A 57,671-nucleotide genomic window follows, 5' to 3' on the forward strand; every position below is an offset into this window, starting at 1 on the left:
AAGAAATTGCTGTCTCGGGACCAGCAGTGTACATCGAACATGAGATTCATTTGTCAACCAAGGAATAGGTCACACTTCCTCACCCGAATTCTGTTGGCGATCCAAATTCCGATATTGAATAGCCTCTGCAACATGTGAGGCCGAGATTGTGTCTTTGGCATCCAGGTCTGCAATCGTTCTGGCTAACTTCAGAATTCTGTCATACGCTCTCATACTGAGACCCAATGCTTCTAATGTATCTTGCAGCATGGAGGCTGTATCTGACGATAGCGCAGCAAAATGCCGAAGATGTCTTCCTGCTAATTCACTGTTATAGGAGAATGGTAAATGCCGATACCGTCGTTGTTGTATACTATGGGCTTGTAATACTTGCTCTTTCATTTCTTCAGAAGATAAGCTTGAGCTCTCCTTTGTCCATTCTTTAGGGCGAGGAACATCTACTTGAAGATCGATTCTATCCAGTAATGGACCTGAAATTTTGGCTCGATAATTAGCGGTACGTGTGTCGCTGCATGTACAGCGATTCTCAGGATGATCAGACCCAAGATAGCCGCACGGACATGGATTCATGGAAGCAGCTAGCATGAAGTGAGCTGGGAATGTATGAACTGCTCTCGCCCGGCTAATCGTTACAGCTCGATCTTCTAAGGGTTGGCGTAACACTTCTAACACATTTCGTGAGAATTCAGGAAGCTCATCGAGGAACAAGATTCCTCGATGGGCAAGACTGACTTCTCCTGGTTTAGGGATTGTACCTCCGCCAATGAGTCCCCCAGCTGAGATCGTATGGTGAGGTGAGCGGAAAGGTCGTCGCTTCAGTAAGCCCGCGGAAGGTTCTTTTAGTTTACCGGCCGCGCTAAAGATCTTGGTTGTCTCTAGAGCTTCTTGTTCAGATAAAGAAGGTAGTATAGTAGGTAGACGTTTAATTAGCATTGTTTTTCCAGTTCCTGGAGGGCCGATTAGCAGAATGTTATGCATGCCTGCAGCTGCAATCGTAAGAGCTCGCTTCACATGTTGTTGTCCCAGAACATCGCTATAATCTTCATAATTGGCAACATGGAAGTCGGAAGCTGACGTTATAGGAATTGAGGTAGAGGGCTTGTAAAGGAAATCCAATGATTCAAGGATGACAGGAGGATCGGTGTCCTTTCTACCTGTCTTCGCCTGAATGCCGCTCGGATACAATAGTTCTCTTAGGTGTCCAAGACTAAAAACATGCATATCTTTGATTAGAATAGCCTCCGCACCATTCTCTTCTGGCAATAGAACCGCATTGAAACCTTCTTGTTTTGCACGATCTACCATAGAGAGAACACCGGACACGGGTCGTAATGTGCCATCTAATGCAAGCTCACCGATCATTAGTAATCGGATGTCTGAAGGAAGAACAATCTGACCACTAGTTACTAGAATACCTAATGCTATCGCTAGGTCGAATGCAGAACCTTCCTTTCTGAGATCAGCTGGGGCTAAGTTAATCGTAACTCTTTGCATTGGGAATCGAAATCCGCAGTTCTTAATGGCAGCTCGAACACGTTCAACAGCTTCACGAATTGCAGAGTCAGGAAGACCAATAATAGCAGTCTGTGGTAACCCATTAGATATATCCACTTCCACTTGAATTATTACGCCATCAATACCATATAAACACGCACTATGCATTTTTCCATACATAAATAAAACACCTCTCTTCTATATAATGGATACGTGATTAACTCGTATTTCTCATTAGAAAAAGGTGCTTCCTTTTTTACAAATATATAATTATTACATAAATCTTAGATTGAATAAGTTGATTTGTCAATTAAGAAGCACTTCAATCTGAATTACTAAAGAATCAATTTGCTATATATTCCCAATTATTCGCAATAAGGGATGAAATCGATATCAAAAGAGTGTCTATTCCATATGGGTATATTAAGGTAAGCGTTTTAAAAACGTGATACAATGAGTTGGGCTTATATTTATTTCCAATTTAAATGTAAGGAGTATCCATTTATAATGGTATATAACCTTATATTTCTTGCAGAAAGGGACTTTCTTTTCTCTAAAGAAGAGTTAGTCACTTCTACTTGGGAGTCTCGACTTGTTGCAGTCATGTTGATAGGAGGATCCATTAATGAATATCCATGAATATCAAGGAAAGCAAGTTTTGAAACAGTATGGTGTTTCCGTTCCTAACGGAAAAGTTGCCTATACCGTTGAAGAAGCGGTAGAAGCTGCAAAGTCTTTGGGAAGTCCGGTAACGGTCGTAAAGGCCCAAATTCATGCAGGAGGCCGTGGGAAAGCTGGCGGTGTCAAAGTTGCTAAAAATTTGGATGAAGTACGTACTTACGCAGAAGAAATTCTTGGTAAAGTATTAGTAACTCATCAGACTGGGCCTGCAGGTAAAGAGGTTAAGCGCCTCTTAATTGAAGAAGGCTGTGATATTAAGAAAGAATATTACGTAGGTGTTGTTGTTGACCGTGCAACAGGGCGTGTTGTGATGATGGTGTCAGAAGAAGGCGGTACTGAGATTGAAGAAGTAGCTGCTGAAACACCAGAGAAGATTTTTAAAGAAGTCATTGATCCAGCGATTGGCTTACAAATGTTCCAAGCTCGCAAATTGGCGTATGCTATTCATATTCCGAATGGACAAGTGAACAAGGTTGCTAAATTCATGATGGCGTTATATAGCGCTTTTGTGGATAAAGATTGTTCTATTGCTGAGATCAACCCTCTTGTAATTACAGGTGGCGGGGATGTTATTGCACTGGATGCGAAACTAAATTTTGATTCTAATGCATTATTCCGTCATAAAGACATTCAAGAGCTACGTGATTTAGATGAAGAAGATATGAAGGAAATCGAAGCCTCTAAATACGACCTAAGCTATATTGCATTAGATGGTAATATTGGTTGCATGGTTAATGGAGCAGGTCTTGCGATGGCGACGATGGATATCATTAAGTATTATGGTGGAGACCCGGCTAACTTCCTCGATGTAGGGGGCGGTGCAACGAAGGAGAAAGTGACAGAAGCCTTCAAAATTATTTTATCTGATGAGCAAGTAAAAGGAATATTTATTAATATATTTGGTGGAATTATGCGTTGTGACGTTATCGCTGATGGTGTCGTTGAGGCAGCTAAACAGCTTGGACTAACTCGTCCACTGGTTGTGCGATTAGAAGGAACGAATGTTGAACTTGGTAAGAAAATATTAGCCGAGTCGGGACTTAACATCGTATCTGCGGATTCCATGGCTGATGGTGCACAAAAAATTGTTTCGCTCGTAAAATAGTTACTTTTTAGAGGTTGTTCAAAAAGACGTCTATTGATCACGAAGTAACGTCTATAGAATATTCGGCATCAAATCTTATTTCATTCCTCGAAGTCCGTTGCTCATGTAGGTTACCTACACTCCGCTACTCCTTCTTCGGTCTGAACTAACCTTTTCGGTGCTGAATAGCCGACTTTTTGAACAGTTACTTTTAAATCGATAGGGGATGTGAAGTAATCGTGAGCATTTTAGTCGATAAACATACAAAAGTCATTACCCAAGGTATTACGGGTGCGACAGGTCTTTTCCATACCAAAGGGGCCTTGGATTATGGTACCCAAATGGTGGGTGGTGTTACTCCAGGTAAAGGGGGTACTAATGTAGATATTACATTAGAAGATGGCCAGGTTGTTAGCTTACCCGTGTTCAACACGGTTGTAGAAGCGAAACAATCAACCGGTGCGACAGCAAGTGTAATCTATGTCCCACCTGCTTTTGCTGCAGATTCGATCCTTGAAGCCGTGGATGCGGAATTAGATCTTGTTATTTGTATTACTGAAGGAATACCTGTATTGGATATGATCAAGGTATCGCGGTATCTGGAAGGTAAGAAGACTGTTCTAATTGGACCGAACTGTCCCGGAGTGATCACGCCTGGGGAATGTAAAATTGGGATTATGCCAGGTTACATCCACCGTGCAGGACATGTTGGGGTTGTTTCCAGAAGTGGAACCTTAACTTATGAAGCTGTCCATCAATTGACGACGCGTGGAATAGGCCAATCTTCTGCAGTAGGGATCGGTGGAGACCCTGTTAAGGGATCCGAATTCATTGATATTCTGAATCTTTTTAATGAAGATCCTGATACGTATGCAGTTATCATGATTGGTGAGATTGGTGGAACGGCAGAAGAAGAAGCTGCTGAGTGGATTCGTGAGCATATGACTAAACCTGTCGTTGGGTTTATTGGCGGGGTAACTGCCCCTCCTGGCAAACGGATGGGACACGCAGGTGCAATCATCTCCGGAGGTAAGGGAACTGCTGCTGAGAAAATTGCCAAGCTTGAGGAGTGTGGCATCAAGGTAGCACCTACACCATCAGAAATGGGATCTACATTGGTGAGTGTTCTTGAATCACGTGGTATGTTAGATAAATGCATGACACAGTAATATTTCTTCATGTATAATGAGCTTACTAGGTAAGCAACCTTTTATTCCCCTTGGGGTATGAAAGGTTGCTTTTTTTTGCGTTATTTTTGCTGAGATCCGTTAAAGGGTAGGTCTCACGCACCAATTAAAGGAGGAGAATATGAGTATGATTAGTGAAGAGCAATCGCTACTTGTAGCACTGCATGAGTTAGATGGGATTGGATGGAAAAGTATTGAACGGATATTGAATCAAGGTTCTCTCTCGCATGAAATGTTGAAGTATAGCAATCAGGATTGGGAAAATGCCGGATTAACGAAAGATAAGGCAGAATCTGTCGTAAGACAATTGTCGAAAGAACGGATGGAGATCCGATCGGAACAACTGTTCAAACGAGGCATTGAAGTGATTACTATTTTAGGTGAGCAGTATCCTAAATTGTTAAAAGAAACCCATCAGCCACCATGGGTATTATACTGTCTCGGTCAACGTGAGCTTCTTAACACGCTTGCTATAGCTATGGTAGGGACACGTATCCCTACAGCTTACGGACGAAAGGTAGGATCCATGCTAGCTGAACAATTCTGTGATGCTGGTTTGACCGTTGTAAGTGGTATGGCCAAAGGAGTGGATAGTATTTGTCATGAAGCTGCATTGAACTGTAGCGGGAATACAATTGCGGTTATGGGAACAGGAATGGACATGATTTACCCTGCAGAAAATCGTTCTTTATTTGAGAGAATTGCCAAAAGAGGGTTAATTGTGACAGAATATCCATTAGGTACCCCATCACATCCCGGTCTCTTCCCACAACGAAATCGAATCATAGCAGGGTTGAGTGTAGGAACTTTGGTTGTTGAGGCAGATGTACGAAGTGGATCACTAATTACGGCAGATGCCGCAATGGAAGCAGGGCGCGATGTCTACGCTGTTCCAGGACCTGTAACTTCACCTAAGAGCAAGGGTACTCTTGAATTGATCAAACAGGGAGCAAAAATGGTAACGTGTGGGAAAGATGTGCTGGAAGAGTATGAATCTCTTCTATATAAAGCAAGCAAAGTAGGGACCATAGGAGAGGAGAAAAGTTTTTGTTCATTATATAAGGATTTGACAACTGATGAGGTTGAACTATACCATATACTCGAGCAGGGACCTTTTACATTGGATCAATTGCTATGCTTAAGCCACTGGGATTTTGGACATTTGCATTCAGTTCTGTTATCTTTAATCATAAAAAAGCAAATTACCCAATTAACTGGTGCTAAATATAAGATCATATAATGTGGTGTTTGAGATCGAAGGTTTTATTGTTGGAGAGGAGATGAGTCAATGGCAGCAGATTCACTAGTCATCGTAGAGTCGCCTGCTAAGGCGAAGACGATTGGCAAATATCTAGGAAGTAAATATATTGTTAAAGCCTCCATGGGTCATATACGGGATTTACCCAAAAGCCAGATTGGCGTAGAGGTTGAGAATGACTTTAATCCTAAATATATTACGATTCGTGGAAAAGGTTCTATTTTAAAGGAATTAAAAGATGCTAGTAAAAAAGTTAAACATGTCTATCTCGCAGCTGACCCTGACCGCGAAGGAGAAGCTATTGCATGGCATTTGGCACATGCACTTGATGTTGATGTGACAGAGAATTGTCGTGTTGTGTTTAATGAAATTACAAAGCAAGCCGTGAAGGATGCTTTTAAAACACCACGTAAAATTAACATGGACCTGGTGAATGCACAACAAGCTCGAAGAATTCTAGATCGATTAGTAGGGTACAAGATTAGCCCTCTATTATGGAAGAAAGTCAAAAAGGGATTGTCTGCAGGACGTGTTCAATCCGTAGCTGTTAAGATTATTATGGATCGTGAGAATGAGATCGACGCCTTTGTACCTGAGGAATATTGGAGCATTACAGCACAGTTGGCCAAGGGTGATACCTCTTTTGAAGCGAAGTTTCACCGTCTTCATGGGGTAAAGAAAGAATTGTCTAGTGCCGCTGATGTGCAGGAAGTAATGGATGAGATCGAGGGAGCATCATATACAGTTAGTGATGTCAAAGAGAAGGAACGCCAAAGACATCCGTCTGCACCGTTCACGACTAGTTCATTGCAGCAAGAAGCAGCAAGAAAGCTTAACTTTCGCGCAGCCAAAACGATGTCTGTTGCTCAGCAACTTTATGAAGGTGTCGAATTAGGTAAAGAGGGTACTGTGGGTCTTATCACTTATATGCGTACAGATTCCACTCGAATTGCGACGTCCGCAGCGGAAGAAATTAAAGAACTGATCGGAAGCAAATATGGAGAAGATTTTGTTCCAGAAACGCCAAGACAATTCTCTAAGAAATCTGCCAATGCGCAAGAAGCGCATGAAGCTGTTCGTCCAACATCAATTCTAAGAGAACCTGAGAGTGTTAAAGCCTATTTAAGTCGCGATCAATTACGACTATATAAGCTAGTCTGGGAACGCGCTGTTGCTAGTCAGATGGCATCTGCCATACTGGATACGCTTTCTGTGGATATCACGGTAGGTAAGGCAACTTTTCGAGCTGTAGGTTCTAAGGTGAGATTTCCTGGCTTCATGAAGGTATATGTCGAAGGTAATGATGATGGAACAACGGATGATGATAAATTCTTGCCAGCTCTTGAACCTGGTAATCAGTTGGTCAAAAAAGATGTTGAACCTAAACAGCATTTTACACAACCTCCTCCAAGATATACGGAAGCTCGGCTCGTTAAGACATTAGAAGAACTAGGTATAGGACGTCCAAGTACATATGCCCCAACGCTTGAGACGATACAAAAACGTGGTTATATCGCGATGGAAGAAAAAAAATTCATGCCAACGGAGTTGGGTGAATTAATTATTGAACAGATGGAACAATTTTTTCCTGAGATTCTAAATGTGGAATTTACGGCTCATATGGAAGACGATCTGGATCATGTTGGTGATGGCTCACAAGATTGGGTGAAAGTTCTAGCGCAATTTTATGAATCATTTGAGAAACGTCTAGCAGTCGCTGAGGAAGAAATGAAGGAAATCGAAATTGAAGATGAAGTATCTGATGAAATCTGCGAGAAATGTGGCAAACACCTCGTATATAAATTAGGTAGATTCGGTAAATTTTTAGCATGTTCAGGGTTCCCTGACTGTCGGAATACGAAACCTATTATCAAAGATATAGGTGTTACTTGCCCTACATGTAAAGAAGGACACGTCGTAGAGAGACGTAGCAAGAAAGGACGGATTTTCTTTGGATGTGATCGTTATCCTGAATGTGATTTCGTATCATGGGATCGTCCATCACTGAAGCCATGTCCAATATGTAATGCTCTAATGGTAGAGAAACGTAATAAACAAGGAAATAAACTGAAGTGTACAGCTTGTGACCATGTTGAATTGGTTGAAGACAACGATGATAACGCAGAATGAAGAATCGCAGGGGGGTAATGAAGTTGACAGAACCACAAAGAGTAACCGTAATTGGTGCAGGACTTGCCGGTAGTGAAGCCGCATGGCAAATTGCTAGTCGAGGTGTTCCTGTAAGGTTGTATGAAATGCGTCCAGTAGTTAAGACACCGGCACATCATACAGATCAATTTGCTGAATTAGTATGTAGTAACTCTTTACGTGCTAATGGATTAACGAATGCAGTAGGTGTTTTGAAAGAAGAAATGAGAATGTTGAATTCTCTAGTTCTTGGAGCGGCGGATCGAAATGCAGTGCCAGCTGGTGGGGCACTCGCAGTAGATCGAGATGGTTTTTCAGGAGAGATTACGCAGACACTTCATAATCATCCTTTAATAGAAGTCATTAATGAAGAATTTACACATATACCTGATTCTGAGATCGTTGTTATGGCGACGGGGCCACTCACATCTCCTGCGTTGTCAGCACAGATTCGCGAATTGATGGGTGAGGAGTACTTCTATTTCTATGATGCAGCAGCCCCAATTATCGAAAAAGATTCCATTGATATGGATAAAGTATATCTGGCATCTCGTTATGATAAGGGTGAGGCGGCATATTTAAACTGTCCTATGAATGAAGAAGAGTTTAATGCATTCTATGACGCTTTGATTGCTGCAGAGGTAGCTGAACTTAAAGAATTTGAGAAGGAAGTATATTTCGAAGGTTGTATGCCTATAGAAGTCATGATGAAACGTGGTAAACAAACGGCTCTGTTTGGCCCAATGAAACCCGTAGGTTTGGTGAATCCACACACAGGTGAACTTCCGTTTGCAGTTGTACAGCTTCGTCAGGATAACGCTGCAGGAACACTTTATAATCTGGTTGGGTTTCAGACTCACCTTAAATGGGGCGAACAGAAGCGTGTGTTTGGTATGATTCCTGGCTTAGCAAATGCTGAAATCGTCCGTTATGGCGTAATGCATCGGAATACTTTCATCAATTCTCCTAGACTTCTTAGACCAACCTACCAAACCAAGGGCAATGAGAAGCTGTTTTTTGCTGGACAGATGACTGGGGTGGAAGGTTATGTTGAATCTGCTGCTTCGGGCCTTATAGCCGGCATTAATGCCGCCAGAATGGCACTTGGTGAAGAATGTCTAGTGTTCCCACAGTTGAGTACATTGGGCAGTATGGCGCATTATATTACGACAGCAGACCCAGAGCATTTTCAACCCATGAATGCGAACTTTGGTTTGTTGCCTAATCTTGAGAAGAGAATGCGGAGCAAGAAAGATAAGAATGAAGCACTTGCTGCGAGAGCTATAGAGAGTATCCAATCCTTCAAAGAGCAAACAGGCTTAGCAAAAGAATAAAAATGCATTCATTGATGTTATTTTTTAAAATATGTTGGTTAGGCTCAATACTTTTTAGGAGGCCATAGAAATGGATCTAACATTTCATGCGACAACGATCTGTGCAGTACGGCATGATGGTAAAGCGGCCATAGCAGGAGATGGTCAAGTTACCTTTGGTGAGAGCGTCATTATGAAGACAACGGCTAAAAAGGTTCGTCGACTTTATCGTGGTCAAGTTATTGCTGGCTTTGCAGGTTCTGTGGCTGATGCCATTACCTTGTTTGAGAAATTCGAAGGTAAACTGGAGGAGCATCATGGTAATTTACAACGTGCAGCTGTCGAATTAGCAAAAGATTGGCGTCAAGATCGTATTTTACGCAAATTAGAAGCTCTTATGATCGTTATGAACAAAGATGGAATGCTACTTATATCCGGTGGTGGAGAAATCATTGAGCCTGATGATGACGTTATTGCGATAGGATCAGGCGGTAATTTTGCGTTGTCAGCAGGTAGAGCTCTTAAGAGACATGCGCCTCAACTTGAAGCTAAAGAAATTGCTAGGGAAGCACTACAGATTGCTTCGGAGATATGTGTATATACGAATGGGAATATTGTGGTGGAGGAATTGTAAGTTTGTGAGTGATATTACCCAATAGGGTGGAGGAAACCATAATGGACAATCAATCTTTGACGCCCAGACAGATTGTAGCGGAATTAGATAAATATATTGTTGGACAAAAACAAGCAAAGAAATCTGTTGCAGTAGCTCTTCGTAACCGATATAGACGTAATAAGCTTCCTGAACATGTACGAGATGAGATTGTTCCTAAGAACATCCTCATGATCGGCCCTACAGGTGTGGGGAAGACCGAAATCGCAAGAAGACTTGCAAAACTAGTAAACGCTCCTTTTGTGAAGGTAGAAGCAACTAAATTTACTGAGGTTGGTTATGTTGGCCGTGACGTGGAGTCTATGGTGCGAGATTTAGTCGAAACTTCTATTCGCATGGTTAAGTTGGAACGGACGGAGAAAGTCCATGAACAAGCCGTAGAATTGGCTAACGAACGCATCGTAGAAATTATAGTACCTTCAAGTTCAAATCATAAGAGTCAGAAGAACCCTTTCGAAATGTTTTTTGGAGGGAATAACAATCAGCAGACTCCACCGGAAGAGAAAGATAACGATGGTAGTGTGACAGAGCGTAGAAGAAAAGTGAAATTTAATTTACTCTCAGGAAATTTAGAGAACGATACAATCGAAATTGATGTTGAAGATAGTAGTTCATCTATGATGGATCTATTTGCGGGTCAAGGCAATGAACAAATGGGCATGAACATGCAAGAGATGTTTGGAAACTTGATGCCACGCAAGACGAAGAAACGCAAGCTCCCAATTAAAGAGGCACGAGAGGTTCTCATTCAAGAAGAGGCAACCAAGCTTATAGATATGGATGAAGTTATAACAGAATCAGTGTATCGTGCGGAGCAGTCTGGTATTATTTTCATCGATGAGATCGATAAGGTTGCTAGTCAAGGAAAAGGTTCTGGACCTGATGTGTCACGAGAAGGAGTTCAACGTGATATTCTTCCGATCGTGGAAGGATCGACTATTATGACAAAGTATGGTCCAGTGAAGACCGACTTTGTTCTCTTTATTGCAGCTGGAGCTTTCCATATCGCTAAACCTTCAGATCTAATACCTGAATTGCAGGGACGTTTTCCAATTCGTGTAGAACTGAGTAGTTTGTCACTGGAAGACTTTATTTCTATTCTGACTGAGCCGGAGAATGCACTAACGAAACAATATGTTAATTTGCTAAGAACAGAGGATATAGAACTTGAGTTTGATCCAGCAGCTATCCGTGTCATTGCAGAAATGGCAGCTTCAGTGAACCAGAATACAGAAAACATCGGTGCAAGAAGACTTCATACGATTCTAGAGAAATTATTGGAAGATTTGTCCTTTGAGGCTCCTGAATTAACTCTTGAAAGTCTAACGATCACTGCGGAGTATGTGCGTGAGAAACTTGGCGATATCGCTCAAGATCGAGACCTGAGTCAATATATATTGTAAATGTCGAAGTATGTATAAATTATGGTTTTTGTGGGCAAATAGTCCTCGTTTTTCACCAGTGCGCACTGTTTTTTAGCGAAAATAATACAAATTTCGACATAATTTAGTTAAAAAATTTGCTGTGTGAGACCGATTCACCCCATCACTGACCTATTGTGAAACTAAAATAAATTATGACATGTGTAACTATGAATAAAGCCCTCTCTTTTTGTAAAAAGATAGGGCTTTTTTCTTATTGTAATAAATCCTAATCTCTAAGAAACTTAGGTTATACGAAAAACGCGGTTTTTTTTCACTCAAGTACCAGCTTTTTCTACTTTATTTTTATTTTTGTCGAAAAAAAGAGGGTTTTAGCTTTTGATGTAGAATTTAATGTTCTGCAGTTGTAAAAATTCAAGCATATATTTGGAAAATTCAGAAAAGAGGGGATCAGGTTTGGAATTGTTGAATGGAGCAGCCTTTTATAAATTACAAGGTGCTTTGGATGCCGCAAATACAAGACAGCAAGTTATTTCAAATAATATTGCTAATAATGACACGCCTTATTTTAAACGTTCTGAAGTATCGTTTGAAAGCTTGCTTCAACAAGAGATGAACGGAGATTTTCCGGCTCTCAGAGGAAATAGGACTGATGCGCGTCATTTCACTATTGGATTTAACTCATCAGTACCTAAATCTGTTGTTTCTCAGGATAATTCGACAGTTATGAACAACAATCTTAACAATGTCGATATTGATCAGGAAATGTCATTATTAGCAGATAACCAACTCCGCTATAATTCTTATATTTCACTGGTGAACGAGAAGATCGAAATGATGCGAACAGCTGCGAAAGGGTGATAGATAACAATGACGATCAGTAATAGTTTTGGTATTAATGCATCAGCTTTATCGGCACAACGACTTAGAATGGATGTTATATCATCTAATATTGCTAACGCAGAAACAACAAGAGCAAGTGTAGTGAATGGTAAAGTAGTACCTTATCGCCGCAAATTAGTTGAATTAACACCAGACCAAACTAGTTTTTCTAGTATGCTTCAGTCTCAGATGAGTGTAGATTCTTCAAAAGGTACAGGTACAGGAGTTAGAGTGAAGGCGATTACAGAAGATAGCTCAGATTTCAAGCTTGTGTATAATCCAACACATCCAGATGCTAATGTTGAAGGATATGTATCTATGCCTAATGTTGATATGGCGAAAGAAATGGTTGATATGATTTCGGCATCACGTTCTTATGAAGCTAACATAACAGCAATTAACGCGTCTAAATCAATGGTCATGAAGGCTTTAGAGATTGGTAGATAAATTGAACTCTTTTGTAAATTGAGATAAGGAGGGGAATTAATGATACAAAACACAATGTTTAACACTCAGACGATTAAACCGCTTGAATTACAAAGTATCAATGAGAAACAAGTTGCTAGTACACCTTCAGAGTCACTCAGTGATTTTGGTTCGTTTTTAGAAGAGGCTATTCAAAAAGTATCTGATCAAGAAAAAGACGCTAATACTATGAGTGAGAAATTGTTACTTGGACAAGTGAATGTAGATCAAGCTATGATTGCTTCCGAACAAGCTTTACTAAGCTTACAACTTACAACGCAAGTTCGAAACAAAGTGATAGAAGCATATCAAGAGATTATGCGAACACAACTATAATTGTAACTAGCTAAGCTTCGGGTGGGGTGACAATGTGAACGAAAGAATTTCCCAATACAAGGATAAGGGTATCCAATATTGGCATCAATTTAGTAAAAAACAAAAAATCATATTTATATCTACAATAGCATTAATCATTATTGCTATAGTCATTGTAACTATGATGTTCTCTAAGACAGAATATGAAGTCGCATTTACAGAATTGGACTCAAATGATGCAGCAGGGATTATGACCTATCTGGATGGAAGTAACATTCCATATAAATTGAGTTCGGATGGAACAAGTATTTCAGTACCAAGTGCCGAGGCTTCTCGTGCTAAGGTAGATATTGGATCTCAGGGTATTATCGAGAACGGATCTATCGGATATAAAATCTTTGAACAAAGCTCATCTGCGATTGGTATGACAGATAGCGAGTTTAATGTTAAGTATAACAATGCAATAAATGGTGAAGTTGAACAGCTCTTGAAGAGAATGAATGGTATTCAAGATGCTAAGGTGCTTATCAACTTACCAGAAGAAAGTGTCTTTGCTGGTACTGAGGATCAGGATAAGGCTTCTGCTTCTGCGGTACTGAAGTTTAAAGTGGGTTATCGTCCTACGCAAGAAGCAATTGACGGTTACTACAATCTTATGAAAACAGCCATACCAAACTTGCCTATAGAGAATATTACAATTTCGAATGATGAAGTTGAACTTGTATCTACAGCTAAGGGTGGAGAAGGTGTCATGGCGACAGCCATTGAGGCTAACTTTGCACTACAAAAGAGATTTGAAAATGATGTTCGTCAAAATGTAAAACAATTCTTAACTAAATTAATGGGTGAGAATAAAGTAGAAGTTCTTGTAGCTTCAAAGCTTAATTTCGATAAAATCCAAAGTAATGAAAATGTAGTCACTCCTGTCAATGAAGAAGACATGAAGGGTATCGAAATCAGCGTACAAAAGATATCTAAAAATTATTCCGGTACAGGTGCTCCAGATACAGGTGTCCCAGGAACTGGTGAAGAAGAAATTCCTGGATATCCAAGTAGTACTAATTCAGGTGACACCAATTCTGAAGAGTTATCTGAAACAGTGAACTATGAAGTAAATAGAATTACAAGAGATATTATATCTAGTCCTTATTCTGTTAAAGATTTAACCATTAATGTAGCGGTTGAACCACCTACAGGACAAACTACTCTAGATGATGACACAAATAAAGCGATTATGAATATTTTAAAGAATATCGTTAGAGCATCTGTTGCAGATTCTGGTATTACATATACAGACGCTGAATTGACCAATAAAGTTTCGGTCTATTCCAAAAATATTAATGGTAAAGATTCCGCGACCTCAGGATTCAAGTTCTCCACAAGTAGTTTTTGGGGTATTGGGTTAGCTGCATTAGCTATATTAGCAATAGGTGGATATCTAATTTATCGTCGTCTTAAACGAAAAGAAGAGTTTGAAGAGGATGTTCCTTTTCAAGTTCAAACAGAGTTTCCTTCGATTAGCTTGGAAAGTATGACCAATGAAAGTCAAGTGCGTAAACAGCTCGAAACTCTGGCGAAAAAGAAACCAGACGAATTCGTCAACTTACTGCGTACATGGCTGGCTGACGAATAGAGGTGAGTGTATTGGCAAAGTCAACTAGTACAGGGTTGAGTGGTCGTCAGAAAGCGGCGATCCTACTCATCACCTTGGGACCAGAAGTTTCTGCACAAATATTTAAACATTTACGTGATGAAGAGATTGAACAACTTACACTTGAAATTGCGAATGTTCGTAAAGTGGAGAGTTTAGATAAAGACAATATTATGGGTGAATTTCATCAGATTTGTCTTGCTCAAGAATATATTTCTCAAGGCGGGATTAACTACGCTAAAGAAATTTTGGAGAAAGCTCTTGGACCACAAAGGGCGCTGGAGATTATTAATCGTTTGACTGCTACTCTTCAGGTTCGTCCGTTTGATTTTGCCCGGAAGGCTGATCCAAATCAGATTATTAACTTTATTCAAAATGAAAGCCCTCAAACTATAGCGTTGATACTTTCATATCTACAATTTGAACAGTCATCGATTATTCTTTCTTCCTTACCACAAGAGAAGCAAGCAGATGTGGCTAGAAGAATCGCGACGATGGATAGTACCTCTCCTGAAGTCTTGTATCAAGTTGAGAAGGTCTTGGAACAAAAACTCTCTTCGACAGTTACGCAGGATTACACAAATGCGGGTGGTCTAGAGTCCATAGTTCAAATATTGAATGGGGTTGACCGTGGTACAGAACGTACTATACTCGATTCATTAGAGATACAGGATCCAGAATTGGCAGAAGATATCAAGAAACGTATGTTTGTATTTGAGGATATCGTTAATATCGATAATAGATCCATTCAACGAATCATTAGAGATATTGAGAGCTCGGATCTTCAACTTGCACTTAAAGTGGCTAGTGAAGAAGTTCGGGATGTTATTTTCCGAAATATGTCAAAACGCATGGTGGAAACTTTCAAAGAAGAAATGGAATACATGGGTCCTGTGCGATTACGTGATGTTGAAGAAGCACAAACTCGTATCGTAGGAACCATCCGTAGATTGGAAGAAGCCGGTGAAATTATTATTGCACGCGGTGGAGGGGATGACATCATTGTCTAATTTGATTAAGCATTCCCGGTACGTGTCTGTGGAAGTGCTCAAGGAATTGGATTTGGCTAAACAGTACAACTCCTTAGTAGAAGAACCTTCATCTGATGAAGAAATACTTGAGCAAGAAGAGGTAGTTATCAAAGTAGATGAAGAAACAAAGCGATTAAAGGACGAAATGTTACAAGACGCTAAGGAATTTGCAGAACGACTAGTTCGTGAATCATCTGAAGCGGCTGAACGTACATTGTTAGAGTCAACTGAAACCATCGATCTTTGGTGGAAGGAGCGTCGAGAGCAAGACGAACATTTAGTTGATGCACTCAAGTCCGAAGGATATGAACAAGGATACAATGAAGGTCGTGTAAAGGCAGAAGAGGAACTTCAGATTAGAGTAGAACAAATGATGGCTGAAGCTCAAAAGGTTTTGGAAGAGGCCTATCATGCGAAAGAACAAATCATTCAAGAAGCAGAACCATTCTTAGTTGAACTAAGTACTGCAATTGCTGAAAAAGTCATTGATAAGCAACTGACATTAGAAAGTGATTATGTGATTGATTTGATCAGAAGCAATTTAACTCGAAAAAGAGAACAAGGGACTATTATTCTTTGTGTAGCTGTGTCCCAGTATGCCTTTGTTCAAGCAGCACGCGAAGAACTTAGTCTTGCCATTGATTCTCAGGCTGAACTCAAGATATTGCCAGATGCGACTGTGAAAGATCGTGGATGTGTGATTCGCTCATCATTTGGAAGTGTAGATGCACGAATTGATACGCAGCTAACTGAGATTAAGAAAGAGCTGATTCGTATCGCACTAGACAATGAGGATCGGAGAAACCATGATGAAGGTGCTTGATAGTCAGCGGTATATGGATCATCTAGATCAATTAGATCCTGTTAGAGTCAATGGAAAAGTGACACAGGTCATTGGATTGATGGTTGAGTCTGAAGGTCCTGATGCAAACATTGGGGATGTCTGTTATATCTATCCTAGTAAAACGACTAAGCCGCTACAAGCTGAAGTTGTAGGTTTTAGAGATAATAAGGTGCTATTGATGCCATTGGGTGATCTTCAGTCCATTGGACCTGGATGTGATGTAGTCGGAACAGGAAAACCTCTAACTGTACAAGTTGGTTCGGAATTATTAGGCAAAGTGTTGGATGGATTAGGTCAACCTCTTGATGGATCGTTAATTCCAACAAGAATGGCCTATAGTTCAACATTTAGACCTCCTTCAAATCCATTGAACCGTCCTAGAGTGCTAGAACCAATTAGTATTGGTGTAAGAGCTATTGATGGATTACTTTCTATTGGTAAAGGACAACGTGTCGGTATATTCGCTGGTTCTGGTGTTGGTAAGAGTACATTGATGGGAATGATAGCTCGAAATACCTCTGCTGATGTTAACGTTATAGCTTTAATTGGAGAACGTGGACGAGAAGTATTGGATTTCATCGAACGGGATCTTGGTCCTGAAGGATTAAAACGGTCTGTGGTCATCGTAGCCACATCTGATCAACCTGCTTTAATTCGTATTAAGGGTGCTCTTATCGCAACTACCATCGCTGAATATTTCCGTGATCGTGGTATGAATGTCATGTTAATGATGGATTCGGTAACTCGATATGCTATGGCACAACGCGAGGTTGGTCTAGCAATAGGTGAACCTCCAGCGATGAGAGGGTATACTCCATCTGTTTTTGCTAATCTACCTAAACTGTTGGAAAGAGCTGGGACGGGCCCTACAGGTTCTATTACAGCCTTCTATACCGTGTTGGTAGATGGTGATGACATGAATGAACCTATCGCAGATGCTGTTCGCGGTATTCTTGATGGTCATATCGTTCTAAATCGAAATATTGCGAATAAGGGACATTTTCCAGCGATTGATATTTTAGCAAGCATCAGCCGTGTTATGAAGGATATTTCATCGGATGAACACACAGAAGCTGCTGAGAATTTAAAACGATTACTCGCAGTATATACAGAATCCGAGGATTTAATTAACATCGGTGCATATCAACGTGGGTCTAATGAAAGCATTGATGAATCTATTGATTTTATCCAGAAGATCTGGGATTTTAGTAGACAAAAAGTAGACGAGAAAGTCACGTTGGATGAAGTACAAGAACGTTTGATTTCTGAATTTTCAAGGAGTTGACTACTAAAGCATGAGATTTCATTATGCGTTTCAGAATATTGTGAATCTGAAGGGGAATGAGAAGACCCAAGCAGAATGGTTGTTATCGAATGCAATCGCTAAACTTCAAGAAGAAGAGAAGTCATTACATGAATATCAGAGTATTCGTAAAGATATGACGGACCAACTCCAAATTGAGGTTGAGAATGCTGCTTCAGTTGCTAAAATTCAAGAAATTCAGAGTTTTGTTGAACATCTAGATCAGTGTATCATCAATAAAAATATGGATGTTCGCAAAGCAAACGTTGTAGTTCGTAAGAGTCAGAGTCATTTGACTGATAAAATGCTAGATGAAAAAGTATGGATGAAATCGCGTGAGAAAGCAAAAGACAAGTTTCAACATGAAACGCTCCTCCGGGAACAAAACGAACTTGATGAAATAGCAACCGTAAGATTTGCTATGAATGTTCGCTAGATATACATTCGGAGGGTGTCTAAATGTATTGCCCCTTAGGGAGGAATAATAGTGGCTCGTAATTATAATGAATTTAAAGTTGAAAAAGAATCTGTAGGGGGTTTTGAACGATTCCTAGTGTTAATGATCCCTATAGTTTTCACAATTGTTCTCATAGGCGTATTACTAGTTTTATTTAATGTGAATATGCGTAACTCTTTTCTTGAATTGGCTAACAAAATTCCCATTGTACAGAATTGGGTACCTGCTCCCAATCTGGATCCGGAACAAACAAAACTAGAAAAGAGTAAAAATGAGATAAAAAGTGCAGAAGCTACTATTAAGGAACTTAAAAGTAAGCTGAGTGCTCAAGAAATGGAACTGAAACAAGTAACAGAAGGCAAAACAAAACAAGAAACTGTAATGAAAGATTTACAGGAGCAGATAAAAACCTTAGAGAATGAAGGTACTCTGGCTGAAAATCCAGAAGAAACTGTTGATGTCTACCAAAAAGAAATCAATGGGTTAGCTAAAATGTACGGAAATATGAGTCCAAGTAAAGCTGCACCGATTATACAGAACCTGGAGAAGGAAGAGATGGTTCTGGTATTTAAATCGATGAAGATGGATAAGCAAACATCCATTATCGAGAAAATGAATCCCAAAGTTGCAGCAGAAGTAACCATGATGATGAAGGATAATAAGTCTGCAGATGAACTACGAGCTGCCGCTCTAGAAGCTCGAAAGAAGAAAGATACCGAAGCTGAAGTTTTAGAAATAAAAATTAAGAATAAGAGTGAGTTAAAGCAGACATTTGCAAATATGACACCCAAATATGCTGCGGATCTTTTGTTCGAGACATACAAGATTAGCCCTGACAAGGCGTTAAAGATTTTGAAAGATATCGATGATAAGACACGTTCAGCCATTCTCGATAAGATGTCATCTGATGATTCCATCACGACAGCTAAGATTCTCAATAAGCTTATGACAAAGTAGGAACTGTCATCAACGCTAGGAAGGAGGTGAAAAATAAAATGACATTACTTTCTCGAAATGTGGCAATGAATTCTTCTAGTACGAGCAAAGCTGGAACGACAACTGGAAAAGCAACTAATAATGCTTCTGTAAATGAAACCGGAAAGTCTGGATCTGTAGTCGATCAATCGTTCTCTAAACTATTGGGTGAAGAGGCATTGACGACACAAGAGAGTACTTCTCAGTCAGATGCAGCTAGGTTATTGGAAAAGTTACTACAGGATGCTTCTCTTAAAGAGACCCCAGTAGCAGATGCATTGGCACTACTCCTTCAGGGACTTACTGAAGACATGGATAAACTTGATGAAGCTATAACAGAAGACCCTGCACTTATGGTGATGCTTCAAGGGTGGCTTCAACAAGTGAATGCATTGTTAAACTCTAATGAAGTGGGATCACAGAATGTTGGCCAGGAAGGGTCCACAGCGTTATCTGGACTTGCAGAAAACGCTGCAACGATAAGATTTGCGTTGCAAGATGGACTGGGTCAATTAGTAGCTTTGTTACAGAATAAAGCGAGTTCTGCGAATAATGCATCTCAGGCTCTTCAATTGTTGGCATCTTTCCAAAATGCATTGCAAGAAGCAGGCGTTGTCGATAAACAGAGCATATCTGCTCAGAATCGAGAGCAAGTCTTGAATGCTGCCACACCGACTACATCGGTGTTAGGAAATGCTTCTGCCAAAACAGTACAAGGAGTGTCACTAACTCAAAGTAACCAAATGAATACGACCTTAGTAGAAGAGGATCCTTCTGTTAGTCAGGATGATTCACTAAGCCCAAGTCAAGGGACATTTACTGCTGGAGAACTCCTTATGAGAGAAGGCATAAAGAATCCTTTGAAAGCAGCTGCAGCTTCGGTGCCTGTTGAACAATTTGCAAAAGAAATGACTAGTTTTGTAGTGAATAAGCTAGATATTGTGAAGCAAAATGGCATGACTGAAGCGAAGATATCACTTTATCCAGAGCATTTAGGACAAGTTGACATCAAAATTACAATGTTGAATGGGCAATTGGTAGCTACTTTTATGACAGAGCGTTCAGGAGCAAAAGAATTGCTAGAACAGCAAATGTCACAACTTCGGATTGCTTTGCAATCTCAAGGATTGCAAGTCGAGAAGTTAGTAGTGACGCAGAACCAATCGCTTGAATCACATATGTACCAAGATGGACGCCAATCTAATGCAGGTCAACAACAATCCAATCGGAGAGCTAAGGAACGTGATGCTCAATCTGATGATTCATTAGTTGTTGCGGAGCTTACAGAGGAATGGAACGATTGGTTATCTGAACGAATTGAACTTGATAAGGGTAGTACGTTTACAGCGAAGGCATAAAAATAGGAGGTGAAACAATATGGCTTCAAATAATATATCAACAACTAATATTTGGCCTAATTATTCTGCTAGTAATGTAGCGACAGCTAGTAAAAAAGATACTACAACGATGGGTAAGGATCAGTTTCTAAAGATCATGATGGAACAACTTAAGAATCAAGATCCGATGCAACCTATGGAAGATAAAGAATTTATTGCACAGATGGCGCAATTTACTTCCGTTGAGCAATTGATGAACATCTCTGGTCAATTAACGACATTAAACCAATCACTTGGTAGTGTATCCGGACTTATTGGTAAAGATATTAGTTGGATTGATGCAACACCTGGAAGTACCTCGGAGATAAAAACAGGTACGGTTGGTTCAATCGTTATTAAAGATGGGATACAGTATGCAACAGTAGGAAAAGAAGCTATTCCAGTTAATCTAATACTTGAAATAGCAGCTCCAAATACAAATGCAAACGTAAGTGGAGCAACTGGGACAGTAATATGAGTGATCGTATGATTATTGGGCAGTTATATCCTGCCAAAATATATCCCACTTCAACTCCCAGTAGGGGCAATAACCGTCATTCGAATGTAGAAACAGCTAGTGTTTCCTTTGATCAGATATTACAGCAAAATATGCTTAAGTTCAGCAACCATGCTGTAAAGCGTTTAGAACAACGAGGAATTGAGATTCCTAGTGAGCAGTTGTCACGCATATCGGATGCAATCGATCAAGCGGCAGCAAAAGGTAGTAAAGAATCACTGATATTAATGAATGATATGGCATTGATTGTAAATGTAAGAAATCGTACGGTTGTAACGGCGATGGATGGCGGATCAATGAAGAATAACGTGTTCACCAAGATTGATAGTGCCGTAATCATTTCATAACTGGCTGGCCCGAACTGGAAGCCAGTGGACCGTTGATCGATTGATATGGTCCATGTACTTAATAAGGGGGAATAATAGAATGTTAAGATCTATGTATTCAGGGGTTTCTGGGATGAAAGGCTTTCAAACCAAATTGGACGTTATTGGTAACAATATCGCCAATGTTAATACGATTGGATTTAAATCTGGTCGTGTTATGTTCAAAGATGTCATGAGCCAAACGGTTTCAGGCGTAACACCACCCTCGGATACTCAAGGTGGAGTCAATGCGAAACAAATCGGTCTAGGCGTATCTATTGGATCAATAGATACATTGCATTTAGCAGGAAGTGCAATGACAACGAACAATCCAACGGATGTACGTCTTGATGGCGATGGATTTTTTCTAGTATCCATGGATCCTGAGGCGCAAGAAACACCGTTTCTGACACGTGCGGGAGACTTCCATATTGATGCAGCACGTAATCTAGTAACATCAGATGGATTGTTTGTGGTCGGTGAGGATGGGGGAATTATCACTATAGGTGAGGAAACGACGTCTTTCTCCATTGCACAAGATGGTAGCATTGTTGAAAAGTTATCAACTGGAGATACACAATCACTACTTAAACTTGGTGTAACGAAAGTGGTTAACCCCGAAGGTCTTGAGAAAATTGGTGGTAACTTATATCGCATCACTTTGAATGCGGAACCAGATGGTGATTTAACCATAATGACAGCAAATGATGCTACCTTAGGAACAGGAGCCATCATCTCTGGTCAATTGGAAATGTCTAACGTAGATCTAACCAATGAGTTTACTGAAATGATTGTTGCACAACGTGGATTCCAAGCCAATTCTCGAATTATTACGACATCAGATGAGATCCTTCAAGAAGTGGTTAATCTGAAACGATAATAATTTAGTGGGAGGGGAGGATAACTCCTCTCCTAAATTTTCATAGGAGGCATACAATGATCTCTGTCACAAGGATAAACGGTTCAAAAATGTGGTTGAACGCTCTTTTGATTGAAATGGTAGAAGAGACACCAGATACTTACATTACTTTAGTCACCGGAAAAAGATTAATTGTACTTGAAAAGGCTTCTGAAGTGATCTCTCTCGTGAAGAATTACAGCCAAGAGATTGGTCTGAATAATGCGACTATTAAAGTACAACAAACGGAGGAAACCCCATGAAAAAGATGATGCCTTGGTTGATTACAATTCTATTAGCCATTACTTTGATAGTGCTAGCAGCCTTCTTGCTTATGGCAAATTTGTTTGATGACGACAAGGATGAAGTCTCTTCGACTGTAAATTCCGTTGAAACAAAACATTTGTCAGCAGATCAAATTGTAGAAAGGACTTCTGAAATAAAAGATATCAAAACAAACCTTTCGGATCCCGATTACATCGTATTGATGAATTTTGCGTTTCAATTGGATACCAAGAAGTCTAAGGAAGAGTTTGACAAGATCAAAGATATTAAAATCAAGCCGATCATCCTCAAAACGCTGGCTGATTCGAAACCTGAGGACTTAGAAGAGGCGTATGGTAAAGATCAATTAAGCGCAAAATTGATCAATTTGATTAATAAAACCTTAACCAAAGGGAAATTGACTCAAATCGAGATCACTGATTTCTATTTACACCATAATATTTGAAACATTGGGAAAATCCTGTAAGGGGGTGAGATGATTGGTAGATGTATTATCACAAAACGAAATTGACGCCCTGCTCGCTGCACTATCTTCTGGTGAAATGGACGCTGAAGAGCTCAAAAAGGAAGACACACAGAAAAAGGTCCGTTCGTATGATTTTAAGAGAGCGGTACGATTCTCTAAAGACCACATACGTAGCTTAACTCGTATCCATGAAAATTTTGCTAGGTATCTTACAACTTACTTTTCAGCGCAGTTAAGAACTTTTGTGCAAATAAACGTTGTACAGGTAGAACAGCTTCCGTACGATGAATTTATCCGATCTATACCAAAGATGACGATTCTCAATATATTTGAGGCTGAGCCACTTAAAGGTAGAATGGTCATGGAAGTTCATCCGAATGTAGCTTACGCTATGTTGGATCGGTTACTTGGAGGTGTGGGAAATGCGCCTTCCAAAATTAATTCACTCACAGAAATAGAAACAACTATTATGGAGCGAATATTTGGTAGAGCTTTCGAAAGTTTGCAAGAAGCTTGGAAGACGGTATTAGACATCACTCCTCGTTTGGAAACTATGGAGACTAATCCGCAGTTTATGCAAATCGTATCTCCGAATGAAACGATAGCTCTAATATCACTAAGCACCAAAATTGGAGATACCACGGGAATGATCAACCTTTGTATACCACACGTTGTTCTAGAACCGATAATGTCCAAACTATCGGCGCATCAGTGGTTTGTATCAGAGAAGAAAGTAAGTGAAGCAGCAGAAGTAGAATCATTAAAGCAAAATGTGAGACTAACGAAGTTGAATGTTGTAGCAGAACTTGGAGAATCAAAATTATCGATTTCTGAATTTTTAGGGTTATCTATAGGAGATGTCATCAGTTTGAATAAACCGCTTCACTCAGGGTTATCGATCAAAGTCGGAGATAAACTGAAGTTTATTGGTAGTCCTGGGACATTGAAGGATCGTATTGCAGTACAAATCGATGAAATTGTCAGTGAAGGAGTTGAAGAACATGACGAGTAAGGATTATTTATCTCAAGAAGAAATAGATGCTCTACTTAGCCAATCTGATTCTGATAGTTCAGAAGAACCTATTACAGTAGATGATTATCTGATACCGCTTGAACAAGATGCATTGGGCGAAATTGGAAATATTACATTTGGTAGCGCTGCAACAGCGCTGTCTACATTGTTAGGAAAAAAAGTAGAGATTACGACACCTGCAGTGTCTATTATTACTAGATCACAATTTGAAGATGAGTTCCCTAAACCCCACGTTGCTGTTCATGTGACTTATGTGGCTGGATTTGAAGGAATTAATTCACTTGTAATCAAAACTAAAGACGCGCAAGTTATTGCTGACTTGATGCTTGGAGGGGATGGTAATCCCACTAATGAAGAATTAAATGATATTCATATTAGTGCTGTTCAAGAAGCTATGAATCAAATGATGGGTTCATCAGCAACATCCATGTCAACTCTCTTTAATCGATTTGTAAATATTTCACCTCCATGTATAAATATTTTAGATATGGCAAGTGGTGAAGGCGTCGCAGGTCTTCCACCTGAAGAAACACTCATTAAAATTTCTTTCCGATTGACGATTGGAGATATAATCGATTCGACTATTAGACAACTCCTTCCAGTGGATTTTGCAAAAGACATGGTGAGTTTATTAATGCAAGGTAATGAGGAACATGCACGGGTTGAAGTGTCAGCATTAGAGGTCCCAGTACAAGCGGAAGTGAATCATGTGGCACCGAATTCATCAGTTGGATACGGGCAACAATCTTCCATTCCAAATCAAGAAAGACCTTATCAAAGCACAACAGGAGGCGTGCCTACAGTGGATCCGAACATGCAAATGCCTTATGGAACACCATCACCACAGTATTATGGATCACCCAATCGCAATGTGAGTGTTCAGCCTGTACAATTTTCGAATTTGCAGTCTGTTCCAAATAATCCGGTTGATCATAACAATTTAGATTTATTAATGGATATTCCTCTTAAGGTCACCGTAGAATTAGGGAGAACCCAAAAGCAGATTAAGGATATTCTTGAACTATCCCAAGGATCTATCTTCGAACTAGATAAGCTTGCAGGCGAACCAGTTGATATTTTAGTGAATAACAAATTGATCGCCAAAGGTGAAGTTGTTGTTATCGATGAGAACTTTGGTGTGCGTGTGATAGATATCGTTAGCCAGTGGGACCGTCTACAAAAATTACAATAAGCATAGTTTAGGGAGGATTTTTACCAAATGGCAAATCGAATTCTTATCGTGGATGACGCAGCTTTTATGAGAATGATGATCCGTGATATTTTAACAAAAAATGGTTTTGAAGTAGTTGGAGAAGCAGAAGATGGTAATCAAGCAATTGAGAAATTTAAGGAAGTCCGTCCTGACTTGATCATGATGGATATTACAATGCCAGAAATGGATGGTATTGTTGCACTAAAAGAAATTAAGAAAATTGATCCAAGTGCAAAAATTATTATGTGTTCTGCAATGGGTCAGCAGACTATGGTTATTGATGCTATTCAAGCTGGTGCCAAAGACTTTATCGTTAAGCCATTTCAAACTGACCGTGTTATCGATGCGATTAATAAAACACTAGGAATTTAGGAACATATATGCCTAATAGTGGGAATTCTGGGTTGAATATTGTATATGTAATTATTGTATTGGCCGTTATCATTGGACTCATAATTTTGTTGATTCGTTTCTTAGGCACTAAAAACAAATCTTGGTTCAGTAATCCAACAATACGAATTATTGGTGGTGTTGGACTCGGGCCAAACAAAACATTACAAGTGATTGAAGTGGGAAATAGTGTGTATTTAATCGGCGTAGGTGAAAATATTAACCTTGTTGATAAAATTTCCGATCCAGATGAGGTTACATCTATATTGGCTTCACTACAGGATGAAGCAGCTATGAGGGGCAATGGGCTGTCTGTGTTCTTGAGTAAATTAGTCAGTAAATTGCGTAGGGAACAACCTTCGCAAGAGATTGAACTGGAAGATGGAACTTCCTTTCACGAAGTGTTTGACTCCAAGGTGCGTCGGATGTCTAACCGAAAAGACAAAATGGAAGAACTGCTCCGAGAAGATAATAATACAGATCGGTTGAGGGATCCATGAAAAAAAAGCTTATATTAGTATGTTTATTATTGGGAATTATCAGCATATTTTCTGTTACGGCGGCGTTTGCTGATCCTATTCCTAATATTGATATTCAGATCGGGAACGCTGCTGATGGCAAACCAGCTACAAGTACATTATCGATAATACTCCTAACTACAGTGATCAGTATTGCTCCGGCGGTACTGGTACTAATGACGAGTTTTACTCGTATCGTAATTGTCCTTGGTTTTGTTAGAACGTCCCTTGGGACACAGCAGATGCCCCCGAATCAGGTATTAGTCGGATTAGCGCTGTTCATAACACTATTTGTCATGTCACCAACGTTATCAACGATGAATGAAGTCGCCCTTCAGCCTTATATGAAGGGAGAAATTACACAGACACAGGCGTTAACAAAAGCTTCTGAACCGATTAAAAAGTTCATGTTTTCTCATACACGCGAGAAAGATCTGTTATTGTTCATGAACTATACCAAAATGGAGAAGCCAGCTACATACAATGATATTCCGCTTACGGTGTTGGTACCTTCATTTGCGATAAGTGAACTTAAGACAGCATTTCAAATGGGATTTATGATTTTTATTCCATTTCTAATTATTGATATTGTTGTTGCAAGTACATTAATGGCAATGGGGATGATGATGTTACCACCCGTCATGATATCACTCCCATTTAAGATTCTATTATTTGTACTCGTAGATGGATGGTATTTAGTTGTCAAATCACTTCTATTAAGTTTTAACACATAGCGCATAGTATGACGTATATGTGGTGAGGGAGATCAGTCATGAACTCGGATTTTATTATTGGACTGGCTGGACAAGCAATTTTCACAGCACTTAAAATAAGTGCACCGATGTTACTATTGGGACTAGTAGTTGGTTTGATTATTAGTATATTTCAAGCAACCACCCAGATTCAGGAGCAAACACTTGCTTTTGTTCCAAAAATAATTGCTGTATTGTTAGCGTTATTGTTGTTTGGTCCTTGGATTTTAACGACACTCGTAGACTTTACCTTTAATATATTAGACAATTTGTATAAATATATAGGTTAGGCTGAATGTCAATGGAATTAATAATGCAGAGTTTTCCGGTTTTTTTACTTGTTTTTTGTCGAATTACATCTTTTTTTGTCGTAGCTCCAGTGTTTTCATCGAAAGGTGTGCCTACACAATTTAAGGTAGGGATATCATTTTTTATCAGTATGATTATTTTTCTGACTTATGGTGTTAATCAGTCTGTTCCACAAGATCTGACCTATGTTCTACTTATTATTAGTGAAATCTTAGTGGGGTTACTACTTGGATTTGTGGGGTATCTGTTGATTACTGCAATTCAGACAGCTGGGGCATTCATAGATATACAGATTGGCTTTGGGATTGCAAATGTATTAGATCCTATGTCCGGTGCTTCTATACCTATGCTAGGGAATTTTAAGTATATGATCGCTATGCTGCTATTTTTAAGTATGAATGGTCATCTGCACTTAATTGACGCTATCGTTCACAGTTATGAATGGATTCCATTATCCAACGATGTCTTTATGAAAATGAATGATGGTAGCATTTCTGAGTTTTTAATTAGAACCTTTAGTCAATCCTTTGTGTTAGCTTTTCAAATGTCAGCCCCGTTAGTTGTAGCATTATTCTTAACTGATGTCGGGCTGGGCTTCTTAGCGAGAACAGCACCTCAATTTAACATCTTTGTCATTGGTGTTCCGCTGAAAATTTTCTTAGGCTTAGCAATGTTATTGTTGCTAGTCCCCAGCTTTTCTTATGTATTCGGCAATTTGTTTGAAGTATTGTTCGATTCTATGAATAACCTGCTAGGGATCATTGGGAATCAGCCAAATTGAGCAGGATGGAGGAAAGGATCGTGTCTTTTAGGTATCCTTTGGACTTACAGTTATTTGCTCAAGAGAAAACAGAGAAGGCATCTCCTAAAAAACGCCAAGATACACGCAAAAAGGGACAGGTTGCGAAAAGTATGGAAGTATCGGGTTCTGTAACGCTTCTTTCTGCTTTTCTATGCCTCCTTATATTTAGTGGATACTTCAAAGAGAGACTTACTCATTTGTATACTGATGTTTTTATGAATAGAATGTTGACAGAAGTTACTATAAGTAATGTCATGATGATGTTCCGAGCCTATGGTATTCAAGTGTTGTTGATGATGGCCCCCATTTTTTTAACGGTGGTCGTCATGGCACTAATAGCAAATCTTATGCAGGTAGGTTTCCTATTAACTGGTGAACATTTAAAAATGAAAATGAGTAAACTTGATCCTATCAAAGGATTCAAAAACATATTTTCAATGAGATCATTAGTAGAATTTGCTAAGTCAATCATCAAACTTACGGTTATAGGTTATCTGGTTTACAGTACATTGTGGGGTAAAAAGGTAGAAATCGCATCACTGTCTGAAATAAACATGGATAATATATTATTGTTTATTGCTAGAATGACTATGAATTTAGGACTTAAAATTGCAATTGCATTATTTATTCTAGCTGTCTTGGATTATATGTATCAGCGTTATGAATATGAAAAAGGGATACGAATGTCAAAACAAGATTTGAAAGATGAATACAAAAAAATGGAAGGCGACCCGCTCATAAAAGGGAAAATAAGAGAACGTCAACGAAGGATGGCCATGCAGCGAATGATGCAAGAAATTCCAAAGGCAGACGTAATCATTACGAACCCGACACACTTTGCGATCGCTTTGCAATATGATGGAACCACTATGGAAGCACCAACCATAATTGCTAAAGGTCAAGATTATATGGCTTTACGAATTAAAGAAATAGCCAAGGAGCATGGCATCATTACTATGGAAAATAAGCCTCTAGCCCGCGCATTGTTTCAAAGGGCAGAAATCGGGGATTCGATTCCTGCCGATTTGTTTCAGGCGGTGGCTGAAGTACTGGCCTATGTATATAAACTCAAAGGTAAGACTCAATAATTGAGGGATTGGAGGCAAAGATTTTCGTGAAAATTAAAGATATCACTGTCCTGACAGGAATCATCGGTATAGTTCTAATGATGATTCTTCCAATCCCGTCGTGGCTTCTAGATATTTTACTCGTTATTAACATTTCACTAGCGCTCATGATTTTATTGGTATCTATGAATACCAAGGAAGCATTACAGTTTTCTATTTTCCCATCACTTCTTCTTATTACGACGTTATTTCGCCTTGCACTGAACATTTCAACAACAAAGTTGATTCTATCAGATGGTGATGCGGGTACAGTTGTAGCAACATTCGGTAGCTGGATTGCAGGCGGTCAAATTGCAATAGGATTTGTAGTATTCTTAATTCTAGTAGTTGTGCAATTTATCGTTATCACCAAAGGATCTGAGCGTGTTGCTGAAGTAGGTGCTCGATTCACATTGGACGCAATGCCTGGTAAACAAATGAGTATCGATGCGGATTTGAATGCTGGTTTGATTAATGAGAAACAAGCTAAAGAAAGACGAAGTAAAATTGAACGCGAAGCAGACTTCTATGGTGCTATGGACGGTGCCAGTAAATTTGTTAAAGGTGATGCAATTGCAAGTATCATTATCTTGATCATTAATTTGGTTGGCGGATTTATAATTGGAATGACGATTCATGGTATGTCATTCGGAGATGCAATTTCTACATATTCAATCCTTACTATAGGTGATGGATTAGTTAGTCAGATTCCAGCCTTACTAATTTCAACTGCCTCTGGGTTGATCGTAACGCGTGCTTCATCCGAAGGTAACCTTGCAGAGGATTTAACAAGTCAATTGTTTGCTTACCCTAAGTTAATTTACATTGTGGGTGGGACCATTGCCATGCTTGGTTTCTTCACACCGATTCATGTTATCACAACGTTACCATTAGCATTTCTATTAATTTTCTCGGCAAGAAAAATGCAACAGAATTTAGATAAGAGACAATTAGCTGATGAACAGATGGAAGTTGAGCAAGAAATTGAAGAGGTTCGAAGTCCAGAAAGTGTTATTAACTTACTTCAAGTAGATCCAATTGAATTTGAATTCGGGTATGGTCTTATCCCCCTAGCAGATACACAACAGGGTGGTGATTTATTAGACCGGATTATCATGATTCGTCGACAATGCGCACTTGAACTAGGACTTGTGGTACCTGTTATTCGTATTCGCGACAATATTCAACTAAAACCGAATGAATATGTCATAAAAATTAAAGGAAATACAGTCGGTGGTGGTGAATTGTTACTTAATCACTATCTGGCTATGAGTCCTGGTTATGACGATGAGTCCATATCTGGGATTGAGACTTTGGAACCTGCATTTAGTCTTCCAGCACTGTGGATTGATGAAAGTACTAAGGAGCGTGCTGAATTATCTGGGTACACCGTAGTAGATCCACCTTCTGTGGTAGCAACGCACTTGACAGAACTTATTAAGAAGCATGCTCATGAGTTAATCGGACGCCAAGAGACGAAGACACTTATCGACAATTTAAGAGAAAATTACCCAGTTCTTGTCGACGAATTAATTCCTTCAGTGTTATCTGTAGGTGATGTTCAAAAAGTGTTAGCTAAATTACTTCGCGAGAAAATCTCTATACGTGATTTGGTGACGATTTTCGAGACTCTTGCAGACAGTGGGACCTATTCGAAAGATCCTGATGTTCTAACAGAGTATGTGAGACAGTCACTATCGAGACAGATTACTCAGCAATATTCTCGAGAAGGAGAGACATTGAAAGTAATAACTGTTGGACCTACGTTAGAAAAGAAAATCTCAGATAGTGTACAACAGTCTGATCAGGGAAGTTATCTTGCTTTGGATCCGATGTCTACACAGACGGTATATCAGAAGTTGAATGAACAAATCAATCGATTGTTACAATCAGGACAACAGCCTATTTTCTTAACTTCTCCAACCATTCGTATGTATTTACGACAAGTTATTGAACGTACTATGCAAGATATACCGGTTCTTTCTTATAGTGAATTAGAACCTAATGTAGAAATTCAAAGTGTCGGAGTGGTGAACTTATGAGAGTGAAGCGGTACATAGTTGAGAATATGCCGGATGCTATGCAACGAATCCGCAGCGAACTAGGTAGAGATGCTGTCATTCTTAGTACTAAAGAAATAAAAATAGGCGGTTTTCTTGGTATGTTCCAACAGAAGAAGATTGAAGTAGTCGCTGCTGTGGAGAATGATTCATCAGTGAAAGCAAAGCAAAAGCGCTCAAAGAGACCACAGGAAGAGTATGTTGGGGAAAATAGGGATGATTATTCCCTAAAAAGTACTCAAGATGTAGTAGTTCCGACGATGAATGTGCCTAAAAAGGCGGTGCCGGAAGCTTATAAACGTACGAATGATGTTCTTAAAGCAGGAATGAATGGGCCTAACCTACAGCATGGGAACGATATTGACTTGGTGTCTAAAGCTGCTGTTGCAGCAACGTCAGAAGAAATAGAAGAGATTCAGGTCAATAATAGTCTGAATATGGATGTGGTTGAAGGGCGCACGCTAGCGTCTCTATCTCAGACATCTTCAGATGATTCAATTCTTCAGGAAATGAAAGAAATGAAATTGTGGATGGCTAAAATGGCTAAGCAATCTATGATGAATCAAGAATTTCCCGAACCACTACAGAAATTGCAGGAACAACTGATTCAGCAAGAAGTAGATGTGAATTTGAGAGAAGAGTGGATAGAGGGTGCTTTGGAAGAATGGGAGGAGAGTGGGAAATCACTAACAGATGACCAACTCCAACAATATATTTATGACAAAGCCGCTTCCTTACTTTCGGATCGATTTGGTGGTGGAATTAATAGTGGCACTAGAATTGTATACGTCGCAGGACCAACTGGCGTAGGTAAAACAACAACCATTGCAAAACTAGCAGCAGAGCAGTTGTTTAAGTACCAGCGTAAGGTGGGGTTTATAACTTCTGACACATATCGTATATCAGCTGTAGAACAACTTCGGACATATGCTTCTATATTGAATATACCGTTAGAGGTAGTACAATCATCTGGCGATATGCAACGCGCTATGCAGCATCTTGATTACTGTGATCTAATAATCATGGATACGGCTGGTAGAAATTATCGGAATGAATTACTGGTTTCAGAGCTTCAGAGCTTGTTCGCACATGCTGGAGAAAGTGAAACCTATCTGGTATTAAGCTTGGCATCAAAGACTCAAGACATGATGAAGATAACGGAGCACTTCAGTAAGTATGATCTAGATAAGATCATCTTCACTAAACAAGATGAGACTGGAAGTTATGGAGCTATATTTAATTTGATTCATTCCTTTCCACTTCATCTCTCTTATATGACAAATGGGCAAAATGTTCCTGATGATTTGATGTTACCTGATCAAAAAATGCTATGTGACCTCTTATTAGGGGAGAGAGAAGTGGAGTCATGAATGATCAAGCACACTCCTTGAGAAAGCTCGTATCGATCCGTGAGAAATTCCGTTCTCTAGATCAACAGAAGGTTCAAGGTTCGCGCTTAGCTAAATTCATTACTGTTTCCAGTGGTAAGGGCGGTGTAGGGAAATCTAATTTTTCCCTGAACTTTGCTCTTTCTTTACAATCAATGGGGAAGAAAGTTTTGATCTTCGATGCTGATATTGGGATGGCTAATATTGATGTTCTTATGGGAACTTCTTCTCAGTATAACCTTCATCATTTGTTACAACGTGAGAAAAGCATTCAAGAGATTGTCGCCAAAGGCCCTAATGGTCTGTCTTACATTTCAGGAGGATCTGGTATGACTAATCTTATATCACTGTCTGAGCATGATATACAGTACTTTACTGCTCAGATTGAACTGTTAGCAAGTCAAATGGATTATATTATTTTTGATACTGGTGCAGGATTATCCAAAGAAAATATACAGTTCATTACTTCTGCTGATGAATGTATTGTTGTAACGACACCAGAGCCAACAGCAATTACAGATGCTTATGCATTGATAAAGGTTATTCATGGAGTCGATCAAGATGTAGCATTTCAATTGGTTGTAAATCGAGCGAATGATGAAAAAGAAGCGATATTTACCGCCAACAAAATCAGACTCGCAGCTCAAAATTTTCTGAATGTTAACATCCCAATGCTTGGATATATAAGTGATGATTCGCATGTGGTTCAAGCGGTAAAAAGACAAGTTCCTTTTTCAATGGTCTTTCCTAATAGCGTGGCTTCTAAAGATATTCAACGACTTGCAAAGCGTTATGCAATAGTCCCTTCCGGTTTAGAAAGAGAAACTTTGACAGGAATCAAAGGATTTGTGCATAAGTGGCTACAACGTTCAAAATGATTCTTCTGTAAAGAGAAATAGGGAGGTATGAAACATAATGCATTATAAGGTTGTTGTCGTGGATGACTCTCCTTTTATGCGGAAGATCATTTCTGATCTAATTGAAAAGGATCCCTCCTTTCAAGTGGTTGGAACTGCAGTTAATGGTTGGGAAGCATTAATGAAAATAACGGAACTAAAACCTGACATTGTTACCATGGATGTGGAAATGCCAGAAATGAATGGTTTAGAAGCTTTAAAAGCCATCATGAGGGACAATCCTTTGCCTGTGATTATGTTATCTGGAATTAATGAGCAAGGTATGAGAGAGACCATTCTTGCATTGGAGTCAGGAGCATTTGACTTCATACGAAAACCTTCTGTAAACGTCTCAAATGATATTAATCAAGTTAGTGAGCTACTCCTTGGAAAAATGAAGGTCGCCATGCATGCTAAAGAAAGAAGAGCAGCCTGGCAAGCGGAAGAGCTTATAAGATCTGAAAAAACAAAAGAACATAGTAATAAACGAGAAATAGAAAAAGCGGCGTCAAATCATATTCTCCCTGAGAAACCTACGATTGACCGATCTAAGTTATTAAAATCAGTCACAGAAGACATAAATACTGTGAAAGGAAACACAAAACGTACAACCGAATCTCCCAAGCAAGAAAAACAAACAAACGACCATAGGACACAGACAGTATCTAAACCGCCTTTGGATCAGAAAACGGTAGTTCATAAAATTGCAGTTCATAAAATTGCAGATACAACTAAAGGGATTAAGCAAGCTAACTTGAGAGATGCTTCGGGTACTTCATTTCAACATCTTGTTGCTATTGGTTGTTCAACCGGTGGGCCCAGAGCATTAAAGGAATTGTTAGAACGGATTCCAGAGGGATTCCCAGCCCCTATAGTGATCGTGCAGCATATGCCGCCCAAATTCACTAAATCTTTAGCACAAAGACTAAACACTTTCAGTACCCTCGAAGTTGTAGAAGGTGAGAATGGTATGGTCTTACATAAAAGATACGCTTATATTGCACCAGGTGGATTCCATATGAAGATTGTACGGGCGTCCGATGGCCGTTATGAGATTTCTTTAACAGAGGAAGAGCCACGTAATGGGCATCGGCCTTCCGTTGATACATTGTTTGAGTCATTGATCTCATTCGAAAAGCTAAATCGTCATATTGTTCTGCTGACTGGCATGGGAAGTGATGGGGCCAAAGCAATGAAGCATTTATATGACTCAGGTGTAAAAGACACGTATGCTGAAAGTGAAGAAACTTGTATTGTGTATGGTATGCCTCGTTCTGCTGTGGAACTTCATTGCGTGAGTCATATTTTGCCTCTTCAAGAGATTCCAAGCAAACTTGTTCGAATGATGAAATAATGTAAAGTGATTACATAAGGGGGTGCATCTCAATGGACATGAGTCAATATTTATCAATGTTTATTGATGAGTCGAATGATCATCTGCAATCGCTAAACGAAAAAATGCTTGAATTGGAGACCAACCCAACGGATTTAAGTGTTGTACAAGTCATATTTAGATCAGCACATACGCTTAAAGGTATGGCTGCAACAATGGGATATGAAGACCTTGCATCATTAACGCATCAAATGGAGAATGTACTTGATTTGGTACGTAATGAAAAGCTTACAATGCATGATTTTATCTTTGATACGTTATTTAGAAGTTTGGATGCCCTTGAATCTATGGTTGAGGATATTACAAATGGGGGCACAGGAAAAGCGGATGTCACAGTCATTGTAACGTCATTACAGGCGATTGTACGTGGTGAGTCAATATCCTCTCCCAATGAAAGTGAGATTGAGGATCAATCTGGAAATAGTATGAATCAATCGATACAGTTGGATGAATTTCAATATTCAGTTTTAGATCAATCCATTTTAGAGGGGCAACGTGTACTTTATGTGGAAGTATTCATTCGTGAAGATTGTCACTTGAAAGCTGTTCGTTCCTATATGGTATTTGATTTGTTAGAAAGATCTGGAGAGGTCATTAAGTCTTATCCTTCAGTTGAAGATATTGAGCAAGAGAAATTTGATCATAGTTTCACCTTATATTTCATAACACAAAAAAGTGTGGAGGAAATGGAACGTTTGATCATGAACTTATCGGAAATCGATAAGGTTAGTATCGTGGAACTGGATCACGAATCTTTAAAGTTAATGGGTGAAATTAATAACGTAGTTCGAGAAGTTGCTGTTACTGCAGAGTTAACAAAACCAATGGTAACAAACGTGAACTCTACGCAAACAACCAATCAAGTTTCGAAAAAAACGCCAAAAGAAAAAACTAAAATAGTAACGGGTACACCTTCACGTACCATTCGGGTTGATATTGAAAGACTGGATGTCTTAATGAATCTTTTTAGTGAACTATTAATTGATCGAGTTCGTTTGGAACAGTTGGCAAGTGAAGCTCGCAATCATGATTTGACAGAAACAGTAGAGCATATGAGTCGTGTAAGCTCTGATCTGCAGAATATTGTATTGAAGCTGAGAATGGTTCCAGTAGATACGGTATTTAATCGATTCCCACGAATGATACGCGATTTAGCTAAGTCATTAGACAAGAAGATTGATTTATTTATTACAGGATCTGAGACAGAGTTGGATCGTACCGTTATTGATGAAATTGGTGATCCCCTTGTACATTTACTGCGAAATGCTGTGGATCATGGTATTGAATCTGTTGCAGAGCGTGTGGCTGCAGGGAAACCAGAAACAGGAACAGTGAATTTGAGAGCTTTTCATAGTGGTAATCATGTGTTTATTGAGATTGAAGAAGATGGGCGTGGGATTAACCGTCAGAATGTTTTAAACACAGCTGTCAAAAAGGGTGTTGTGACTGAAGCGCAAGGAGCAGCAATGACAGATGAAGAAGTTCATCAACTTCTTTTTGCAGCTGGATTCAGTACGGCTGCAGTAATCTCAGATGTGTCTGGGCGAGGCGTTGGTTTGGACGTCGTGAAAGCGAAGATTACAGCTCTTGGTGGGCACGTCTCAATTATTTCTTCACCTGGAAAAGGAACGAATTTCTCAGTTCAATTACCTCTAACGTTATCTATTATTTCTGCTATGTTAGTTCAATTGGGCTCAGAAAAGTATGCAATTCCACTAACCTCTATTGTGGAGACAGGTGTCATTAAGCAAGATCAGATTCGTACAGTTCACGGTAATAAGATAATAGAATTCCGTGGGACTCATATTCCTTTGATTTCTCTGAGTAAATTATTCAGCATACCTGATTTCGATGAGAGTAAAGAGGAAGAAACAGAGATCATTGTTATTCGAAAAGGTGATCGTATGACTGCTTTAGCTATTGAAGACTTTATTGGTCAAAGTGAAATCGTTCTGAAGAGTTTAGGAAAATATCTACCTCAAATTAAAGGTGTGTCTGGAGCAACTATACTTGGAGATGGACAGGTCGCGTTGATCCTGGATCCAAATGCATTTATCAAATAACTATTTTGATGAAAAAGATATAGACATCAGAAAATTATTAGGAGGTTGTTTTAATGGGAGAAGATATTAAGGTCATCGTGTTTAAACTAGGAAACGAAGAGTATGGTATCGAAGTCGATAAGGTTCAGACTATTGAACGTATGACGTCTATCACACGTGTTCCAAAGACATACACTTTTGTGAAAGGTGTAATTAATCTACGTGGTGTTGTTATTCCTATCATTGATTTGCGAGGGCGATTTAACCTTCCAACGATAGAGTATACCGAGAATACTCGTATTATTATTGTCGCTGTGAATGACTTAGAGGTAGGATTTATCGTAGATTCCGCTAATGATGTTATCGACCTTAATACGGATAAAATTGAGAATCCGCCTGAGGTTGTTGGTGGAATAAAGGCGAAATATCTGCAGGGAGTTGCCAAGCTTGATGAAGAACGCCTTCTCATTATGCTCAATCTATCCGAAGTATTAAATAAGAAAGAGATTATTCAATTGGAAAGTATAGAGGATTAATCATAGATGGGAGTCTTTAAGAATTTTAAAGATTTTAAAATGGACGTACTAAAGGAAGTAGGTAACATTGGTGCTGGGAATGCGGCTACTGCCCTTTCTCGGCTTCTAAATAAACCTATAGATATGTCAGTTCCTAAAGTGCAGATTCTTCACTTTGAAGAGGTATCCGATAAGGTAGGTGGAGCAGAGCAAGTTGTTGTGGCTATATTTTTAAGGGTCAAAGGTGAAGCACCAGGCAATTTGTTTTTCATTTTAAGCCCTGAATCCGCTAAGAGGCTACTGAAATATCTAGTAGGAAATGATATGGATAACGATGATGCTTTTAATGATATGGAGATTTCAGCTCTGAATGAAATTGGAAACATACTATCAGGTTCATATCTTTCATCACTAGCTGATTTGACCAAGTTATCCATGACCCCTACAGTTCCTTCGTTAGCTATTGATATGGCGGGAGCAATATTAAGTTATGGACTTCTTCAGTACGGACAAATGGGAGACAATGTACTTCTCATTGACACCACATTTTTAGAGGGGAATCATGATGTGGAAGGTCAATTTCTCCTTATACCTGACCCAGAATCTCTTTCTAAAATATTCGAATCTTTAGGAGTGCCTCTCGAGAATGATTGAGCAAGATATTGTGAAAGTAGCCATGGCTGACCTGAATGTTATTAAACAAAGTGGGTTAATCCGTACTTCTGGATTAGGTTCTTGCGTAGGACTTACAATGTATGATCCAATTCTTCAAATAGCGGGCATGGCACATGTTATGTTGCCCTCCTCCGAAATTGCACGAGAAGGTGAGCTGAATATTGCTAAATACGCAGATACAGCCATACCAGCATTGTTAGAGAAACTTATGAAATTGGGCTCTTTGAAGACTAATCTTGTAGCTAAAATGGCGGGTGGATCGCAAATGTTTGCTCTTGGAGGACATAACGATACCATGCGAATTGGCCCTAGAAATACGGAGTCATGTAAAGCAATACTACACGAGCTAGGGATTCTACTTGTTGGGGAAGACACGGGCGGGCATTATGGACGTACCATTGAACTTGATTGCAAGACAGGCATACTATTTATCCGGAGTGTACAAATGGGCGTAAAGGAATTGTAGCGAATATGAAAAATATACGATTTAATCTACTGATTGCTGGGTTTGGATTTGTACTTACTTTCATTACTTCATCATTAAATAATCTATATACAACAAGTTTAATAAGAGCGGTGTTTGCTTTTGTAATCTTGTTTGTACTCGCTTTTGTTTTTAGATGGATATTGGGAGGTGTGACTGCACAAGCAGTTGGAAAGGCTGAGGGAGATAGTGAAGTAGGTCAAGATATTACTCAAAAGGGTGCACGGTTTGACTTAAGATTACCAAATGACAATGAAGAATTTAATGACCTGTTAAAACCAAAGCCTGAATCATCTACTGGAGACGACACCGGATTTACGCCGTTAAATCTACCCAAATTGGTTTCCGCGCAAGATCCTGAGCATTTGGCTAAGGCCGTTCGTCACCTGACAGAAAAATAAGGAGGGTGAAAGCATTTGAACGAGCAGAAAGTTTCTAATTTGAATCATACAGACTTGTGGGAATTATGGAAAGAGCATGGCGACATTGAAGCTAAAAAAAAGCTCATAGAGAGTTATTTGCATATCGTTGACTACGTATCTAGTAGATTGGCTATAGGCCTTCCAAAGAATGTTTCTAAAGATGATTTGGCTAGTAACGGTGTAATGGGCCTGATTGATGCTATCGATAAATTTGATTATAAACGAGGCTTCCAGTTTGAAACTTATGGTTCGTGGCGTGTTCGGGGCGCCATCCTTGATTCATTACGTCAGGGTGATTGGGTTCCAAGATCTGTTCGTGAAAAAGCGAAGAAAATTGAAGATGCTTTTCAATATTTGGAGCAAAATTATCTACGTACGGTAACTGATTCAGAAATGAGCCAATATTTAGAGGTTTCTGAAAAAGAATATCAAAGTATGTTACAAGAAGTAGCTGTGATGACATTATGTTCGTTAGAGGATCCCATTCGAGAAGAAGAATCGGAGACTCGGTTGAGTATGATGGTTGATGAAAAGGCAAAGAATCCTGATTATAAGATTAATGAATTTTATATGAAGGAATCTTTATTAAGAGGTATTGAAAAACTTACAGATAAAGAACGAACTGTTGTATCACTTCTATATTATGAAGATCTTTCTTTAAGTGAAATCGCAGAAGTCATGTCTCTTTCTCCATCGCGCATTTCGCAACTTCATTCCAAAGCTATTTTTAGATTAAGAGGAACATTACAGAAAAATAGAGGGTTGCTAATGGAAAGCGATTAATGAGTGCTAAATATAAGCCAAGGATATACAAGAGTTAATAAGGAGGGGTAAGCATGACTGATCACTTTTCGCTTAAATCTAATTTGATAATAAGTATTTCTGATGACAAAACTGAGGCATACCTCCAGTTCTCTAAGCGAGACGAAAAATTCAGTTGTACCTTGGAAGAGCTTGAGAAATTCCTTCATAGTCAGCACGTTAAGCATGGAGTTGAACGTAATGCTCTTCAACAGATTGTGGACAAACCTGAGGATTACTTCTCAGCAAAGACACCTATAGCATTTGGAGAAGCTCCAGTACACGGTGAAGATGGACGAATTGAGATGCTTATGAAAGTAGCGGATAATACAAACCATAGTCCATTGGAGTCGGGAAATGGAAAGGTAGATCATAAGGAAGTAAATAACCTAAGCAATGTTCGCAAAGGTCAGATCATCGCTAAGCGTATTCCACCGATTCCCGGCAAACCAGGAATATCAGTTTCGAACGAAGTCATACCCTTTAAAGCAGGGAAAGATGCAAATTTTAAAGTAGGAAAAAATGTCGTTCTTGATTCAGAGAAAGCAGCTATGTATGCAACCATTGATGGAATGATAACTATCGTAGATCAGAGTAGAATCAATGTATTTCCAATATACGAAGTAAATGGGGATGTAGATTATAGTATTGGGAATATTGATTTTGTTGGATCGGTTATTATTCGAGGTAATGTGCTAACTGGTTTTAGAATTAAGGCAGCTGGAGATATTCGTGTAATCGGAGGCGTTGAAGGAGCCGAACTTGACGCAGAAGGTTCTATTGAGATAACAGGCGGAATTATTGGGTACAATAAGGGCCATGTAAAAGCAGGTCGTAGTGTGAAAAGCTCCTTCGTACAAGAAGGTAACGTGATCGCTGCAGAGGAAGTGGTTGTTTCCCAAAGTATAATGCATTCTAATATAAGGGCAGGCAGAAATGTTATATGTAGGGGTACCAAGGGCTTAATCGTTGGTGGGAGTATTCAGGCCGGTGAGAGAGTTATTGCAAGGACTATAGGGAATACGATGTCTACCGTTACAACAATTGAGGTAGGTATAGTTCCTGACCTAAGAAATGAACTATCTGATCTGCGTACTCAACTTAAGTTACAAACAGATAGCTTACTGAAAACAGAAAAAGCTTTGAATTTGTTGAATCAATTAGCTTCTTCTGGTCAATTGACAGCTGATAAATTGGCTTTACGACTTAAACTGAATGTCACTCTTAAATATCATCTTAAAGAACAAACTCGAATCAAAGAACGTATCTTAGATATTGAGAAGATGCTTGAAGAGACGAACAAAGCAAGAATTGATATTATCAAAACGATTTATGTGGGTTCTAAAATTGTCATTGGCAGGAATACACGATTTGTGAAGGATACATCGGAACGGGTTTCCTTTTATTATTCAGATGGTGATATATCTATGGTCCCTTACATATAAACCTATTAAATTAATTTATTCGAGAGTGAGGTGGATATCGTGAGTATGAAATCGGTAGAACTACAAATTGCTGTACCGAGAACCCAAGAAATAGGGAAAATACAAAACGAACTTCATCAGAGAAGCGCTCAAGAACAAACATTATTAATGAATCAAGAAGTAAAAGATAGCCGTGAGCTACGACATCGTAGCTCGGGTATTGATGAAACAAAGAATTCTTCTATTCGAGAAGAGGGAAAGCAACAACATTCTTCTCAAAGTGATGGACGACAAGATAACAATCAACAAGAACAAACGTCAGAGAAACATGCAGCTGAGCACCCGTATAAGGGACATCATATCGATCTGTCTCTATAAATATCATGTTGAACAGATCAAAGGAGACTAGAATCTTTTGGAACCATGGATTATTATCATCATGTTAGGGGCCGCGGCCTTGATATATGCTGTGATGTTGCCTAGAAAACAAGAAGGAAAAATTTCTTCAGAGCAAATGGTCAAAGAAGTGGAGGCCACTTTGGAGCAGTATATGGCTGATATAGAAGAAGAAAATGATACATTGGTAGATTTAGTTGGACAGATGAAGAATGATATTACGGCTAAGCAGGTAGCCATGGAAGAGCAAATGAGAGAAATGCATCAGAGATTACTTCAGGTTGAACATCAATCGGAACAACAAGCTGCTCTTATAATGGAAGCAGAACAAGAAAGACGTCTTCATGTTTCCGCTTTAGCGGAGTTGAGCAGTGTTAAAGCAGGTGTGATTGATACACACGAAGATGAACAGTCTATTAAGATGGCTGTACTTGAGAATTCCATTAAACACCGTTATGTAGAACTGTTTGAACTGTACGATCAAGGTAAGTCTATTGATCTAATCGGAAAATCAGTGGGACTTCAGCGTGGTGAAGTTCAGCTTATTCTTCAATTAGCGAAACAGGAGGAGTCACTGTGATGAAGAATCGTTCATTTATGAGCGGCTTAGGCATGGGACTCATAATAGGTGCAGTTTTGCTTCAGCTAATGATCATTGGTGAGGGGCAATTGTCTTCAAGTAAAGAAGAAACTACAAGTAACTTGACTAGGGAACAGATTGAAGAGCAAGCTAAAGCGTTAGATTTAAAAGTAACAGAATCATCGCAACAATTATTGACAGTTGAAGAATGGAAACAGCAAATGATTGAAGAGAGTTCCCAACCACAGGGTGAGACTACAAAGGCTCCTGTAAAGGCTACAAAAGCTGCAGAACCCAACCAACCTTCAACTCCGGACAAACCTGTAGAGAAGGCCGATAGCACGACAACTAATATTCAGAAGACGGTTCCCGTGAAGACACCCGTAGCACCTTCGAAGAATGAAGTCACTAAGTCAATAGCGTATAAGCTAAAGAGTGGAAGTAATTTAACCGATGTTGCGGAAGACCTTATGAAAATAGGTGTGATTACTAACAAGGACCAATTTATTAAGGATGCCGTGGCTAAAAAGATAAACAGAAAGATTCGTGCTGGAAGTTATACCTTTATAAAAGGTGAAAGTAATGAATCCGTTATATCTAAAATTCAAATGCAATCATCTCGCTAATGACATTTTTAGCAGATGGTTGTATTTTCTTTAAGTTCAAAATATTCCAAATCAAAATCCAAGCCTATTTCGACATGAAAAAGTATTGCATCAGTATATAACTTGTGGTATATTAATTGTCGGTGTTAAAAACACACGCCAAGTGATCCCTGTAAGGGTGCTTTCTTTTGAAGAAAGTCTTTAAGGGAGATGACGGTTGGCGGAGGACACAAAAAACCAATTTATAGGAGGCGCTTAAAATGGGAGTAATATCCATGAAGCAACTTTTGGAAGCAGGCGTACATTTCGGTCACCAAACTCGCCGCTGGAATCCAAAAATGGATCGTTATATTTTCACAGAAAGAAACGGAATCTACATCATTGACTTGCAAAAAACAGTTAAAAAGGTAGAGGAAGCTTATAACTTCGTGAAAAGTGTTTCTGAAGAAAACGGAACAATCCTTTTCGTAGGAACAAAAAAACAAGCACAAGATTCAGTTAAAGAAGAAGCTGAACGTTGTGGAATGTTCTACATTAACCAACGCTGGTTGGGTGGAACTCTAACTAACTTCGAAACGATTCAAAAACGTATTTTCCGCTTGAAAGAGCTTGAAAAATGGGAAGAAGATGGAACATTCGCTGTTCTACCTAAAAAAGAAGTTATCATTCTTCGCAAAGAGAAAGATCGTCTTGAAAAATTCCTAGGCGGAATCAAGAACATGAAGGGCCTTCCAAGTGCCTTGTTCATCATTGATCCTCGTAAAGAACGCATCGCGGTTGCAGAAGCTCGCAAATTGGGTATTCCAATCGTAGGTATCGTAGATACTAACTGTGATCCAGACGAAATTGACTACGTTATTCCTGGTAATGACGATGCAATTCGTGCTGTTAAACTCTTGACTGGTAAAATGGCTGATGCCATTGTTGAAGCTCATCAAGGTGAAGAAACAACAGCCTAATATCCGATTAGGTAATTCATATATGAATGAATTAAAATGAAAAGGGTGGTTGGCAGGTGGATAACCTCTCACTGCCCTTTTTTTAAAATATTACGAAAATATAGGTTATACCCATACTTTCGTAATATTGATCGCGGAATTAGGTATTGGCTCTTCTGAGCGATTATTAAATGGATGAACAAAGTGAAAAAAACAATATCATTTTTGGAGGGAATAACCAATGGCAGTTAATGCTAGTGCAGTAAAAGAGCTTCGTGAAAGAACGGGCGCAGGAATGTTGGATTGTAAAAAGGCTCTTGATGAAACTAATGGTGATGTATCTAAAGCGATCGAGTTTCTTCGTGAAAAAGGATTGGCAGCAGCAGCTAATAAGGCTGGACGTACAGCTACTGAAGGTACTGTAGAATCTTACATTCACGCTGGAGGAAAAATTGGTGTGCTTGTAGAAATTAACTGTGAAACTGACTTCGTTGGTAAAACAGATCAATTCAAAGAATTTGCTCGTGACATCGCGATGCAAATTGCAGCAGCTAACCCACGTTATGTTCGTCGTGAAGAAGTGCCACAAGAAGAAGTTGAGAAAGAAAAAGAAATCTTGAAAGCACAAGCACTAAATGAAGGAAAACCTGAAAAAATCGTTGAAAAAATGGTTGAAGGTCGAATCAGCAAGTACTATGAAGAGTTCTGCTTGATGGAACAATCCTTCATTAAAGATCCTGACAAAACCATTTCTATGATGTTGAATGAAAAAATCAGCAAAATTGGTGAAAACATCACAATTCGTCGCTTTGTTCGTTTCGAACTTGGTGAAGGCTTAGAGAAAAAAGTAGATAACTTCGTTGAAGAAGTAATGGCGCAAGTTAATAACTAAATCTTACTTAAATGGCGTTATAATCATAGACATAAAGAAGAGTGGAACACAATGTGTTCCTTCTTTTTTAACATAAAAGAAGTATTAGTTGAAGAATAGTTGCTTTTATTTCTTGAAACGGATATAAAAACTGGCGCGGACTTATTAGCGCCTTCTCAAAGTGGAGGGTTAACATGGAACAGCCAGTATTTAAAAGAGTGGTCTTAAAAGTAAGTGGTGAATCTCTCTCAGGTCAAAATGGATACGGCATTGACGCGGACACTATAGCTTCTATAGCAGACCAAGTTAAAGAAGTAGTGGAACTTGGTGTTGAAGTGGCTATCGTATGTGGCGGTGGTAACATATGGCGTGGAATCGCTGGTAGTGCGAATGGATTTGATCGTGCTACTGCTGATTATATGGGTATGCTAGCAACAGTCATGAACTCGTTAGCGTTGCAGGATGCATTAGAACAGATTGGTGTTCCTACTAGAGTTCAGACATCTATTGCAATGCAGCAGATTGCTGAACCTTATATCCGACGTAGAGCTATTCGTCATTTGGAAAAAGGTCGCGTTGTTATTTTTGCTGCAGGAACAGGAAATCCGTTCTTCTCAACAGATACAACTGCTGCTTTACGTGCTGCTGAAATCGAAGCTGAAGTGATCTTGATGGCGAAGAACAAAGTGGACGGTGTATATTCGGCAGATCCTTTCAAAGATGAAACGGCTGAGAAGTTTGAACAGTTGACCTATATGGACATGCTTAACAAAAATTTAGGTGTTATGGACTCCACTGCATCGTCCTTATGTATGGATAATAATATCCCACTTATCGTATTTGCAATCACGGAACAGGGAAACATTAAACGTGTTGTACTAGGTGAGAAAATAGGAACCATTGTTAAAGGGAGTGTAGACTGATGCCACAAACTATTAAAAAAAGTGCTGAAGAGCGCATGGAAAAAGCAATTCTTGCTTTAAAACGTGATTTAGCTTCATTGCGTGCAGGTCGTGCAGCACCATCTTTGCTTGATCGAATTCAAGTGGATTATTATGGTTCGCCGACACCAATTAGTCAATTAGCCAACATTAATACTCCGGATTCTCGTACGTTGATGATTCAACCTTGGGATAAATCTTCGTTATCTGAAATCGAACGAGCAATTTCAAAGTCTGATATTGGAATTACACCTTCCAATGACGGAACGATGATTCGTTTGACTATACCAGCTCTAACTGAAGAACGTCGGATTGAATTGGTTAAGACAACCAAAAAATTTGGTGAGGAAGCCAAAGTGGCTGTACGTAACATAAGACGTGATGCAAACGATGATATTAAGAAACTTGAAAAGACTGATATTACCGAAGATGAATCCCACAGACATCAAGAAGATATTCAAAAGATGACGGATAAATATAGTGCCGAAGTCGACAAGGTTCTCTTGGTGAAAGAAAAAGAGATCATGGACGTATAAGAGACTTATGGCCCCTCCTATTATGGTGGGGTTTGTCTCTTTTTTTACAGTAGTAACTTATTGATAATTATATGTGCGTTATATCAGTTTCAACTTGCAGAAAGTGGCTTGGAGGAAATGGAATGATCAAACGAATCCGATCATGGTGGATGCATAAAGATAGTCCGAAACCGATGGAAATTACGGCGGATAATATTCCTGAACACGTTGCTATCATTATGGATGGGAATGGAAGATGGGCTAAACGGCTTGGGTTACCACGTGTTGTTGGACATCATAACGGCATGAAAGCTGTTAAACGTGCTACTATCGCGGCAGATGATCTTGGCATTAAATATTTAACAATGTACGCTTTCTCGACTGAGAACTGGAAACGACCTAAAGATGAAGTTGATTTTCTAATGCGGCTTCCCCAAGAATTTCTCGCAATTGAATTGGACGAATTAATAGAAAGAAACGTACAGATTCGGATGATGGGCGATAAGGATGGATTACCTAGCCATACTTTGAAAGCTATGGATGATGCAGTAAATCGGACGGCGAATAATGACGGTCTTGTACTTAATTTTGCCCTGAACTATGGTGCTCGTAAGGAATTAACAGATTCAATGATTGAGCTTGGACGTGAGATCGAAGCAGGTAGATTAAAAGCGGATGCTATCACTGCTGAATCCATAGGAGTCCATTTGAAAACGAATGGTATGCCTGATCCGGATTTATTGATCCGTACAAGTGGTGAAATGAGAATAAGTAATTTTATGCTATGGCAGTTAGCTTATAGTGAATTATGGTTCACCGATATTTACTGGCCTGAGTTCAATAAGGAGCATTTACATCATGCTGTTGCTGAGTATCAGCGGAGAACTAGGCGTTACGGTGGACTGTCATAACTCAAGAAGAGGATGAAAACCGTTGAAACAACGACTTATTACCGGAATTTTTGCGGGTGCTATTTTTCTAGGGGTTTGTGTGATCGGTGACTTATCATTTCATTTGCTTATTCTTGCTATGTCTTTAATAGGATATTATGAATTTGTGAAGATGATTAAAGTACGCCCTTTTAGTTCAGTAGCATTTATGGGGTTTCTTGGTGTACTAATGATCATGTTCCCTTGGAAGCTACTAAATATCACTTATTCCCCTGGTGGAGAGATGGTATGGATCCTTCTCTTTTTGTTGATGTTAATGACGGTCTTTACTAAAAATCGCATAAATATTCAACAAGTATCCTTACTACTATTAGGTGTGTTATATATAGGAGTCGGATTTTATTTTATCGCGGAATCTAGGCACGCTCCGGATGGACATGGGCTATTCTGGACTTTCCTGTTACTTTCTTGTATTTGGGCAAGTGACGCGGGTGCATACTTTGTTGGTAAACAATGGGGACGTCATAAGCTTTGGCCTGCCATTAGTCCCAATAAGACCATTGAGGGTGCGCTCGGCGGTGTAGTGATAGCAATGCTGGTTGCCATTGTATTCTCAATGCTTTCTGGAGACATACTTGGTTTAGGAAGAGCGTGCCTTATCGGTGTCGCTTGTGCTGTAGTAGGACAACTAGGTGATTTAATGCAGTCCGCTTACAAGCGAGTGTACAATATTAAAGATTCAGGTAAGCTATTACCAGGTCATGGCGGGATATTAGATCGTTGTGATAGTTGGATTATTGTTTTCCCTTTTGTACATATCGTGATGCTATTGCCTTACTAACACGAGAGAAGGTGCATTATGAAAAAAATAAGTATCTTAGGTTCTACGGGATCCATAGGGACGCAGACGTTGGATGTGGTGTCCACGCATAGAGATCAATTTCAAGTCGAAGGGCTTGCTGCTGGGACAAACACTGAATTATTAATTCGCCAGGTGAATGAGTTCCAACCAAAGAAAGTATCCGTGGCTACGAAGGAATTAGCTGAGAAAGTTAAACCACATTTACCTGCTACTACTCAAGTTTATTATGGAGACGAAGGTCTTGTAGAAGTGGCGGCGTGCACGGATGCGGAGATGGTGGTTACGGCTGTTATGGGTAGTGTAGGATTACAATCTACATTGGCTGCAATTGAAGCTGGTAAACATATTGGATTGGCAAACAAAGAAACCTTGGTAACTGCGGGTCACTTGGTGACTTCACTTGCTGTCGAAAAAGGTGTGAAGTTGTTCCCGATCGACAGTGAACATAGTGCAATTTTTCAATGCATGAATGGAGAAAATAGAGCAGATGTTGCTGGGATTACGATCACTGCTTCTGGTGGATCATTTCGAGATTTAACTCGTGAAGAACTAAAAGGTGTTACGGTTGAAGATGCGTTAAAGCATCCAAACTGGTCTATGGGTTCCAAAATTACAATTGATTCAGCAACGATGGTGAATAAGGGATTGGAAGTTATAGAGGCCCATTGGCTATTTGACTTACCCTATGATCAAATTAACGTACTTCTACATCCAGAGAGTATTATCCATTCTTTTGTGGAATTCTGTGATAGCAGTATTATTGCTCAATTAGGTAATCCAGATATGAGAGTCCCTATTCAATATGCGCTTACCTATCCCGAACGCTGGACATCTTCAACACGCAGTTTGTCTCTTGCAGAAGTGGGTAGTCTCCATTTTAAAGAGTTGGATTTTGTTAGATTCCCGTGTCTACGGCTTGCGTATGAGTGTGGCCGAATGGGTGGTACAGCAACAACTGCGTTCAATGCTGCTAATGAAGTTGCTGTTGCGCGGTTTTTACAACGAGAAATATCGTTCCTGCATATCGAAGAGATTATTGAACAAGTGCTTGAACAACACGATAATATCTCTCTACCTGATTTAGGTTCCATTCAAGAGTGTGATCAACGTTCGAGGGAACTCGCTCTTAGAATTTAAATCTTACAATCTTCTCCTTTCAAAAAAAATGCTTCAAAAGTGATTCTCTTGTGTTGGATCGGAGAATAATGATAATCTATAAGGACATACTTCGATCTTAGACAATGAAAGGGGATGAGATGCTTTGGAAATGGTTCAGATTGTTTTTCTGACAGTGTTAATGTTTTTTGTTATTGTAACGGTACATGAGTGGGGACATTACTATTTCGCTAAGCGTGCGGGTATATTGGTTCGTGAATTCGCTATCGGTTTCGGCCCGAAACTGTTCTCCTATAGACGTAATGAAACTCTATTTACGCTTCGCTTGCTACCATTTGGTGGTTACGCACGTATGGCCGGTGAAGATCCAGAACTTGTGGAAATACAGGTCGGACAGACGATTGCTGTTCGTATAGTGAACGACGAAGTGAAAAAGATCTATCTAGATCAGTTGGATAACCGTAAGAATGTGATACGGGGTGAAGTAGAGTCTATTGATTTAGACCAAGCTCTAACTATCAAACTTAATGTAGACGAAGATGTACAACAATATCGAGTTCATCCTCAAGCCATGATGGTTACCAAAGGGCAAGAGACGCAAATCGCTCCAAGAAATCGCCAATTCGGTAGCAAGACTGTAGGGCAACGTGCTCTATCCATCTTTGCAGGTCCTGTGATGAACTTTATTCTTGCATTTATATTGTTCGCCATACATATCCAGATGGCGGGTATACCTTTGGAAAATCCAACGTATGTCCAGATCGGTAATGTATCAGATGGCATGCCAGCCTCTGAAGCGAATTTGAAAAAGGGAGATATTGTTGATTCCATCAATGGTACGCCGATTGGTGCAGATTATCAGAAGATGATCGCGTTAACGGCAGAATCTCAAGATAAACCTATGGAGTGGACTATTCGCCGTGGCAGTGAAACTTTTAATGTAACACTTGTTCCACGCACGATGGAAGGACAAGAAGGCGGTAAGGTAGGTATTACACCAGAACTTCCTTCTCGTAAGGCGACTTTCGGTGAGACGATTTCCAATTCAGGTAAAACTATGGTGAGTACGACTGAAGTGATCTTCCAAGGGTTCAGTCAGTTAATTAACCAATTCTCCATGGATGATCTAGGAGGACCTGTAAGAACGTTTGAGGTTACGGGTCAGATTGCGAAGCAAGGAATTGAGCAACTTACGTATTGGGCAGCTATATTAAGTCTGTATTTAGGGATTTTCAACCTACTTCCAATTCCAGCACTTGATGGTAGTCGACTTGTGTTCCTTGGTGTTGAATGGGTACGTGGTAAACCACTTGATCCGAATCGTGAAGGAATGGTTCATTTTATTGGGTTCGCCATGCTATTCCTACTGATGATCGCTGTTACCTATAATGATATATTAAGATTGATTAATGGATAACAAAGTTCCAACTCCAGCATATACAGCTACGATATCGGATTGTCCTTACGATCGCTGTTGCCATCCGATTTCTTGATTATATACCGCTCTTAGCGGTAGAAATCCGATGGCAAAGCCGAGCGCTTAAGCTTCTTCAGGACAATTCCGCTCCCTTTGCTAAGTATATGCATGAGTGGACCTTCTCGAAGGTTCGAAAGAAGTAACAACAAAAACTTAGATTATGCTTCCGATGTGAATTTTTCAGAAGCATAACAAGTAGTAGCACAGAAAAATTTTAGGAGGACATTCATCCTTATGTCAAAAGATAAGCAGTTCGTGACGGAAATTACACCGCAAGGAGAAGATTTCTCCCGGTGGTATATAGATGTAATTAAGAAAGCGGAGTTAATGGATTATTCACCGGTTCGTGGGTGTATTGTGTTCCGTCCAGACGGTTATGAAATTTGGGAACATATTCAGACTGAAATGGATCGTCGTTTTAAAGAAACGGGACATCGTAATGCGTATTTCCCTCTATTTATCCCAGAGAGCTTCTTCCAAAAGGAGAAAGATCATATCGAAGGATTTAATCCGGAATTACCATGGGTAACGGAAGCTGCTGGAGAGAAGCTGGAAGAACGTCTTGCGATTCGTCCAACTTCTGAAACGATGTTTGGGCATATGTATTCCAAATGGATTCAATCTTATCGTGACTTGCCTGTTTTGATTAATCAATGGGCGAACGTCGTTCGTTGGGAAAAGCGGACATTGCCTTTCATTAGAACTAGTGAATTCTTGTGGCAAGAAGGTCACACTGCTCATGAGACAGAAGAAGAAGCGCGCGAAGAAACAATGAAAATGCTTGAAGTATATCGTACCTTTGTAGAGGAATTCCTTGCGATCCCCGTTATTACGGGTCAAAAGACGCCATCGGAGCGATTTGCAGGGGCAGTGGATACCTTCTCTATTGAAGCGATGATGAAAGATGGGAAAGCGGTACAAGCCGGTACATCTCATTATCTAGGAACGAAATTTGCGGAAGCATTTGAAATACAATATTTAAGTCGTGATAATACACAAGAATTTGTGCATACGACATCATGGGGTACAAGTACAAGACTGATTGGATCATTAATTATGGTTCATGGAGACGACCGTGGGCTTGCGCTACCTCCAAAAGTAGCACCTACTCAGGTTATCATGATTCCTATTGGACCTGCTAAGACACGTGATGCAGTAGTCGGACGTACAGATGAATTGTTCAGTGAATTGAAGAAAGCAGGCGTGCGCGTTAAGGTCGATGACCGTAGTGATGTGACTCCAGGCTGGAAGTTTAATGAATATGAGATGCGTGGTGTTCCTGTTCGTTTAGAACTTGGTCCTCGTGACATGGAGAACGGTGTCTGCGTGTTAGTATCTCGTATCACGGGTGAGAAGAAGATTGTTCAACAAGATAATCTAGCTGAAGAAGTTAAAGCTATGCTTGAACAAGTGCATCAGGAAATGTTTGACCGTGCGAAGCAATTCATGACGGACCACTTCTACTCCGTGGATAATCTTGAGGAAATGAAGATGAGAATGGAAGAATCTCGTGGCTTCACATTAGCTGGATGGTGCGGTACAGTAGAATGTGAGAGTAAGGTTAAAGAAGAAACGGGAGCAACAAGCCGCAACATTCCATTTGATCCTGCTGAAGTGAAAGAAACATGTATCGCATGTGGACAACCGTCTAAGCATACAGTTGTATTTGCTAGAGCGTATTAAGAGATCTTAGAATAGGTCTATATCTAGAACTAATAGAGCCATGGTGGAGAGCTTCTGGCAGAAATGAGTCGGTGGGTAAGAGATCGAGAACATTTTTGTATACAGAAGCTTTTCCCATTTTAACTGTTATTGCAAGGTGGTCAAGGGGGAGGAAAAATGAGCAACTTGGAAGATAAAAGAACACGATTTGAGCTTTTGATGAAACAAGGTGCAGTTCCACCTGCTCTAATCGATCCCCACTTTTTGGATGGCTATATAGAACAGGTGGAAATTAGCCGTAGTAGCCAAGAATGGGCAATTCAAATTGTGAAGGATACGATAGTCCCTGGTGAAGTGTATCGAGCCTTTTGTCTTAGAATTCAAGAAAAGATGCAACATATTGCTAAGATATCATTTGTTTTCAAATATACGGATCGTGTATCAGTCGAAGATATAGTGAATGCGTATTGGGCTTTGTTCACAGAGTGGGTACATCGGGAAATTCCTTCTGTAAATGGTTGGATGGCGAGAGCATCCCATGAGCTAGAAGGTGATCAGTTACTTTTAAGACTTACAGATGCCACTTCACTAGAACTAGCTAAGAAGAAACAAATCGATCAAGCGATCACACGTTTCTATGCTCACTATTTTGCTCTTCCCCTTCGCGTTAAATTGGGCGTTGGAGATAACGGGCAAGAGGCTATTAAGGAGTTTGAAAAGAAGAAGATCGAAGAAGAGCGTGAAGTTGTTCAGAACATGATGAGTAGCATTGAGGCAGAAAGTAATTTCGACGAAGATGCTGGAGATGTTCGTCTTCATATGGGATACGATATCAAGGAACAGCCAGTACCAATCCAAGATATTCAGGATGAAGAGAAGAAGATTACGATTCAGGGAGCTGTGTTTGGTCTTGATAGCAAAGAACTACGAAATGGTATGACGTTGTTTACATTTAACGTAACTGATTTTGGGGATTCGATGCAAATGAAGATGTTTGCTAAAACAAAAGATGACGTTAAAGTACTAAGCCAATTGGAAAATGGAAAATGGATTAAAGTACGTGGTCGGGTAGAATACGATCGGTTTATGCAAACGCCTGAACTGGTTATGATGCCATCGGATTTAAATGAGGTACAAGCACCTCCTGAACGCAAAGATAATGCACCGGTGAAACGAGTAGAATTTCATTTGCACTCGACGATGAGTACAATGGATGCCATCACACCTATCGATAAGTATATTAAGACAGCGGCAAGATGGGGACATACTGCTATTGCCATTAGCGATCATGGGGGTGTTCAAAGCTATCCTGAAGCAGCTAAAGCGGCCAAAAAGAATGGATTAAAGATGATCTATGGCGTTGAGGCTAATGTTGTGAATGACTCTATTCCTATCGTACTCCAACCTCAATCGATTGAACTGAGTAGTGCTACTTACATTGTATTTGATATAGAAACTACAGGCCTATCAGTTACGGCTAATAATATTACAGAGCTTGCAGCGGTGAAAGTGAAAGATGGTAAAGAAATTGATCGCTATGCCACTTTTGTTAATCCACACGAGAAAATCCCTTATCATATTCAGCAACTTACGAATATAACGGATGAAATGGTGAAAGATGCACCAGATCTGGAACCTGTTTTACATGAGTTTTTGAAATTTGCTGGAGACGGCATTCTTGTAGCTCACAACGCAAGATTTGATGTTGGATTTATCCAAGCTTCGTTAAAAGAATACGGTTTACCTGAGATGCCTAATCCAGTGCTTGATACCCTTGAGTTAGCACGGTTACTTTATCCTGGGATGAAGAATCATAGACTTAATACGATGGCTGCTAAGTATAAAGTATTGTTAGAGAGTCATCACCGAGCGATTGATGATACGATTGCATTGGTAGGGATCTTGAGTGGACTTCTAACCGATGCTGATAAAATGAAGGGTATAACGATGTTAGATCGTCTTAATGACTATGTCGGTCAAGATTTGTCTAATACGCGCCCATTTCATTGTGGAATATATGCGTTGAATTTGGTTGGGAAGAAGAACTTATTTAAGTTAATATCATTGTCCAATACGGAATATTTCAAGAAAGTGCCTTGTATTCCGAAATCTAAGCTCGTGGAGATGCGTGAAGGATTACTTGTGATTTCGGGTTGTGAAAAAGGAGAATTCTTTGAAGCCGTATTGAATAAGTCCGTTGAAGAGGCGGAGGAGATTGCACAGTTTTACGATGTGTTAGAAATTCAACCATTGACGATGTATATGCATTTGGTTGATAAAGGTTTTGTGGCTAGCCCGATTGAGTTAAAGACGGCATTGAAACGGGTCTGCGAAATTGGTGAGAAATTGAGTAAACCCGTTATTGCAACCGGGAATGTTCATTATCTAGAACCTCGCGAGAAGTTATTCCGTGATATTGCCATTAATGGGATTACTGGATTTAGTCCATTGAAGGATATCCGCAAACCAGATGCACATTTTCGTACGACAGACGAGATGCTGGAGGAATTTGATTTCTTAGGTAAAGAGAAAGCAACAGAAGTAGTGATTACCAATACCGTTGAACTTGCAGATCGTTTCGAAGACTATCCATTATTCCCTTCTAAGCTGTATACACCGATCATGGAAGGTGCTGACGAAGAGATTCGGAAGACTTGTTATGATACGGCTATGGGTTTATATGGGGAAGACTTGCCTGATGTCGTGATAAAACGGCTTGAGAAAGAGTTAGAGCCTATTATCAAGTATGGATTCTCAGCTAACTATTTAATATCTGAACGTCTTGTTAAGAAATCCAACAGAGATGGTTATCTAGTTGGGTCACGGGGATCTGTTGGGTCATCTGTAGTAGCTACCTTTTTAGGGATATCAGAAGTTAATCCGTTACCTGCTCATTACGTATGTAAGAATTCGGACTGCAAATATAATGAATGGTTTCTGGATGGTAGTATTCCGAGCGGATTTGACCTTCCAGAGAAAATTTGTCCACATTGCGGTGGAATGCTGAAAGGGGAGGGACAAGATATCCCGTTTGAGACTTTCCTTGGATTCAAAGGAGATAAAGTTCCGGATATTGACCTTAACTTTTCAGGGGAATATCAGTCGGTCGCGCATAACTTTACTAAAGAGATTTTTGGTGAGAAATGTGTATTCCGTGCCGGCACGATAGGTACAATTGCGGAGAAAACGGCTTTTGGTTATACCAAAAAGTACGAAGAAGAACATGATAAGAAATGGCGTGGAGCTGAGGTAAGTCGTCTTGCTGCTGGATTTACAGGTGTCAAAAGAGGTACGGGTCAGCATCCAGGGGGAATTGTGGTAGTACCGGATTATATGGATGTAGAAGATATCACACCGGTTCAATACCCTGCAGATGATACTGGAGCTGAGTGGAAGACAACGCACTTTGATTATCATGCTTTTGAGTCTAACTTACTTAAACTTGATATTCTGGGTCACGATGATCCAACGATGATGCGAATGCTGCAGGATTTAACAGGAGTAGACCCTACATCGATACCTATGAATGATCCTAAAGTGATGAGCTTATTTAGTTCTACAGAGGCACTAGGGGTTACACCTCAACAAATTAGAACGCCTGTTGCTACATATGGTGTACCCGAGATGGGAACTAAATTTGTACGACAAATGTTAATTGAGTCATTGCCAACGTCCTTTGCCGATTTACTTCAAATTTCTGGATTGTCTCATGGAACGGGGGTATGGCTTGGAAATGCGCAGGATCTCATCAAGAATGGGACATGTAATATCAAGACAGTTATTGGTTGTCGTGATGATATTATGCTCTATCTGATCTATAAAGCTGGGATGGATGCGGGGTTGGCTTTTACCATTACGGAAAGTGTTCGTAAAGGTAAGGGGCTAACACCTGAATGGATTGAAGAGATGAAGAAATGTAAAGTACCTGCTTGGTATATTGATTCCTGTCTCAAAATTCAATACATGTTTCCAAAGGCACATGCTGCAGCATATGTTATATCTGCCGTGCGTACTGCTTATTTCAAATTGTATTATCCAATTGCGTATTATGCGACTTATTTTACGGTTCGGGCCGAGGATTTCGATATTGAACTCTGTTGTCAAGGTTATGAAGCCATAGGTCATCAAATTGTGGAAATTGAGCAGAAGGGTTTCCAAGCAACGACCAAGGAGAAGGGCATGTTAGCTATACTTGAAATGGCGTTGGAAATGACTGCACGTGGATTTACTTTCAAAAGCATTGATCTATACCGTTCAGATGCTACGAAGTTTACAGTAGATGGAGATTCCTTAATCCCACCGTTCTCAGCGATGCAGGGGATTGGTGACAACGCTGCCCGTAATATTGCAGCAGCACGTGAAGCGGGAGAATATTTATCGATTGAAGACTTCCAGCAGAAATCAAAGGCAAGTAAGACCATAGTTGAATTACTCACACAGATGGGGTGCTTCCGAGGGTTACCAGAAAGCAATCAACTTTCCCTATTCTAAAAGAGGAATGACACTCGATAATCCCTTCATATCTCGTGTAGACGCAAGGGTAGTCAAGGACTGATACTTGTCAGTGTTGCCAGACTATGTTATAATTTTTTGTAGTAATCATGGAGATAAAACCGTTGTGTAAAGAGTGGGGCAACCCACTCTTTACTCTTTGGTATATAGGATAATGAAAGTCTTGGAGGTTATAGTCTTTGAGCACACCTAAGATAAAAAGTATCGTAGAAGAAATGGTCCAACCTTATTTGGATGAACATAACTTCGAACTAGTTGATGTGGAATACGTGAAAGAAGGAAGTAGCTGGTTCTTACGTATTTATGTTGACAAAGAAGGCGGTATTGATATTGATGACTGCGGCTTGATTAGTGAATATTTGAGCCAGCAGCTGGATCTGAATGATCCAATTACTGATGTTTACTTCCTGGAAGTATCGTCTCCCGGTGCGGAGAGACCATTAAAGAAAAGCACAGATATTACTAAGGCCGTTGGTAAGGATGTGTTTGTTACTGTATACGAAGCACTGGACGGTCTCAAAGAATTTGAAGGCCGGCTTCTTTCGTTTGAGGACGATATTCTTGTCATTGTTATAGGTAAGAAGCAGTACAGTATTCCGTATGCTAAGGTTGCGAGCGCGAGATTAACGATCATTTTTTAAAGAACTGGATAAAGAGAGGGGGAATTGAATTCCAATGAGTATGGATTTTATTGAAGCAATGAATGAATTGGAACGAGAAAAAGGGATCAGTAAAGAAATTATTTTTGAAGCTATTGAGGCAGCACTAATCTCAAGCTACAAACGTAATTTCAATACAGCCCAAAATGTACGAGTAGACATGAACCGCAATACGGGGGTTATTAAAGTATATGCCCGTAAATTAATTGTTGAAGAAGTGTTGGACCCTAGAATGGAGATTTCACTTCCCGCAGCACGAGAAATAAATCCTCATTTCCAATTGGAGGATATTGCAGAGATTGAAGTTACTCCTCGTGACTTTGGTCGTATTGCTGCACAGACAGCAAAACAAGTCGTTACACAACGTATTCGTG

58 protein-coding genes (2 of these 58 cut by a window edge) are annotated in these 57,671 nt (G+C 39.7%); 57 read left to right on the forward strand and 1 reads right to left on the reverse strand.

Going from position 1 to position 57,671, the window contains the following annotated elements; all coding sequences use genetic code 11:
• Positions 1 to 68, forward strand: the final stretch of a protein-coding gene (locus AC1D7X_RS03595) for a hypothetical protein (RefSeq protein WP_495456279.1). The gene continues 106 nt to the left of window position 1, outside the view; only the last 68 of its 174 coding nucleotides appear in the window; the start codon falls outside the window, past its left edge; its stop codon occupies positions 66 to 68.
• 1 nt (position 69) lies between these two features.
• Here AC1D7X_RS03595 and AC1D7X_RS03600 read toward each other — a convergent pair whose 3' ends face one another.
• A complete protein-coding gene (locus AC1D7X_RS03600) occupies positions 70 to 1,674 on the reverse strand; it encodes a YifB family Mg chelatase-like AAA ATPase (RefSeq protein ID WP_495456278.1) in 1,605 nt (534 codons plus the stop codon).
• Between the two features lie 445 nt (positions 1,675 to 2,119).
• Here AC1D7X_RS03600 and sucC point away from each other — a divergent pair, with 445 nt between their 5' ends.
• From sucC to nusA, 56 genes are all read left to right on the forward strand, one after another.
• Complete coding sequence (gene sucC / locus AC1D7X_RS03605; RefSeq protein WP_495456277.1) at positions 2,120 to 3,280, forward strand: ADP-forming succinate--CoA ligase subunit beta; 1,161 nt, start codon at positions 2,120 to 2,122, stop codon at positions 3,278 to 3,280.
• A 218-nt stretch (positions 3,281 to 3,498) separates the two neighbouring features.
• Positions 3,499 to 4,428, forward strand: coding sequence for a succinate--CoA ligase subunit alpha (gene sucD, locus AC1D7X_RS03610; RefSeq protein ID WP_495456276.1), 930 nt, complete (start codon positions 3,499 to 3,501; stop codon positions 4,426 to 4,428).
• 148 nt (positions 4,429 to 4,576) lie between these two features.
• Positions 4,577 to 5,686, forward strand: a complete 1,110-nt coding sequence (gene dprA / locus AC1D7X_RS03615) for a DNA-processing protein DprA (protein WP_495474768.1) — start codon at positions 4,577 to 4,579, stop codon at positions 5,684 to 5,686.
• Between the two features lie 48 nt (positions 5,687 to 5,734).
• Positions 5,735 to 7,834: a type I DNA topoisomerase gene (topA, locus tag AC1D7X_RS03620; RefSeq protein WP_495456275.1), complete on the forward strand. Its 2,100-nt coding sequence runs from the start codon at positions 5,735 to 5,737 to the stop codon at positions 7,832 to 7,834.
• Positions 7,835 to 7,857: 23 nt separating this feature from the next.
• Entirely contained in the window at positions 7,858 to 9,186 is a 1,329-nt protein-coding gene (gene trmFO / locus AC1D7X_RS03625; RefSeq protein WP_495474678.1) for an FADH(2)-oxidizing methylenetetrahydrofolate--tRNA-(uracil(54)-C(5))-methyltransferase TrmFO, read from the forward strand.
• Positions 9,187 to 9,256: 70 nt separating this feature from the next.
• Positions 9,257 to 9,799: an ATP-dependent protease subunit HslV gene (gene hslV, locus AC1D7X_RS03630; RefSeq protein WP_495456273.1), complete on the forward strand. Its 543-nt coding sequence runs from the start codon at positions 9,257 to 9,259 to the stop codon at positions 9,797 to 9,799.
• A 41-nt stretch (positions 9,800 to 9,840) separates the two neighbouring features.
• Complete coding sequence (gene hslU, locus AC1D7X_RS03635; RefSeq protein WP_495456272.1) at positions 9,841 to 11,241, forward strand: ATP-dependent protease ATPase subunit HslU; 1,401 nt, start codon at positions 9,841 to 9,843, stop codon at positions 11,239 to 11,241.
• Positions 11,242 to 11,676: 435 nt separating this feature from the next.
• On the forward strand, positions 11,677 to 12,081 hold the full coding sequence (flgB, locus tag AC1D7X_RS03640; protein WP_495456271.1) for a flagellar basal body rod protein FlgB: 405 nt from the start codon (positions 11,677 to 11,679) through the stop codon (positions 12,079 to 12,081).
• Positions 12,082 to 12,090: 9 nt separating this feature from the next.
• Positions 12,091 to 12,549, forward strand: coding sequence for a flagellar basal body rod protein FlgC (flgC, locus tag AC1D7X_RS03645; protein WP_495456270.1), 459 nt, complete (start codon positions 12,091 to 12,093; stop codon positions 12,547 to 12,549).
• Between the two features lie 39 nt (positions 12,550 to 12,588).
• Positions 12,589 to 12,903, forward strand: a complete 315-nt coding sequence (fliE, locus tag AC1D7X_RS03650; RefSeq protein ID WP_495474679.1) for a flagellar hook-basal body complex protein FliE — start codon at positions 12,589 to 12,591, stop codon at positions 12,901 to 12,903.
• 34 nt (positions 12,904 to 12,937) lie between these two features.
• Complete coding sequence (fliF, locus tag AC1D7X_RS03655; protein WP_495456268.1) at positions 12,938 to 14,515, forward strand: flagellar basal-body MS-ring/collar protein FliF; 1,578 nt, start codon at positions 12,938 to 12,940, stop codon at positions 14,513 to 14,515.
• Positions 14,516 to 14,526: 11 nt separating this feature from the next.
• Positions 14,527 to 15,543 (forward strand): flagellar motor switch protein FliG, encoded by a 1,017-nt coding sequence (gene fliG / locus AC1D7X_RS03660; protein WP_495456267.1) that lies wholly within the window; start codon positions 14,527 to 14,529, stop codon positions 15,541 to 15,543.
• Positions 15,536 to 16,387, forward strand: a complete 852-nt coding sequence (locus AC1D7X_RS03665) for a FliH/SctL family protein (protein WP_495456266.1) — start codon at positions 15,536 to 15,538, stop codon at positions 16,385 to 16,387. Before fliG ends, AC1D7X_RS03665 begins: the two co-directional genes overlap by 8 nt.
• Positions 16,374 to 17,693 carry a flagellar protein export ATPase FliI gene (gene fliI / locus AC1D7X_RS03670; protein ID WP_495456392.1) on the forward strand — a complete coding sequence of 440 codons (1,320 nt, stop codon included), beginning with the start codon at positions 16,374 to 16,376 and terminating at the stop codon, positions 17,691 to 17,693. Before AC1D7X_RS03665 ends, fliI begins: the two co-directional genes overlap by 14 nt.
• A 10-nt stretch (positions 17,694 to 17,703) precedes the next feature.
• Positions 17,704 to 18,147, forward strand: a complete 444-nt coding sequence (gene fliJ / locus AC1D7X_RS03675) for a flagellar export protein FliJ (RefSeq protein ID WP_495456265.1) — start codon at positions 17,704 to 17,706, stop codon at positions 18,145 to 18,147.
• Positions 18,148 to 18,198: 51 nt separating this feature from the next.
• The gene (locus tag AC1D7X_RS03680; protein WP_495456264.1) at positions 18,199 to 19,125 is read left to right on the forward strand and encodes a kinesin; all 927 of its coding nucleotides are present in this window, start codon (positions 18,199 to 18,201) and stop codon (positions 19,123 to 19,125) included.
• Positions 19,126 to 19,163: 38 nt separating this feature from the next.
• On the forward strand, positions 19,164 to 20,501 hold the full coding sequence (locus AC1D7X_RS03685) for a flagellar hook-length control protein FliK (protein WP_495474680.1): 1,338 nt from the start codon (positions 19,164 to 19,166) through the stop codon (positions 20,499 to 20,501).
• A gap of 19 nt (positions 20,502 to 20,520) precedes the next feature.
• Positions 20,521 to 20,997 (forward strand): flagellar hook capping FlgD N-terminal domain-containing protein, encoded by a 477-nt coding sequence (locus AC1D7X_RS03690; RefSeq protein ID WP_495474681.1) that lies wholly within the window; start codon positions 20,521 to 20,523, stop codon positions 20,995 to 20,997.
• On the forward strand, positions 20,994 to 21,383 hold the full coding sequence (locus AC1D7X_RS03695) for a TIGR02530 family flagellar biosynthesis protein (protein ID WP_495456261.1): 390 nt from the start codon (positions 20,994 to 20,996) through the stop codon (positions 21,381 to 21,383). The genes AC1D7X_RS03690 and AC1D7X_RS03695 overlap by 4 nt, the downstream gene beginning before the upstream one ends.
• 79 nt (positions 21,384 to 21,462) lie before the next feature.
• Positions 21,463 to 22,281 carry a flagellar basal body rod protein FlgG gene (gene flgG, locus AC1D7X_RS03700; protein WP_495474682.1) on the forward strand — a complete coding sequence of 273 codons (819 nt, stop codon included), beginning with the start codon at positions 21,463 to 21,465 and terminating at the stop codon, positions 22,279 to 22,281.
• A 56-nt stretch (positions 22,282 to 22,337) separates the two neighbouring features.
• The gene (locus AC1D7X_RS03705; protein WP_495456259.1) at positions 22,338 to 22,562 is read left to right on the forward strand and encodes a flagellar FlbD family protein; all 225 of its coding nucleotides are present in this window, start codon (positions 22,338 to 22,340) and stop codon (positions 22,560 to 22,562) included.
• A complete protein-coding gene (locus AC1D7X_RS03710) occupies positions 22,559 to 23,029 on the forward strand; it encodes a flagellar basal body-associated FliL family protein (RefSeq protein ID WP_495456258.1) in 471 nt (156 codons plus the stop codon). The genes AC1D7X_RS03705 and AC1D7X_RS03710 overlap by 4 nt, the downstream gene beginning before the upstream one ends.
• A 34-nt stretch (positions 23,030 to 23,063) precedes the next feature.
• The gene (gene fliM / locus AC1D7X_RS03715) at positions 23,064 to 24,062 is read left to right on the forward strand and encodes a flagellar motor switch protein FliM (protein WP_495456257.1); all 999 of its coding nucleotides are present in this window, start codon (positions 23,064 to 23,066) and stop codon (positions 24,060 to 24,062) included.
• Entirely contained in the window at positions 24,052 to 25,275 is a 1,224-nt protein-coding gene (gene fliY, locus AC1D7X_RS03720) for a flagellar motor switch phosphatase FliY (protein ID WP_495456256.1), read from the forward strand. The genes fliM and fliY overlap by 11 nt, the downstream gene beginning before the upstream one ends.
• Positions 25,276 to 25,302: 27 nt before the next feature.
• Positions 25,303 to 25,668: a response regulator gene (locus tag AC1D7X_RS03725; protein ID WP_495456255.1), complete on the forward strand. Its 366-nt coding sequence runs from the start codon at positions 25,303 to 25,305 to the stop codon at positions 25,666 to 25,668.
• Positions 25,669 to 25,676: 8 nt separating this feature from the next.
• A complete protein-coding gene (locus tag AC1D7X_RS03730; protein WP_495456254.1) occupies positions 25,677 to 26,186 on the forward strand; it encodes a flagellar biosynthetic protein FliO in 510 nt (169 codons plus the stop codon).
• On the forward strand, positions 26,183 to 26,938 hold the full coding sequence (fliP, locus tag AC1D7X_RS03735; RefSeq protein ID WP_495456253.1) for a flagellar type III secretion system pore protein FliP: 756 nt from the start codon (positions 26,183 to 26,185) through the stop codon (positions 26,936 to 26,938). The genes AC1D7X_RS03730 and fliP overlap by 4 nt, the downstream gene beginning before the upstream one ends.
• Positions 26,939 to 26,976: 38 nt before the next feature.
• Positions 26,977 to 27,246, forward strand: coding sequence for a flagellar biosynthesis protein FliQ (gene fliQ, locus AC1D7X_RS03740; RefSeq protein WP_495456252.1), 270 nt, complete (start codon positions 26,977 to 26,979; stop codon positions 27,244 to 27,246).
• Between the two features lie 11 nt (positions 27,247 to 27,257).
• Positions 27,258 to 28,046 (forward strand): flagellar biosynthetic protein FliR, encoded by a 789-nt coding sequence (gene fliR, locus AC1D7X_RS03745; protein WP_495456251.1) that lies wholly within the window; start codon positions 27,258 to 27,260, stop codon positions 28,044 to 28,046.
• Between the two features lie 20 nt (positions 28,047 to 28,066).
• Entirely contained in the window at positions 28,067 to 29,155 is a 1,089-nt protein-coding gene (flhB, locus tag AC1D7X_RS03750; RefSeq protein WP_495456250.1) for a flagellar biosynthesis protein FlhB, read from the forward strand.
• Between the two features lie 26 nt (positions 29,156 to 29,181).
• Positions 29,182 to 31,215, forward strand: a complete 2,034-nt coding sequence (flhA, locus tag AC1D7X_RS03755; RefSeq protein ID WP_495456249.1) for a flagellar biosynthesis protein FlhA — start codon at positions 29,182 to 29,184, stop codon at positions 31,213 to 31,215.
• The gene (gene flhF, locus AC1D7X_RS03760) at positions 31,212 to 32,603 is read left to right on the forward strand and encodes a flagellar biosynthesis GTPase FlhF (protein WP_495456248.1); all 1,392 of its coding nucleotides are present in this window, start codon (positions 31,212 to 31,214) and stop codon (positions 32,601 to 32,603) included. Before flhA ends, flhF begins: the two co-directional genes overlap by 4 nt.
• The gene (locus AC1D7X_RS03765; RefSeq protein WP_495456247.1) at positions 32,600 to 33,499 is read left to right on the forward strand and encodes a MinD/ParA family protein; all 900 of its coding nucleotides are present in this window, start codon (positions 32,600 to 32,602) and stop codon (positions 33,497 to 33,499) included. Before flhF ends, AC1D7X_RS03765 begins: the two co-directional genes overlap by 4 nt.
• A gap of 37 nt (positions 33,500 to 33,536) precedes the next feature.
• Positions 33,537 to 34,871 (forward strand): protein-glutamate methylesterase/protein-glutamine glutaminase, encoded by a 1,335-nt coding sequence (locus tag AC1D7X_RS03770; protein WP_495456246.1) that lies wholly within the window; start codon positions 33,537 to 33,539, stop codon positions 34,869 to 34,871.
• 32 nt (positions 34,872 to 34,903) lie between these two features.
• On the forward strand, positions 34,904 to 36,973 hold the full coding sequence (locus AC1D7X_RS03775; RefSeq protein ID WP_495456245.1) for a chemotaxis protein CheW: 2,070 nt from the start codon (positions 34,904 to 34,906) through the stop codon (positions 36,971 to 36,973).
• Between the two features lie 53 nt (positions 36,974 to 37,026).
• A complete protein-coding gene (locus AC1D7X_RS03780; RefSeq protein WP_495456244.1) occupies positions 37,027 to 37,488 on the forward strand; it encodes a chemotaxis protein CheW in 462 nt (153 codons plus the stop codon).
• A gap of 6 nt (positions 37,489 to 37,494) precedes the next feature.
• Positions 37,495 to 38,121: a chemotaxis protein CheC gene (locus AC1D7X_RS03785; RefSeq protein WP_495456243.1), complete on the forward strand. Its 627-nt coding sequence runs from the start codon at positions 37,495 to 37,497 to the stop codon at positions 38,119 to 38,121.
• A complete protein-coding gene (locus tag AC1D7X_RS03790) occupies positions 38,114 to 38,608 on the forward strand; it encodes a chemotaxis protein CheD (protein WP_495456242.1) in 495 nt (164 codons plus the stop codon). Before AC1D7X_RS03785 ends, AC1D7X_RS03790 begins: the two co-directional genes overlap by 8 nt.
• Positions 38,609 to 38,613: 5 nt before the next feature.
• Positions 38,614 to 39,027, forward strand: a complete 414-nt coding sequence (locus tag AC1D7X_RS03795) for a hypothetical protein (RefSeq protein WP_495456241.1) — start codon at positions 38,614 to 38,616, stop codon at positions 39,025 to 39,027.
• 15 nt (positions 39,028 to 39,042) lie between these two features.
• Entirely contained in the window at positions 39,043 to 39,831 is a 789-nt protein-coding gene (locus tag AC1D7X_RS03800) for a FliA/WhiG family RNA polymerase sigma factor (protein WP_495456240.1), read from the forward strand.
• A gap of 53 nt (positions 39,832 to 39,884) precedes the next feature.
• Positions 39,885 to 41,294 carry a flagellar assembly protein A gene (locus AC1D7X_RS03805; RefSeq protein ID WP_495474683.1) on the forward strand — a complete coding sequence of 470 codons (1,410 nt, stop codon included), beginning with the start codon at positions 39,885 to 39,887 and terminating at the stop codon, positions 41,292 to 41,294.
• A 45-nt stretch (positions 41,295 to 41,339) separates the two neighbouring features.
• A complete protein-coding gene (locus tag AC1D7X_RS03810; protein ID WP_495456391.1) occupies positions 41,340 to 41,651 on the forward strand; it encodes a hypothetical protein in 312 nt (103 codons plus the stop codon).
• Between the two features lie 37 nt (positions 41,652 to 41,688).
• A complete protein-coding gene (locus AC1D7X_RS03815) occupies positions 41,689 to 42,249 on the forward strand; it encodes a hypothetical protein (protein WP_495474684.1) in 561 nt (186 codons plus the stop codon).
• Positions 42,249 to 42,875, forward strand: coding sequence for a hypothetical protein (locus AC1D7X_RS03820; protein WP_495474685.1), 627 nt, complete (start codon positions 42,249 to 42,251; stop codon positions 42,873 to 42,875). The genes AC1D7X_RS03815 and AC1D7X_RS03820 overlap by 1 nt, the downstream gene beginning before the upstream one ends.
• A 239-nt stretch (positions 42,876 to 43,114) precedes the next feature.
• The gene (gene rpsB, locus AC1D7X_RS03825) at positions 43,115 to 43,813 is read left to right on the forward strand and encodes a 30S ribosomal protein S2 (protein ID WP_495456236.1); all 699 of its coding nucleotides are present in this window, start codon (positions 43,115 to 43,117) and stop codon (positions 43,811 to 43,813) included.
• Between the two features lie 220 nt (positions 43,814 to 44,033).
• Entirely contained in the window at positions 44,034 to 44,684 is a 651-nt protein-coding gene (gene tsf / locus AC1D7X_RS03830) for a translation elongation factor Ts (RefSeq protein ID WP_495456235.1), read from the forward strand.
• 173 nt (positions 44,685 to 44,857) lie between these two features.
• Positions 44,858 to 45,586: a UMP kinase gene (gene pyrH / locus AC1D7X_RS03835; RefSeq protein ID WP_495456234.1), complete on the forward strand. Its 729-nt coding sequence runs from the start codon at positions 44,858 to 44,860 to the stop codon at positions 45,584 to 45,586.
• Positions 45,586 to 46,140: a ribosome recycling factor gene (gene frr / locus AC1D7X_RS03840; protein WP_495456233.1), complete on the forward strand. Its 555-nt coding sequence runs from the start codon at positions 45,586 to 45,588 to the stop codon at positions 46,138 to 46,140. The genes pyrH and frr overlap by 1 nt, the downstream gene beginning before the upstream one ends.
• A gap of 122 nt (positions 46,141 to 46,262) precedes the next feature.
• A complete protein-coding gene (uppS, locus tag AC1D7X_RS03845; protein WP_495456232.1) occupies positions 46,263 to 47,030 on the forward strand; it encodes an undecaprenyl pyrophosphate synthase in 768 nt (255 codons plus the stop codon).
• Between the two features lie 22 nt (positions 47,031 to 47,052).
• On the forward strand, positions 47,053 to 47,850 hold the full coding sequence (locus AC1D7X_RS03850) for a phosphatidate cytidylyltransferase (protein ID WP_495456231.1): 798 nt from the start codon (positions 47,053 to 47,055) through the stop codon (positions 47,848 to 47,850).
• A gap of 18 nt (positions 47,851 to 47,868) precedes the next feature.
• Positions 47,869 to 49,008 (forward strand): 1-deoxy-D-xylulose-5-phosphate reductoisomerase, encoded by a 1,140-nt coding sequence (locus AC1D7X_RS03855; RefSeq protein ID WP_495456230.1) that lies wholly within the window; start codon positions 47,869 to 47,871, stop codon positions 49,006 to 49,008.
• A gap of 124 nt (positions 49,009 to 49,132) precedes the next feature.
• Positions 49,133 to 50,404, forward strand: coding sequence for an RIP metalloprotease RseP (gene rseP, locus AC1D7X_RS03860; protein ID WP_495456229.1), 1,272 nt, complete (start codon positions 49,133 to 49,135; stop codon positions 50,402 to 50,404).
• Between the two features lie 294 nt (positions 50,405 to 50,698).
• Positions 50,699 to 52,147, forward strand: a complete 1,449-nt coding sequence (gene proS, locus AC1D7X_RS03865; protein ID WP_495456228.1) for a proline--tRNA ligase — start codon at positions 50,699 to 50,701, stop codon at positions 52,145 to 52,147.
• Positions 52,148 to 52,303: 156 nt separating this feature from the next.
• The gene (locus AC1D7X_RS03870; RefSeq protein ID WP_495456227.1) at positions 52,304 to 56,617 is read left to right on the forward strand and encodes a PolC-type DNA polymerase III; all 4,314 of its coding nucleotides are present in this window, start codon (positions 52,304 to 52,306) and stop codon (positions 56,615 to 56,617) included.
• Positions 56,618 to 56,817: 200 nt separating this feature from the next.
• Positions 56,818 to 57,279, forward strand: a complete 462-nt coding sequence (gene rimP, locus AC1D7X_RS03875) for a ribosome maturation factor RimP (protein WP_495456226.1) — start codon at positions 56,818 to 56,820, stop codon at positions 57,277 to 57,279.
• 34 nt (positions 57,280 to 57,313) lie between these two features.
• Positions 57,314 to 57,671, forward strand: the 5' end (the start) of a protein-coding gene (gene nusA, locus AC1D7X_RS03880) for a transcription termination factor NusA (protein WP_495456225.1). The gene runs 740 nt beyond the window's last position; only the first 358 of its 1,098 coding nucleotides appear in the window; it begins with the start codon at positions 57,314 to 57,316; the stop codon falls past the right edge of the window.

It is taken from the genome of Paenibacillus sp. Y568, from assembly GCF_059445545.1.

What these genes read in the sequence shown, in the direction of transcription:
- AC1D7X_RS03790 (WP_495456242.1), top strand. Translation starts at nt 38,114, where the DNA reads ATGATTGAGCAAGATATTGTGAAAGTAGCCATGGCTGACCTGAATGTT.
- fliI (WP_495456392.1), top strand. Translation starts at nt 16,374, where the DNA reads ATGAAGGTGCTTGATAGTCAGCGGTATATGGATCATCTAGATCAATTA.
- topA (WP_495456275.1), top strand. Translation starts at nt 5,735, where the DNA reads ATGGCAGCAGATTCACTAGTCATCGTAGAGTCGCCTGCTAAGGCGAAG.
- proS (WP_495456228.1), top strand. Translation starts at nt 50,699, where the DNA reads ATGTCAAAAGATAAGCAGTTCGTGACGGAAATTACACCGCAAGGAGAA.
- fliQ (WP_495456252.1), top strand. Translation starts at nt 26,977, where the DNA reads ATGAACTCGGATTTTATTATTGGACTGGCTGGACAAGCAATTTTCACA.
- pyrH (WP_495456234.1), top strand. Translation starts at nt 44,858, where the DNA reads ATGGAACAGCCAGTATTTAAAAGAGTGGTCTTAAAAGTAAGTGGTGAA.
- flgC (WP_495456270.1), top strand. Translation starts at nt 12,091, where the DNA reads ATGACGATCAGTAATAGTTTTGGTATTAATGCATCAGCTTTATCGGCA.
- AC1D7X_RS03705 (WP_495456259.1), top strand. Translation starts at nt 22,338, where the DNA reads ATGATCTCTGTCACAAGGATAAACGGTTCAAAAATGTGGTTGAACGCT.
- AC1D7X_RS03810 (WP_495456391.1), top strand. Translation starts at nt 41,340, where the DNA reads ATGAAATCGGTAGAACTACAAATTGCTGTACCGAGAACCCAAGAAATA.
- AC1D7X_RS03805 (WP_495474683.1), top strand. Translation starts at nt 39,885, where the DNA reads ATGACTGATCACTTTTCGCTTAAATCTAATTTGATAATAAGTATTTCT.
- AC1D7X_RS03730 (WP_495456254.1), top strand. Translation starts at nt 25,677, where the DNA reads ATGCCTAATAGTGGGAATTCTGGGTTGAATATTGTATATGTAATTATT.
- fliE (WP_495474679.1), top strand. Translation starts at nt 12,589, where the DNA reads ATGATACAAAACACAATGTTTAACACTCAGACGATTAAACCGCTTGAA.
- AC1D7X_RS03820 (WP_495474685.1), top strand. Translation starts at nt 42,249, where the DNA reads ATGAAGAATCGTTCATTTATGAGCGGCTTAGGCATGGGACTCATAATA.
- fliJ (WP_495456265.1), top strand. Translation starts at nt 17,704, where the DNA reads ATGAGATTTCATTATGCGTTTCAGAATATTGTGAATCTGAAGGGGAAT.
- uppS (WP_495456232.1), top strand. Translation starts at nt 46,263, where the DNA reads ATGATCAAACGAATCCGATCATGGTGGATGCATAAAGATAGTCCGAAA.
- AC1D7X_RS03710 (WP_495456258.1), top strand. Translation starts at nt 22,559, where the DNA reads ATGAAAAAGATGATGCCTTGGTTGATTACAATTCTATTAGCCATTACT.
- AC1D7X_RS03775 (WP_495456245.1), top strand. Translation starts at nt 34,904, where the DNA reads ATGGACATGAGTCAATATTTATCAATGTTTATTGATGAGTCGAATGAT.
- hslV (WP_495456273.1), top strand. Translation starts at nt 9,257, where the DNA reads ATGGATCTAACATTTCATGCGACAACGATCTGTGCAGTACGGCATGAT.
- fliR (WP_495456251.1), top strand. Translation starts at nt 27,258, where the DNA reads ATGGAATTAATAATGCAGAGTTTTCCGGTTTTTTTACTTGTTTTTTGT.
- AC1D7X_RS03870 (WP_495456227.1), top strand. Translation starts at nt 52,304, where the DNA reads ATGAGCAACTTGGAAGATAAAAGAACACGATTTGAGCTTTTGATGAAA.
- AC1D7X_RS03685 (WP_495474680.1), top strand. Translation starts at nt 19,164, where the DNA reads ATGACATTACTTTCTCGAAATGTGGCAATGAATTCTTCTAGTACGAGC.
- hslU (WP_495456272.1), top strand. Translation starts at nt 9,841, where the DNA reads ATGGACAATCAATCTTTGACGCCCAGACAGATTGTAGCGGAATTAGAT.
- AC1D7X_RS03695 (WP_495456261.1), top strand. Translation starts at nt 20,994, where the DNA reads ATGAGTGATCGTATGATTATTGGGCAGTTATATCCTGCCAAAATATAT.
- sucC (WP_495456277.1), top strand. Translation starts at nt 2,120, where the DNA reads ATGAATATCCATGAATATCAAGGAAAGCAAGTTTTGAAACAGTATGGT.
- flgG (WP_495474682.1), top strand. Translation starts at nt 21,463, where the DNA reads ATGTTAAGATCTATGTATTCAGGGGTTTCTGGGATGAAAGGCTTTCAA.
- AC1D7X_RS03690 (WP_495474681.1), top strand. Translation starts at nt 20,521, where the DNA reads ATGGCTTCAAATAATATATCAACAACTAATATTTGGCCTAATTATTCT.
- AC1D7X_RS03765 (WP_495456247.1), top strand. Translation starts at nt 32,600, where the DNA reads ATGAATGATCAAGCACACTCCTTGAGAAAGCTCGTATCGATCCGTGAG.
- fliY (WP_495456256.1), top strand. Translation starts at nt 24,052, where the DNA reads ATGACGAGTAAGGATTATTTATCTCAAGAAGAAATAGATGCTCTACTT.
- AC1D7X_RS03780 (WP_495456244.1), top strand. Translation starts at nt 37,027, where the DNA reads ATGGGAGAAGATATTAAGGTCATCGTGTTTAAACTAGGAAACGAAGAG.
- AC1D7X_RS03795 (WP_495456241.1), top strand. Translation starts at nt 38,614, where the DNA reads ATGAAAAATATACGATTTAATCTACTGATTGCTGGGTTTGGATTTGTA.
- rpsB (WP_495456236.1), top strand. Translation starts at nt 43,115, where the DNA reads ATGGGAGTAATATCCATGAAGCAACTTTTGGAAGCAGGCGTACATTTC.
- frr (WP_495456233.1), top strand. Translation starts at nt 45,586, where the DNA reads ATGCCACAAACTATTAAAAAAAGTGCTGAAGAGCGCATGGAAAAAGCA.
- flhF (WP_495456248.1), top strand. Translation starts at nt 31,212, where the DNA reads ATGAGAGTGAAGCGGTACATAGTTGAGAATATGCCGGATGCTATGCAA.
- AC1D7X_RS03855 (WP_495456230.1), top strand. Translation starts at nt 47,869, where the DNA reads ATGAAAAAAATAAGTATCTTAGGTTCTACGGGATCCATAGGGACGCAG.
- AC1D7X_RS03770 (WP_495456246.1), top strand. Translation starts at nt 33,537, where the DNA reads ATGCATTATAAGGTTGTTGTCGTGGATGACTCTCCTTTTATGCGGAAG.
- tsf (WP_495456235.1), top strand. Translation starts at nt 44,034, where the DNA reads ATGGCAGTTAATGCTAGTGCAGTAAAAGAGCTTCGTGAAAGAACGGGC.
- AC1D7X_RS03725 (WP_495456255.1), top strand. Translation starts at nt 25,303, where the DNA reads ATGGCAAATCGAATTCTTATCGTGGATGACGCAGCTTTTATGAGAATG.
- fliP (WP_495456253.1), top strand. Translation starts at nt 26,183, where the DNA reads ATGAAAAAAAAGCTTATATTAGTATGTTTATTATTGGGAATTATCAGC.
- AC1D7X_RS03600 (WP_495456278.1), bottom strand. Translation starts at nt 1,674, where the DNA reads ATGTATGGAAAAATGCATAGTGCGTGTTTATATGGTATTGATGGCGTA.
- AC1D7X_RS03785 (WP_495456243.1), top strand. Translation starts at nt 37,495, where the DNA reads ATGGGAGTCTTTAAGAATTTTAAAGATTTTAAAATGGACGTACTAAAG.